The sequence below is a fragment of the Carnobacterium jeotgali MS3 genome, assembly GCF_000745125.1.
Taxonomy (GTDB): Bacteria; Bacillota; Bacilli; order Lactobacillales; family Carnobacteriaceae; genus Carnobacterium_B; species Carnobacterium_B jeotgali.
The window spans coordinates 519,043-576,713 of record NZ_JQNF01000010.1; the positions used below are offsets into that span (position 1 = coordinate 519,043).

Below are 57,671 nucleotides of genomic sequence, written 5' to 3' on the forward strand. Positions count from 1 at the left end.
TACTTAAAGAAGTTGGACGAACGAATACTCCAGTCCTTTTAAAACGTGGCTTATCTGCAACCTATAAAGAATGGTTGATGTCCGCTGAGTACATTATGGCCGGAGGAAATGAAAATGTTATTTTATGCGAACGCGGTATTCGGACATTTGAAACAGAAACCCGCAATACACTAGATATCCAAGCGGTTCCAGTCATCAAAGAACTCTCACATTTACCAATCATTATTGATCCAAGTCATGCTGGTGGAATGTCTTACTTGGTTGAAGCAGGTGCTAAATCAGGTATCGTTGCTGGAGCAGATGGCTTAATGATTGAAGTTCACAATGACCCTGCTAATGCTTGGAGTGATGGCGAGCAATGTTTGACACCAGATGAATTTGCTAGATTGATGGAGAAAGCTCGTAAGCTAGCGGATTTCGAAGGTCGTTCGATTAACGAAGCTGCTACTATTCTAACAAGATAAACTGAGGAGGATAAAATCCATGCCTGTCTTAACCGTTAAATTTCCATCACAAGAAGTGCGTTATGAATTAAAGATTGAAAAAGGATTGCTTAATCATGTCAGTCATGAAGTCAAAAATGTCTTTACTGGAGCTAAAATTGCCATTGTCACCGATGAAACCGTCTATGCTCTTTACGCTAAGTCGATTATAAAAGATTTGGAAGCAGCGGATTATAAAGTACAATGCATCGTTTTGCCTCCTGGAGAACAGACTAAGACATTCGACTCGCTGCCTCATATTTACAGTGCATTAGCGGATTTTGGCTTAACACGGAGCGATTTAATCATTGCTCTAGGTGGTGGCGTGATAGGGGATATCACTGGTTTTGCCGCTTCTTCTTACTTGAGAGGTATCTCTTTTGTCCAAATCCCTACCACCTTACTCGCGCAAGTGGATAGTAGCGTTGGCGGAAAAGTGGGTGTCGATTTACCTGAGGGAAAAAACTTAGTCGGTGCTTTTTATCACCCCCTACTCGTCTTGATTGATCCATTGGTTCTAGAGACTTTGACGGATTCTGCTTTTGCTGATGGAATGGCAGAAGTGATCAAATACGGCTGTATAAAAGATCTTAATTTATTTCATCGTCTAACGGAACTATCTTCTCGAAAAGAAGTCATGCAACACATCGATTGGATCATCGAAACCTGTTGCACAATCAAACAAGTGATTGTGCAGACAGATGAAAAAGATTTGGGCGAACGAATGATTTTGAACTTTGGACATACGTTGGGTCACGCCATTGAAGCCTATTACCAGTATGAAAAATATACCCATGGTCAAGGTGTAGCCATTGGCATGGTTGCTATCTCAAGAATCGCAGAATCCAAGCAAATGACTACTGATGGGACTACTGATCAATTGATTACTCTTTTACAACAACATCGTTTACCTATTGCACTAGAGGATCTTGAAGATTACCCTAAATTATTGCCTTATATCAAAAAAGACAAAAAAAATAGTGGAGGCAGTTTGTCAGTGATTGTTTTAGTTGACGTCGGACGCGCTACCTTGCATCAAACGACTCTATCCTTTTTCGATTCTTTAGACACTGGAGGAACAGCATGACTAATCTAACCCTTACTCCTAATGCGTTAAATGGAACTGTTACTGTCCCGCCATCTAAAAGTATGGCGCATCGTGCAGTGATTTGCGCCAGTTTAGCAGCAGGTCGCAGTACGATCAAGAATATTCAACTATCAGATGATATCCTCGCAACTATCGAAGGTATGCGTTCGTTTGGAGCGATTATTTTTTATGATGATCAGACATTGACAATCGATGGTATCCGTAATGGAACTGCTAAGGAAAGCCGCACAATCAATTGCAATGAGTCCGGGTCTACCTTGCGTTTTCTAATCCCTTTAGCGACATTGTTTACAGGAGAAACGCACTTTATCGGTCAAGGACATTTAGGCAAACGCCCACTTGAACCTTATCAAGAATTATTCGACGCTCAGTCACTCCATTATCATCAAGCCACAACTGAAAACCTACAGTTGAGTGTCGCAGGTTCTTTGACACCAGGTATCTATGAAATGCGTGGCGATATCAGTTCCCAGTTTATCACCGGTATGTTACTAACTTTGCCTTTACTTGCCGGAGACTCTGTCTTACAAATTACGACTCATTTAGAATCGAAAGGCTACATTGATTTGACCCTTTCTGTCTTACAATCCTTTGGTATTCTAATTGAACAAGAGGAGGATGGACAAGTATTTCGAATCAAAGGACAACAAGCTTATAGCCCCCGCGATTACACAGTCGAAGGCGATTACTCGCAAGCAGCCTTCTGGTTGAGTGCAAATGCACTAGGGAATAAGCTTTTGGTAAGCGGTCTAGATTCAGATTCTCTACAAGGTGATCAAGCTATCGTCTCTATTTTAGATACATTGAGTGATGGTTCCAATGATAGCGAACGCGTCATAGATGGAGCTCAAGTTCCCGATATTATTCCAGTGGTAGCTTTAGTTGCTGCATTAAGCAAAGGAAAAACAAAAATTATCAATCTGGAACGTCTACGGATTAAAGAAAGCGATCGTTTAGTGGCCACACAAAAAGAATTGACTGCTTTAGGAGCACAGATTGAGATTGTAGAAGATTCGCTTTTAATCGAAGGAGTCTCTAGACTATCCGGCGGCCAACAAGTTTGGAGCCACAAAGATCATCGCATGGCTATGATGTTGGCTATCGCTTCAACGGTGAGTGAAGAACCAATACACATCAAAGACACAGATTGTGTCAAAAAGTCTTATCCCAACTTTTGGGAAACATTCCAACAACTAGGAGGAAAAGTAAATGAGTGGAATATGGGGTAAAAATTTACAACTCTCACTATTTGGAGAGTCACATGGTGTGGCGATTGGCGTTACGATCAATGGTCTACCTCCAGGATTGGAACTCGATATGGAACGAGTAACATTTGAAATGGCCCGCAGAGCGCCAGGAAAAAATGAATTGACGACACCAAGAAAAGAAAAAGATCATCCAGAGATTTTAAGCGGCTTTTTAGATGGGAAAACAACCGGAGCACCTCTTACAGCAATCATTTGGAACACAAATACACGCTCAAAAGACTACAGTGTGTTGAAAGATGTTATGCGTCCAGGACAAGCTGATTACCCCGGACGCGTGCGTTACAATGGCCATAATGACCATCGCGGCAGCGGCCACTTCTCCGGAAGAATAACTGCTCCGCTAGTGTTTACAGGTGCTATTTGTCAGCAATGGCTGAAACAAAAAGGTGTAACAGTAGGCTCTCATATTCAGTCGATTGGAACAATCGAAGACGAAACTTTTGAGGATCAGGAAACAGTCACGTTAGAGCAAATCGAACAGTTCAAAGAAGAACAGCTTCCTTTGTTTAATACTGAAAAAAAGGCAGAAATGACCGACTTGATTTTGGAAGCAAAAGAAGATGGCGACTCTGTTGGTGGTGTCGTTGAAACCTTTGTCTTAGGATTAGATGCCGGGTATGGAAATCCATTTTTTGACTCAGTTGAATCTCAACTGGCTCACCTCGTATTTGCCGTTCCGGCCATTAAAGGTATTGAATTCGGAACAGGATTCGACATTACCAAAATGCGCGGTTCGCAAGCAAACGATGAATATTACTACAATGAACAAGGGCGCATTAAAACACGCTCCAACAATAATGGTGGAATCATTGGCGGGATTACTTATGGCATGCCAATCGTTTTTAGAGCTGCTGTTAAACCACCTGCTTCAATTAAAAAGAAGCAACAGACGATCAATATCCAAGAAGGTATTGAGACTGAATTAGAAGTCGAAGGACGTCACGATCCTTGTATTGTTCCACGAGTTCTGCCGGTACTAGAGGCCGTTACCGCTATCGGTTTAATGGATCTGATGCTTGGAGGACAATCGAATGAATGAATTGGAACACTACCGCAAAGAGATTGATGAAATTGATCAAGAGTTGACACGTCTATTTGAATTGCGTTTGAATACGGTTCTAAAAGTTGGCGATTATAAAAAACAACATGGTTTACCGGTATTGGATGCCACTCGCGAAAAAGCTGTTATTGAGCGAAATATCGGCCGCTTAACAGATCCACAGTTCGAACCACAAGTTACCCAATTCTTCCAATCGATGATGGACATTACGAAAGAAACTCAAACGACTCTCTTAAAATCAGAATCGTGATTTATCCGTTTATTGCACAAAAACAGGTTATTCATGAACAGTTGTGTTCATTGAATAACCTGTTTTTTATAGTTGGTGTTGGGCATTCCCCTTACCAAAAATAACTCAATCCATTAAATTTATTTCTTCTAAATTCTCATATAGCTGTGGATAATCATGACACTTCGGATTTCTAGGTGAACATATTTCTCTGCCAAATGAAATCATTGATTGATGCGCTCTTCCCCAATATTTGGCTGGGATAATTTCTGTTATACGTTCTTCAATTTGTTTGGGTGTAGCATTTTCTGCTACTATTTTATGATGTTTGCATACACGTGCAACATGCGTGTCCACTGCAAAGGCCTCTTGGTTAAAAGCCACATTCAATAAAATATTAGCAGATTTCGGTCCGATTCCACTTAAGGATTGCAATTCTTTACGTGTATTTGGAACTTCACCATCAAATTGTTCCAGTAATTGATTGCTACTTTTATAAATGTACTTTGCTTTATTCCGATAAAGCCCTACAGTTTTTATGTACGATTCAATTTCTTCAGGCGAGGACTCACTTACCGCTTGAGGATTTGGGTAACGTTCGAATAATCGGTCTTTTACTTTCGCAACGGATTCATCAGTCGCTTGAGCACTCAATATAACGACCATCAACAATTGAAAAGGATTTTGGTAATGCATCGTCGGGACAGCATCGGGGTAGAGTTTCATAATTTCATAGACCACGTGTTGAGCAGCTTCTTTTGTTAGCATAGACATTTTTTTCCTTCTTTCAATTTCCTCTAAATGTACCCTGGCTTCAGTCGTACCATTTTTGATCTGACTGGTATAATTTTAGTATATCGCATAACGACCAAAAAAATCCCAGAAATCAGTCTTTTTCTTTCTGGGATTAACTATTTTTCTAATTATGCGTGATAAGCTTGATCTGCTTCAGATAGCATATTGTATACCCCAGCATAGGTTCCACACACATCTCCAGGAATAGTATAGTTGGATGTAGCTTTACGTAACTGGGTAAATTCTTCCTCTAAATGCGGTTTACCAGTGCTTCCTGCTTCTTTTGTCTTTTCCTTCATTGTATTAAATATATTTCGTACTTCAAACGCTTCAGGATGATTCTTCCCGTGTGCACGCGTAATTGCTAGTGTAAACATATCCAATTTTTCAAAATTCCGCTCTGCCACTTCATTGAATGTTGCCATTAGTGAATTCCTTCTTTCTTGTGTAGGTTATTTTGCTTTATAACAGCAGTATAATCCATCTGTCACAATAGAAAATTGACCCACGTCAAGTTTGAAATCTTCACAAGTTAAAAAAGTAACGCCCTCACACAGATTGCTAGATTATTAAAGTAAAATTGACGCAATCAAATCATCAAATTTTCTGATATCAATATCTTTTCCTAAGCCAATTTTGATATTGCCTGCTCTTGTCCATAATTCAACTTCCGCATTGATATCAAAAGTTCCTGCATTTTCAGTGGACCACATGTTTATTGAACTATAAGGTAAAGAATAAATCTCGATTTTCTTTCCACGTAATCCTTGGGCATCGCGAACAATTAGTCGTTTGTTCGTAAATATCGCTACATCTCTAATTGTTTTAAACGCTTCTACTGCTTCTTCTCCTGGAACCAACCGATCATTGATATCACTTGGAATCGCACATTTTTCAGAAAACGTCCAATTTATGTACTTTTCTAGTTCAGCCATTCTTCATTCTCCTTCTCAATCTTCATTAGATAAAGTTGAAAAAACTAATTTGCTCATAAATTCTCAACTATAAATTGATTATACCTGTTATTTAATCTATAAATCTAGCTCTTTTTGTATTTAATTCAACTCTGAAAGCGAAAAAAGCTAATCCTATACAACATAGAATCAGCTTTTTTTGGGTATCTATTAACAATAGTTGGCTGTAAACTTAACGATTTGACTGTTCATCGTTGCATGTAAGAAACGATCAGTCTTCTACAAGTTTAAACTGTCTTTATCTACTTTTCATTAACAGACTGATAGCTTGTTGGATATCTTCTTCTCCAGTACCGCCCTCTTTAATATTCGCTTGTACACACTCTACTAAATTTTCAGCCACAATCAAGCTAATAGCCCGATCAAGACTGGAACGAACAGCTGATAATTGTGTCACGATATCCACACATTCTTTCCCCTCTTCAATCATCTTTAATACGCCATGCAATTGTCCATCAGAACGTTTCAACCGGTTCACAATTTTCACATTATATTCCATTAGACTGTATCCCCTCTCCAAGCAGATATGCCGCCCATAACGTTGGTTACTTTGTACCCTTCTTTTGCTAACTGTTGACAAGCCATTGCAGAACGAGCTCCTGAGTGGCACATTACATAGTATTCTTGTTCTTTGTTTAACTGTTCTTTTTCATTTGACAAATCGCTTAAAGGTACATGAATAGCGCCTTCTATATGTTTAGATTCCCATTCATCGCTTTCACGAACATCGACTAATGAAATCGTTTCTCTTCTCCATTTTTGTTCAAATTCTGGCATTGATATTGAATGATACATTATTTTTCCACCTTTTCTGGTCTAACTGTTGAATAAAGAGCAAATGCTCCATCCAAATTTTTAGCCTTATATTCATTTTGTTTTAAAATACGTTCAGCAATGTAGCTGCGCAACCCACTGTGACAACTTACAATGATGGGTTTGTCTTTAGGTACTTCTGATAATCGTTCACGTAACTGATCTAAAGGAATATTTAGTGCTCCTTTTAAGCGGCCATTTTTTTCAAGTTCTCCTTCATTACGTACATCTAACAATAGATAACCTTCTTTTTGCTTTGATTCTAATTCATGCCATTGAATCGATTCGCTTACTCCTTCAATCAGATTTAAAGCAGCGTAACCAGCCATGTTCACCGGATCTTTTGCTGATCCAAATGGTGGAGCGTAGGTAAACTCTAGCTCTGGCAAATCATGTATCGTCATGCCTGCTTTAATGGCCGTTGCAATGATGTCGATGCGTTTATCTACTCCATCTTCACCTATCGCTTGTGCACCATAAATTTTTCCGTTTTCAGGATTAAATAATACTTTTAGCAAAATAGTACCAGCATTTGGATAATAACCGGCATGACTTTTCCCTTGGATATGAACGATTTCAAATTTTTCATTTGCCATTTTCAATTGTCTTTCGTTTAAACCAGTTGAAGCGGCCACTTGATTGAATACACGGACAATTGCCGTACCAATACTCCCTTTATTTTTTCGCGGCAATCCACTGATCACATCAGCAACTTGTCTGCCTTGACGATTTGCTGGAGAAGCTAAAGCAATCATCGTGTCTTCCCCATTAATTTGTTGTTTTACTACAATCGCATCTCCGACAGCATAGATATCTTTTTGGCTTGTTTCATAGTATTCGTTTACCATTATCCCACCACGTACACCTGTTTCAATACCTGCAGTTAGAGCCAATGTCGTTTCAGGTTTGACCCCTACTGACATTAATGTTAAATCACTTTCTAAGCGTTCGCCATTTTCAAGAACAACCACTTTTCCTTCTTCTTCAAACGACTCAGCAGCCAATCCGGTATACAATTTGACCCCATTAGCTTTTAATTCTTTAGTGATATAAGCAGCCATTTCTTCATCTAAAGGTGGCAAAACGTGTGGTGCTTTTTCAATAATTGTAACATCTAATCCGCGATGAACTAAACTTTCAGCCATTTCTAAACCGATAAATCCAGCTCCGATCACTACCGCTTTTTTAGGCTGATATAATTCCATGAAATCCGTGATTGCATCAACATCCGGAACCGAACGCAATGTAAAGATATTCTTTGCTTCTTCTAGTCCTTTAGCTGGTGGGATAAACGCTTTAGCTCCAGGAGAAAGGATCAATTTATCATAAGATAGTGTGTACTCTTCTTCTGCCGTACGCACGATTACTTCTTTTAGAGAAGCATCTATCGATACTGCCTCACTATAAGGACGTACATCTAGTTCAAAACGCGCTTGTAAAGCTTCCGGTGTTTGTACCAACAAGCTGCTGCGTTCTTCAATTTCACCAGCCACATAATATGGAAGGCCACAATTGGCAAATGAAACATAAGGTCCTTTTTCTAATATAATGATTTCTGCTGTTTCATTCAACCGTCTCAAGCGAGTAGCTGCTGACATTCCACCAGCTACGCCTCCTACAATAACAATTTTCATTACAGTTTTCCTCCCTTTGTAACTCCAGCCCAAGATGACATGCCGCCACGGACATTTACCACATCATAGCCTTGTTTCATTAACAATTTTGAAGCTTTTTTGCTACGCATACCAGATTGACAGATTACATACGTTTTACCTTTTGGGATATAATTAGCGATTTTACCTAATGGGACATTTTTAGCTCCAGGTATATGACCTCCTTGAAACTCATGAGCTTCACGTACATCAATAATTTGAGGTTTCTCCACTAACTTTTTCTCCAATTCATTGGTTGAAATAGATGATACTGTTTTAAAAAACATCTTTATTCCTCCTATTTTTTAATTTATTTTCTATTTTCATTGCTAAATACTCTTTCTAACAAAATACCCCACACCGTATTTATATATATAATACTCCGAGGGGTATAAAATGTAAAGCTTATTTGTTTAAAACAGACTAAAAAAATACTAGCCACATTTAAGACACTAATACTTGTTTTCCAAATGATAATTTGCTATAGTTAGATTGTAATTAATATAATTAAATAACTATTATGAAATGGAGTGATTAGGATAATGAGTATTGATTTTAAAGATCATGGCAAAAAACCTTATGTTGTAAATATTGAAGATGCTACAGTGCAAAATGATAACTACCGTACAACGATATGGACAGGTGCTAAATTACAAGTAACCGTCATGACTATTCAACCAAACGATGATATTGGCTTAGAAGTTCATCATGGAATTGATCAATTTATTCGTATCGAAGAAGGTCAAGGGCTATGCCAAATGGGACCCTCTGAAGATAACTTAAATTTTGAACAAGTTGTTTCTGAAGATGAAGCCGTATTGGTTCCAGCAGATATGTGGCACAATATTAAAAATACTGGTGACAAACCACTAAAATTATATACCATTTATGCGGGTCCTGATCATGTTGAAGGAACTATTCACCCAACTCATGAAGACGCAGAAAATGATCCTAATGAACACTAAAAAAAGCCTCGCTTTATAAAAAGGAATGTTTTGAGTCCAAACATTTGAGCAACAGCTCTAAATATTGGGCTCTCCTTTTTTGTAATTTATTAAATATAAACTAAATAAAACTACTCTAAGGAGGAGAATATATGGAGACACCACTATTAAACACAACCCAACTAGGCTACGAATTAGATGGAAAAGCCATTTTAAAAGGAATAACGCTATCTGTTGAAGAGGGAGAATTCTTAACGATTACAGGACCATCAGGAAGTGGAAAAAGTACCTTATTAAAAATTATTGCTTCACTCTTGTCTCCAACTGAAGGAACCGTTTCTTATCAAAGTAAACTAGTTGATGACTATGAACCTACTGATTACCGAAAAGAAGTCTCCTATTGTTTCCAGACGGCTACACTTTTTGGAGAAACTGTAAAAGACAATCTCATGTTCCCATTTGTTATCAGAGATCAGCCTTTTAATGAAAAAAAAGCCTTAGATGCTTTAAAAAAAGTTGGCCTAGGAGCAGAGTATTTAACTAAATCAGTCAACGCATTATCTGGTGGGGAAAAGCAAAGGGTAGCATTGATTCGTAATGTTTTATTTATGCCTAAAGTCCTCTTACTAGATGAAGTAACTAGCGCATTAGATCATGAAAACCAAGAAATTATTCGTGATTTAATCCGTAATCTGAATCAAGAACAAGGCGTTACAATTTTATGGGTCACCCATAATGCAGTCGAGATTCAAGCTTCAAATCGTATTATTCACTTAGTTAATGGTGAAATGGAGGAACCAAAATGAACTTAGCTATTAATAATTCATCTTTACTATTTGCAACTGCCTTAGTTGGTATAGCACTTATTGTGGTTTATAAAGAAAAATTAGGATTGGGTAAAGATATTTTAATTGGTGTTGTGCGAGCCGTTATCCAATTATTTGCTGTTGGTTATTTATTAGGCTATGTCTTTAAACTAAATAATATTATTGTGACATTAGCACTTGTTTTAGTTATTATTTTTAATGCCTCTTTTAATGCGGGGAAGAAAAGCAATGGTATATCAAATGCATTTAAAATATCTTTTATTGCCATCTTAACAGCTACTAGTTTAACTTTGATTGTCTTACTTTTATCAGGAGCTATTTTATTCATCCCTTCTCAGGTCATTCCAATATCAGGAATGATTGCTAGTAACTCAATGATTGCGATTGGAATTTGTTACCGCAATTTGAACTCAAAATTTAAAGACCAACGTCAACAAGTATTAGAAAAACTGGCATTAGGAGCAAATTTAAAACAAGCTTCTATCTCCATAGTACGTGATAGTATTCGTGCAGGAATGCTCCCAACAATCGAATCTGCAAAGACCATTGGAATTGTTAGTCTGCCCGGTATGATGTCTGGATTGATGTTTGCTGGTGTAAACCCTACGCATGCGATAAAGTACCAAATTATGGTTACCTTTATGCTGCTATCCACTACAAGTATTGCATCTGTGATTGCTAGTTACTTGGCTTATAAAGAATTTTATACAGCAAGGAAACAACTAAAAGATTAAACCAATAAAAGTGTGTGAGCCTATCGGAAATTCCAATAGGCTCACACACTTTTATATTTTTTATTAACGTAACAAACGCAATCCATTTAAAATAACTAAAATTGTCGATCCTTCATGGAAGACAACTCCTACCGGCAAATCTAAATAACCTAAAAGATTTAAAATCATCAATATGATGATCACACTGACAGAGAAGAAAATATTTTGTTTAATAATTCGGTTCAATCGTTTGCTCAGGTGATAACTATAAAGCAATTTACCTAAATCATTTTTTACAATCACCACATCAGCTGACTCTATAGCCACCGATGATCCACTACCCATAGCAATGCCGATATCCGCATTCGCTAATGCGGGTGCATCATTGATTCCATCTCCAACCATGCCTACCACCTTTTTATTTCGCTGACTTTTTAGGATATGTTTAATCTTATCTTCTGGAAGACAATTGGCTACATAATCATTTACTTTGACTTCCTTAGCAACTTTCGAAGCAACCATTTCATTGTCTCCAGTCAAAAGTACAACTTGAATACCCTCTTTTTGAAAACCAGCTACTGCTTCGATTGCTTCATACCGAATTTCATCAGAAAGAGAAATGTACCCAACAATTTCATTACTTTTCGCCACAAAAATCGTTGTATTTTCTTCAACTACTTTATCAAGATAATAATTTTTATCAGGATACCCAATAAACGTACTTGGTTTACCTATTTCAATTGCTCCTTTTCTAACACCTTGTCCAGCTATTTCCTCCACAGGTTCTGAAGTATCAATGCCTTTAAAGTTTCTGTTTTCAAAAGCTGCCACAATAGCATTAGCTATTGGATGGTTAGATTGTTGTTCCATATAAACCACTTCATTCAAAATATCTTCTGGAACTTCATAATTTAATACTCTGAAATCACCAAATGTCAGTGTCCCTGTTTTATCGCTATATAAAATATCCATCGTATTCAAAGACTCCATTGCTGCTCCGCCTTTAACTAACACCCCATTTTTTGCTCCATTACTGATAGCACTTAGTGTTGCTGGTGTAGCAGAAGCGACCAAAGCACATGGACTAGCAACGGTCAATAAAACCATACCTCTATAAAAAGCTTCCTCAAAGCTATACCCGTTAAAATAATAAAGACTCGCAATGAACAATGGAACCATAATTAAAACAACTAGTACGTATTTCGTTTCAAAACGATCAATAATTTTCGAAATTTTCGAAGGGCTTTTCTGTGCTTCTTCTACCATTCGTATAATATTTGAGAAGACGGTTTGGTCACTCGTTTTATTCACTTCAAGATGAAAGGCATTTCCTTCATTGAAAGTCCCAGAAAATACTTCGGCTCCCTTTTCTTTTTCAACAGGCATTGATTCCCCAGTAAGGCTGGATTCATTGATTTGTGTTTTTCGGTCGGAATACCCATCAATAGGTATCTGTGCTCCTTTTGAAACGACTACAACGTCACCAACTTTTAACAATTCAGTAGGTACTTCACTCACTTCATCATTATCTTTTAGCAGTTGCGCTGTAGAAGGCACATGAGATAGCAACTCAGAAATAGCACTTTTTGATTTATTGGTTGCATAGGATTCTAGAGCTTCTGAACCAGCAAAAATGAACAGTAATACAGCTCCTTCTGATTCATAATGAATCAAACATGCACCTAATGCTGCTAAAACCATTAGCAAATCAACATTGGGAGCTTTAGAATGGATTGTTTCTGTCACCGCTTTTTTAGCTGAAAAGAATCCTAAAAAGAAAATTGCCACATAAAAAGAAAGTGAACTATAAAAACCTCCCATCGTATTTAAAATAAATCCAATAATTGTAAAAAATACTCCAATGACTAAAAACTGTCCTGAACGCGTATTGCTTAAAAACTTCAACATTTCCCTCTTCCTTTCTATAATTATTTTTAAGTTAGTGGTTAGATTTCCCCTCCTTAATAAAAAGTAAAAATAAAAAAGGCACACCTATAGGACAGTAGTACTGTCCCACAGGTGTGCCTTTTTGGCACTACTCTGCTATCACACATGTGTGATCCGGCCGCATGAACCTCTAAGAGTTCACCGCCTGTTCAGATTTAATTGGCTCTCATTCTTAAATTAGCTATAAGAAAGAAGAGCAAGTTAAATTAGATTTATATACACTTATAATACCATTTACTAATTGAAGTATCAAATGTTAATTTGCTTTTGAGCACCATCTAAATGCAGTCTTTGCTTGATAAATCAACCATATATTCCATCAATTTTTGGCTATTATTTATAGAAAAAGAGAAAAAAATTATTAGCCCTTTTTGTTGCAGCTAATTCAGTCTAGCCATCCAACTCAATTGAATTAGAAATATAATACTGCCAGTCTCTTTTACTCGCATAATTTTTAATTTCCTTTGCTATCCCATTATCTGTAGTGTATTCAAGCAAATAGATCTCTTTTCCAGCTTCATCAAGAGTATCCAAATAATTTAAGTAATAGTCTTGATTCTCTTTGGACTGAGCAATTAGTTCATTCTTTTCAAAATCAATAGCGGAAAAGACTGTTTCTTGGTTTACACCCGTCAAGATATCATCTACCTGTTGATTTTTTTGAAAATACGCACTGACAAATTCATTTCCTCCATTAATAAGGACCGGTTTGCCATAGCTCATGAGTGTCTTTAAAATCTGTTCCACTCCAACATACGTTTCTTCTGTTGGAAATTGCCAGTATACATCTACATTGTCAATCCAAAAGCCATCGATTCCTTTATCAAGAAGTTCATTAGCTAAAGTGACTGCACTAAATTCCTGCCAGTCTTCATTGGTTACATCAACCCAATATTCTTCTTCCCAATTTTCGTAAGGCCTCAAAGTAAGATGCTGAAAGTCTTCAAAGTAAGGTCTGTAAGTCTCTAATGATCCTACATTTAAATAACTATAGACTTCTTGACCTCGATCTTGCATCTCCGCAATTTCTGATTTGGAGAGATTTTGTGCATCAATAATGGCCGTCTCGTAACCTTCACTAGCTTCGATTGCTTCACTTCCATCTAAACTCAAAAACACACCATAATCACCTGTATTTTCGTTTATATTGTTGCTTTTTTCTTCTGATTTTGCACAAGCGGTTACTCCTAAAATAGCCATTACTCCTATCAAAAAGCGTATTGCAGTAGTTTTCATATAATTGCCCCTTTATCTCATTTGCTATCTATTTAATCTAAACTAAAATCTAATTCTGGTCCTGTTGGAACGATACCGGTCGGATTAATATTTTTATGACTGCAATAATAGTGCTCTTTGATGTGTTTAAAGTTTATCGTTTCAGCTATTCCTGGCCAATTGTACAATTCTCTTGTGTAGCGCCATAAATTTTTGTAATCTGTAATGCGTTTAATATTGCATTTGAAATGACCATAATAGACACTATCAAAACGAATCAACGTCGTAAACAAGCGCCAATCTGCTTCAGTGATTTGGTCGCCTACCAAGTACCGGTTTTTACCTAACCGTTCTTCCAATTCATCAAGTGCGTCAAAAAGTTTGGCCACTTCTTCTTGATAGACCTCTTGCTTCGTCGCAAATCCTGCCTTGTATACCCCATTATTGACCGAATGATAGACTTTCTCATTAATCGCATCAATTTCAGAACGCAACTCTTCAGGATAATAATCGCCTTCTTTTGCACCTATTTCGTCAAAAGCAGAATTCAAGATGCGCATAATTTCAGCAGACTCATTGTTTACGATTTTATTTTGTTTCAAATCATATAAAACAGGTACAGTCACGCGTCCACTATACTCTGGTTCTACATGCGTATACAGTTCATAGAGAAACTTGGCATCGATCACAGGATCAGGAATCACACCTTCTTCTGGTTCAAATGTCCAACCGTTTTCGGCCATTAGAGGATTCACGACAGATACCGAAATCATTTCTTCTAATCCTTTTAATTTGCGCATAATCAATGCACGGTTTGCCCAAGGACACGCTAATGCAACGTATAAGTGATAGCGCCCTGGTTCAGCTTTAAACCCGCCTTCTCCGCTTGGACCAGCACTTCCATCTGCTGTAATCCAATTACGAAATTGCGATTCTTGCCGAATAAAACGCCCACCGTTGCCTTCTGTATCATACCATTGATCATGCCATTTGCCATCTACTAGTAATCCCATTATTATTCTCCTCTCAACTTGCACATCTCTATTTGATATTTCAACTAAACACTTCTTAAAAAAATTCATCGGTTCTTTATCTTATCGGTTAATTCGTAAAGCCATCTTTATAATCCAGGAATCGGTTCAACTAATAGAGGCTTCTTATTCAAGTCATAATAAACTACTTGTTTCGACACTAAGTCACTCGTCCAAAAAGAAACGCCAGCTTTTCCAGCTAACTCACAAAAAGTTTCAAAATCAAATTCTCCAGATTGGGCTCTTTTTACGGCTGTTTGTATAGCTTCGTACCCACTTTGTTCAGCAACTTTTTTCGGTCTCCCATTTAAGGTCAAGTCGATTGAACTTTCTTCGTCAAAATAGCGGTATAATCCCTCCGCAACTAAATAATCATAGCGTTTAATACCTAATTGTTTGAACTCTTGCATCAATTGAGCAAATCCATCCGTATTTTTTTCGGCATAAACAGCTTTTTCAATCTCTTGTTTGTCTAAACTCATCTTTAGTCTCTCCCCTTCATGAAAAGCATTTCAACTAAATAATCTTTATTTCCGACTGCTCACCTTCACTAGCAACTATTTCTTGATAGTTTGTGCCCCAATCCTTCATCGCATCTAAAATTGGTTTTAAACTATTGCCTAATTCCGTCAATGTATACTCCACACGTGGAGGGACTTCTGCAAAAATTTCACGGTCGACCAATCCATCTGCTTCCATAGACCGTAGATGAGTTGTTAAAACTTTTGCTGAAACTGTTCCGATTGCTTTTCTTAATTCGCCAAATCGTTTAGTACCATCTAGCAATTCTCTTAATATCATCACTTTCCAACGATCATTTATCAACAAAAGTGTTGTCTCTACTGGACAAGCTACTTCTTTATTACGCATAGAAATCCACTTCTTTCGCTTTAGTTACTTATTGGTTACTAGGTAACTTAAAAGTACTTACTTTACATAAGTTACCTAGAGTCCTATTATAATAGGAGAACATAAAAGAAACAAGTTAAATCATTTTACCCATAGAAAGGTTGATTAAATATGAAGTATTTGCTAACAGGAGCAACAGGAGAACTAGGTACTTATGCATTACATTATTTAAAAGAGCAAGTTGCGTTAACAGATATTGTAGCATTAGCAAGAACCGAAGCAAAAGCTGCTAAACTACGTGAACAAGGAGTTGAAGTTCGTATAGGTGACTTTGGTGACTACCCAAGTTTACTTGAGGCCTTCAAGGGCATTGATCGTTTACTCTTTATTTCCTCACAACCCGGTGCAACCGTTTCACGTGTCGAACAGCACACAAATGTTGTAAAGGCCGCTAAAGAGACTGGTATTTCATTTGTTGCCTATACAAGCTTTCCTAAAGGTCCTCAATCCCAAAGTCCTTTAGCACAAGATCATATTTTAACGGAACGTTTAATTTCTGAAGCTAACATTCCCCACACTTTTTTACGCAACAATTGGTATCTAGAAAATGAAAATGATACCTTAAATGCTGCAGCAGCTGGCCATCCGTTCACCTACTCTGCTGGAGACGGTAAAATAGGTTGGGCGCTAAAACGTGAATATGCCGAAGCTGCTATCAATGTCTTGACTGAAAAAGTAGCAACACCCGAAGTGCTTGAGTTAACTGGTAAACCTATTACTTATGCAGCATTAGCAGATGCTCTTAAAATTGCTAGTGGCAAAGCATTCGAAGTCATTGAAATGACTGATACAGATTATCAAACTGCATTAATCAGCACTGGCGTCCCTGAAGCTGTTGTAGGATTTATCTTAATGATTCAAAATGATATTCGTAATGGCGAACTAGACGTTAGTTCAAACGATTTTGAAAAGACATTAGGCAAACCATTAACACCACTTGTTACTGCTTTAAGAGAATGGTTACAAAAATAACTATATAGAGTACAAAAATAAGAACAAGCCTTTAAGGTTTGCTCTTTTTTTTTTTATTTCTGCTAATTTTACTATTCTACTACTTAACGAATGATCTATACTCAGTAATGATCTTAATTCCTGAACTTGTTCCTAAACGCTCAGCACCCGCTTCCACCATTGCTTTAGCCGTCGCAAAATCGCGTATTCCACCTGCTGCTTTCACTTTAACCTCTGTTCCAACTATCTCTTTCATGAGTTTTACATCTTCAACAGTGGCGCCACCAGTGCCAAAACCCGTTGATGTTTTGACAAAAGTTGGCTTAACTCTTTTGGCAATTTCACAGACCACAACTTTTTCTGCATTAGTCAAATAACAATTTTCTAAAATTACTTTACTTAAAACATTTTGCGCTTGGCAGACAGCTACGATTTCTTTCATTTCCTGTTCAATATAAGCGATGTTTCCGTCTTTTAACTCGCTAATATTAATTACATAATCAATTTCATCGGCGCCATTTTTAATTGCATCCGTAACTTCAAATACTTTCGTAGCAATAGTAGTCTGACCAAGTGGAAAACCGATGGCGGCTCCAACATGAACGGGACTATCTTTTAACAATGCACTGCATAAAGCAACAGGAGCTGAATTAATTGCCACCATTTTAAAACCATATTCATTCGCTTCTTGACACAATTTTTCAAATCCTTCTTTTTTTGCATCTGCTTTTAACAAAGTGTGATCTATCCTGTTTGCTAGTTCTGTTATGCTCAATTTAAAGGTCATTATTCTTCCTCCTTTTAATGAATCCGATTTCATTTTACCATAATTAACATTCTCAATTGATAACTAGTAGTAATTTAATCATTAAACCAATGGTATAACTCCAAAATTGAACATAATGTTCAGTTTACGCCATTTTTGTGAGCCAAAAGAAGAACATGAGAACCTTAATGAACGAATACCAGCCTACTTCAGTCGTTTTTCCTATATAATCTAATTATCAGATACTATAGGAGGTTTTTAAATGTTAACCATGGCTTATATCGGAAACGGAAAAAGTACGAATCGCTATCATTTACCTTTCGCATTAAAAGCAGAGCACGTTAAAGTGAAAACAATTTATTCGCGTCATGAGAATAGCGATTGGGATAAGATTCCTGGAGTCAACTACACAACGAATTTAGAGGATATTTGGAACGATCCAGAAATTCAGTTGGTAGCTATTTGCCTTCCAAATTCATTGCATTTCAAGTTTGCAAAATTATCACTAGAAAATGGGAAAAATACACTCGTTGAAAAACCTTTTACCGAAACAGCTCAAGAAGCAAGAGAACTATTTGAGTTAGCAAAATCAAAAAATTTAATCGTGCAATGTTACCAAAACAGACGCTACGATTCAGATTTCCTAACTGCTCAAAAAGTTATTGAAAGTGGCGTTATTGGTGAATTATTAGAAGTTGAAATGCACTATGATTATTTCAGACCAGAAGTTCCAGAAAACAGTACAGAATTATCAGCCGCTGGCAGTTATTTATATGGACATGGCTGTCATACAATTGATCAAGTTCTTTCTTATTTTGGAGATCCAGATTCTATTCATTATGATGTGAGACAATTATTAGGTCCGAATCGAATGAATGATTATTTTGACTTGGATTTTTACTATTCAAAAATAAAAGTATCGGTTAAATCAAGTTACTTTAGAATAAAATCACGGCCAAGTTTTGTGCTTTATGGTAAAAAAGGGATGTTTATCAAGCACGAAAAAGATCGCCAAGAAGAACACTTAAAATTATTCTATATGCCAACTAATCCTGATTTTGGAATCGATACACCAGATCATTACGGTACTGTTACCTATGTAGATGCTAATGGCCTCTATCATGAGGAGAAAGTCATTTCAGAAATTGGGGATTACAGCCGTATTTACGAAGGGTTATATGAAACTATCATCAATGGAAAAGATAAACTAGTAAAAGATGAAGAAACCATTCGTCAATTAGAAATACTTGAAGAAGGCCTGCAAAAAATCAACGCTTAATGCAGCCTAGTTATAAAAAATATAACCAAATTAAGGAAGAAGGTTTTACGATGAAACTTGCAATTATAGGTTCTGGAATGATAGTAAATGATTTTTTACCCATGGTCTCTGATATTCCGGGGATTGAGTTAGAAACAATTGTGGGAACGGATAGAAGTATTGCTAAAATGAATGATTTGAAAAAGACTTATGGCATTAACGAAGTTTCAACTAACTATGAAGAATGTCTAAAAAATGAGCGCGTCGACACCGTTTATATTGCGTTGCCAAATCATTTGCATTTCTCTTATGCCAAACAAGCCTTACTGAATAAAAAAAATGTAATCTGCGAAAAACCCTTCACTTTAAAATTATCCGAAATGCAAGAACTGAAAGAGCTAGCTTTAGCAAACCACGTCATATTGTTAGAAGCGATAACCAATCAATACTTAACCAACTATAAAAAGATAAAAGAAGCAGTAGGAACGATTGGAGATATTAAAATTATTGAATGTAATTATTCCCAATACTCTTCACGGTATGATGCTTTTAAAAGAGGCGAGATATTGCCAGCTTTCAATCCCAAAATGGGTGGCGGGGCTTTAATGGATATTAATATTTACAACATTCATTTTGTGACCGGCCTTTTTGGAGAGCCACAAAAAGTAAACTATTTGGCGAATGTTGAAAATGGAATTGATACTTCTGGTATCCTAAGCCTTGATTACGGGGATAAAAAAGTCGTCTGTATCGGTGCTAAAGATTCTACAGCTCCAATACGGACCATTATTCAAGGCAATGCAGGAGCTATTATTATTGATGGTGCTACCGGCACTCTTGACCACTTTACGGTAATCAATCGTCAGAATGAAAGCAAACTAATCGATTGTAAAGTTCATACGCACCGGATGTATGAGGAATTCCTTGAATTTGAAAGAATCATTAGAGAATCTGATTTTGAAGCGATGAAAAAACAACTTGATCATAGTGAAATGGTTATGGCTGTTGTAGATAAAAGCTTAGTCACTGCTGGTATAACCTTAGGCTAAATTTTTAAAGCGTCTCATAAAGGCTAATCGGGTACCGGATGATTAAAGTTCTTCAGTTAAGATTCCATTTTGAATGAGTGTCTGCTTTTCTTTCAAATTTTCCAAATTGCTGCTGTATTCTTTTGCATACAAAATAGAATACAGCGTGTCTAATAGATACTCAAATGCAACTTGGGATGCAAAAGTTCCGACCTTTACAAAATCATATTCTTCCTGAACGGCCACTATCGTTTTGGTAGCTAACTCGCTTAAATGAGACTCGCTATTTCCAGTAATCAAAATGGTTGGAATCTCTTTAGTAGAAAAATGTTGGAGCATCCGTTGATATTGTGGACTAGTGCCACCATAAGATAGAAATAAAGCACAATCTTTTGGGGTAAGATTAGAAGCATTCCACGCCTCATCTGCGTATTCTTCAGCGATAATAGCGAACCGATTGATTTTCACTAGTTTGTTTTGAAAACTTCTCGCTCGTATTTGTGAATCGCCACGAGAAAAGAGGAAAATGCGTTCAGCTTTGAAAAGCAGTTCTGCCACTGATTGTAGGGAATCTTCATCTAATTGATTTAATGTTTTTTTTATCGTATCAATGGTTAAATTTGCTATATTTTTAGCGATATCCATCGTTAAATCTTCTTGTTTGAATGGGAAGTTTGCGTCCACTTCGCTAGGCAAATGCAATTGGCTATAAACGACACCTGAAATAGCGTCTTTAAAACTTCTAAATCCGTCATAGCCAACTTTTTTACAGAGACGAATAATCGTTGAGTGCGAAGTATAGGTTCGTTTTGCTAGATCCTCAATGTAGATTGTAGGGATTTTAGTGATATTTCGGATAATATAATCTGCAATTCTCATTTCTGTATTTGTAAAATTCGTTTGATCTTTTAGCTTATTTAACACTTGCACCACATTAAACAACTCCTTTATACTTGATTTTATCTCAATTAGCTGCATTTTACTATCTATCCACGAGTGTAGAAGGATTTTCTATTTACAAAAGTTACCTAGAGTTCTAAACTAACTAATGGTATAAGTAGAATAAAATACGAATGGATATGAGGTATGATGAAAAAGAATGAAAAGTCGAGTCATAAAAGTTGGATAAAGAAAATAGATACAATCAGTCTGGAAGAAGTAAATAGTTCAGTAAAAGTCCCTCCCGCAAATGCTTCTTTTCTAAGAAAATTACTTGCTTTTATGGGTCCTGGTGCATTAGTAGCCGTTGGATATGTTGACCCGGGTAATTGGGCGACATCAATAGAAGGTGGATCCAAATTCGGCTATACGTTATTAAGTGTCATATTGATTGCTAGTTTAATCGCGACCTTAATGCAAGAAATGGCTGCGCGCTTAGGAATTGCCACAAGCATGGACTTAGCTCAAGCAACCAGTGCTTCCGTTGGGAAAAAACCCGCTTTCTTCTTATGGATTTTAACCGAATTTGCAATTATTGCTACGGATATTGCTGAAGTTATTGGATCTGCTATAGCTTTAAAACTACTGTTTAATATTCCCATCCTTTTAGGTGTGACCATAACAACGTTGGATGTGCTGTTACTTCTTCTATTGCAGAAACGCAATTTTCGTATTATTGAGAATATTGTCATTATCTTAATGGCTACCATATTCATCATTTTTGCATATGAAATTGTATTATCTAATCCAACTATCTCAGATTTAGTTCAAGGTTATGTTCCTAGTTCAGATATTGTTACAAACCCATCAATTCTATTTGTAGGGTTAGGAATTTTAGGCGCAACCGTTATGCCACATAATTTATATCTGCATTCCTCAATTATTCAAACGAGAAGTTATGAACGGACAGAAAAAGGAAAAAAAGAAGCGGTCAAATTTGCTCGCATCGATTCAATCTTTTCTTTGACCGTTGCTTTCTTGATTAATTCGATGATTTTAGTTTTAGGTGCATCAGCTTTTTATGGCAACGGACAAGTTGTCAGTGGTATAGAAGATGCTTATGCTTTACTTACACCCACTATCGGCGCATCTATAGCAAGCACCTTATTCGCAGTTGCCTTATTAGCTTCTGGGCAAAATTCGACTATTACCGGAACATTAAGCGGTCAAATTGTCATGGAAGGCTTTATTCATTTAAGGGTTAAACCATGGGTGCGTCGCATAATTACAAGACTACTAGCTGTGATTCCAGTATTTATTGTGACGGTTATTGCTGGAGAAAACGGAACCGCCAATCTTTTAATATTAAGCCAGGTTATTTTAAGTATGCAACTTCCCTTTGCACTTGTTCCTCTGGTTTTATTCACCAGCAATAAACAGAAAATGGGCAGTTTTGTAAACTCAACTTGGGTCAAAATAGTGGCCTGGACAGCTACAGTTGTCATTATTTGTTTAAATATATATCTAGTCATTTACACATTGACTAGCCATTAAAAGTTTTTTTGAGAGATCTTTCCCCTAGCGATTTGACTTATCTATTCGTTAGATTTGGAGTGAGTTATCTCTCATTCCAAATACAATTTCTTCAGTCTTGTTTTCTCAAAACCTCTTTCACGACTATCAAATGTATGAGATACTAAAAAGCGTGACTGAAAACGGAGGGAACAACATGATTTATATAAAAGAAGCGATCTTACACATTTTTGATTTAAACAGCAATGAACCAATTTTTTCTTTTGCTGGATTAGATCTGACGGAGAAATTCACATTTGATTATCTGCATGCCATGATCGAAAAAGTAGAAGACTCAGATAATATGAAAACGGGGGTATTAGCCGAAAGTAACCCGCTAAATCAAACCTTTTCGACTATTCAAACAGATTTTATTGAAACAACAAAGACCTTAACTGAAAAATTCTTTTCCATTACAAAACTGAATCCAGAAATACCGCCTGCTGATTTATTATTTGTCTATTTTACTTTGGATGAAGAACCTCATTTAGGACTGTTCAAATTAAATTATTCTGACAGTATCACTCATTATGTTTCATATGAAGAAGATACGCTAACAAATCAGTTGATTGTCAACCGTTCTATTTTGCCAAGCGCCCGCCAAGCGATTCAAGAAGGCATGGTGTTAAATTTAGGCAGTATGGAATACCACGTAATTGAGAAAAAACATCTGATTGCTGAATTAGAAGAAAAGATTTATTATTTCACTGAACTCTTTTTAGAAGATAAACCTCAACCAAGTCTAAAGGAAAATATCTCAATCATTAAAAAAGCCGTTCAAAAAACAAGTAAAGCTTTCGATGACGAAGAGTTCCAAGTACTGGCCGATACGAAAGATGCCCTTGTTCACAGCATGACGGAAGAAAATGTTATCGATAATCAAGTCATCGCGGATACGCTTTATGGCGATAATCAAGTGAAAAAAGAAAAGTTTTTTGAAGAAATAAAAGAATTGGGTTATGTAGACCGCGCTCCTGCTGAAGTCGCTGTAGCTGGTCCCAAATATTCAAAACAAAAATTCCGTTTAGATAATGGAATCGAACTTAGTATTCCATTAGAGCTTTATAGAGATCCAGATGTGGTTGAATTTATTAATAACCCTGATGGAACGACCTCTGTGATGATCAAAAATATTGAAAAAATAAAAAACTTGTTTTAGTGAACAAATAGGCCCCCAAAAGGTTACCTTTTGGGGGCCTATTTCGTCTATCTAGAACTTAATTCTTAAGTTATTTCTTTCTAATCTTATTGGTTTACTTTACGGATAGCTTCTTCGACTGCTGTGTTACCAGCTAAAACCTCAAACTCTTGTTTAATCGTATTATCATTGTGGAGTACAGAGATTAAGGTTTGGGCTACATCTTGACGCGGAATCTCGTTAATTTCTTGACCCATACCTACTTTTACTTGATGGGTACCCGGTTTATCCACTAAGATACCTGGATGAACAATCGTCCAATCTAATGTGGTCCGATTTTTCAACCACTCATCAGCGTAGTTTTTTGCAATCGTATAAACTTGTAACCCGTGTTCTTGAGACATAGCTTCCCGACCAGTTCGGAATGTGCTAACCATAACAAAACGCTTAATGCCTGCTTGTTCTGCAGCAGTCATGGCTTTAATTGCTCCATCTAAATCAATCAAAACAGTTTTATCATAACCACTTCCACCCGCTCCAGCACTGAAAAGAACGGCATCAGCATCTTTCATAGCTTCAGCTATCTCAGCTATTGTATTCTTAACAAGATCTAAGAGAACTGTCTCAATCCCACGTTCTTTGAAGAAATCAGCTTGCTCAGCTTTACGAATCATTGCGATTTCTTCAATAGTAGAGTCCTCTTTAACAAAATCAGCAAAATGACGGGCTACTTTCCCATTGGCACCTATAACAAAAACTTTCATTTAAAAAACTCCTTTCAATATCTAAATTTAGTATAGACCATATTTTTTATTTAAGCGATTCATTGGCTTTTAGACTAATATAAAAAGTCGAGTCTTTCTCTATTCAACTGGAATTTCTTTGATTATTTTTGCAGGAGTTCCAGCCACAATAACGTTGGCTGGCACATCTTTAGTGACTGTAGCATCCGCAGCAACAATACGATTTAATAAGTTTTTCATATCATTTCACCCACCTAATTAGTTATTTCTTGTTCATTTCATTATACTAAGCTAAACTAAATCTGACTAATACTTATGGAATATATTTAGCTATGCTTTTTATCTATATATAAGGAGTGATTGTTTTGGATTTTCGTGTATTAAATTATTTCTTAACGGTTGCACAAGAAAAAACGATTAGCAAAGCGGCAGAATCATTGCATTTAACTCAGCCTACTTTGTCAAAACAACTAAAAGATTTGGAAGAAGAATTGGGAGTACAATTATTTACGCGTGGAAATCGTGAAATCACATTGACTGAAGATGGAAAATATTTGTTAAACCGCGGCAAAGAAATTCTTTCGTTAGTAAATATCACGACTTCCAACTTATCAAGTAAAGAAACGATCAGTGGTGAGATTGTTATTGGAGGCGGCGAAACTAAAGCCATGCAAGTTATCGCTAAAAATCTACACGTTCTAACTACAGAGCATCCTGATTTGAAAATTCATTTATATAGTGGAAACGCCGATGACGTTTCCGAAAAATTAGACAAAGGAATCATCGATTTTGGCATCGTCATCGATCCAGTGGAAAAGAAAAAATATGATTATCTAAAATTGCCACAAACTGATCAATGGGGCCTTCTGGTTCGTAATGATCATCCCTATGCACAAAAGGAATTCATTTTACCTAATGACTTGAAAACACTCTCTCTTTTCGTCTCAAATCAATCATTGGTAGACGATCAAATTGGGGAATGGCTTGGAGAAAATCTCACTAGCCATCAGATTATTGGCACCTATAATCTTTTGTATAATGCTTCTATCATGGTAAAAGAAGGGTTAGGTTGCGCATTATGTCTTGCTAGTATTGTTAATACCCAAGGAACGAATCTAAACTTCGTTCCATTAAAACCTACTTTAGAAGCGAGTTTAAATATTATTTGGAAAAAGAATCAAATTCCTTCAAAAGCAGCAGCTCTATTTTTAAAAACAGTTCAAAATTCTATCATTTCCTAACAAACGAGTGCTCGCTAAGCTATTTAAGATTTATCATTTATCGATTCTAAAAACTCATGAGCCTGACAGATTACGGTATAATGAATAAAAATCACTCTTAAGGATGGTTGCCAAGATGAAACCAAATCAAGAAGAAACCCTTAACCTACTCTATAATTTAATACTCAATCCAGCAACTCGCGAATGGGAACGGTCAGTAGTATTATCGACCAAAAATGCTTTAGAAAACGGCAAAATTTTTGACGACCAGCTCTCAAAACTTGAAGCTGAGTTGCGTCCACTTGCCTTACGCAATAATTTAACGCCTGATGTGACCGATTTTTATAACAACATTACTGATAATGATCCTATTCATCCTTCATTTGATTTTGCAAAACATACCTTAGAAGATCCAGCTTATCAGGATTCTGCGGTATTTGCAGGAGGGTGTTTCTGGTGTATGGTAGAACCGTTTGAAACCCACAACGGGATTGTCTCAGTCTTATCTGGGTATACGGGTGGGCATATGGATCATCCCACTTACGATCAAGTGAGCGGCCAGTACACAGGTCATGTTGAAGCGGTTGAGATTATTTTTGATACAAGAATTATCCAGTATAAAGATTTAGTCGAACTTTATTGGCAGTTAACAGACCCTACTGATGCGTTTGGTCAATTTCAAGACCGCGGTAGTCAGTATCGTCCAATTATTTTTGTTCGTAATGAGCAGCAACGGCAAATTGCTGAAAACTCAAAACAACAGTTGATAGCCTCTGGCAAATACAAACGCCCAATCGTTACAGCAATTGAACTCACAAGCGTATTCTGGCCAGCTGAAAACTACCACCAACAGTTTTATAAAAAAAATCAAAAGAGATACAAAAGAATTGAGCGTTCTCGCCAACAATTTTTGGCTTTCCAACGGTTGCAAGGTAAAATCCAGAAGACATTCAACCGGTTTACACAATAATACTAATGAGATAGATGATTACATCGGTATTTTTCTATCTCATTGACGGCCAATTAACTATACTAACTACTTATCATCATAGAAAGGATATAAAAAGATGGAAATCGAAAATCCGCTTAACATTACAAACAGGCAAGACTTGAGAAATTAGCTTGAAGTGCATTCAACTACGGAAAGTTTTTGCTGGGTAATCGTCAGTAGGATTGAAGGAACAGCAGCTGTTCAGTACCTAGATATCGTTGAGGAAGCTTTGTGTTTTGGTTGGATTGATGGCATTAAGAAAAAAATCTCTGATACTGGATCTGCTCAAAGACTTTCTCCGAGAAAGGAAAAAAGCAATTGGACCGAATTAAATAAAGAACGCGCAAGAAGCCTCATTAAATTAGATTTGATGAATGAACCCGGCTTGAGCGTTCTCCCAGACATGCATCCTGAATCCTTTATCATCCATCAAGAGATTGAAACACGTTTAAAAGAAGATGATCAAGTTTATCAGAATTTCCTTAGCTTTCCTGAACTTTATCGAAGGATAAGAATCGATACCATCCAAGTTTATAAAATGACTCCGTTCTTTTTAATAGACGATTGGATAAGTTTATAGAAAATACCAGCGCAAATAAACTTTACGGCCAGTGGAATAACAATGGCGGTTGCTCAATTATTGATGCACAGAAACTATTAATATAAAAAAATCATGCCACCTTTTCTTTAAAAAAAGTGGCATGATTTTTTAGCAATTCCGGTTAAAATGCTTCTTTTAACGGTTGGCAAACTTCACACTTACGTTGATTTTTATTTTTAAATTTTGTAAATGACTTTTCAAACTTGTTGCCACAGGCGCATTCAAATTCTAGTTTTTGAGAAAAACCGTGATATTCAGTCGTTAGCAACTTGCTATCCGAATTCTTTTCAACAAATTCTTTAATTGAAGCAATCGTCCATTGTTTATTCATGTTCTTACACCTCCATATTTTATCGATAGACGGAGGTTTTCTTAGCATCCGTTCTAACTAAAGTCGTCATTACTTTAAGTCACTTATTATAACATGAGTCGATATTGATATCTAGCAGTAGCCGAACGCTAAACAGTTCTTATTATTTAGTGTATTATTTTTCTTCATTAAAAATGAATCGGATATCTCAAAACAAATGAATCATAAGCAGAAACAAAAAAATAGTAGCATAGATTCCACCCTCATGGTTTCTATACTGCTATTTCTACTATATTTTTGATATCTTAAAAGAATTACCTTTTATGCTTCGTATGCTTGTTGATACAATTTAATAATGTCTTCTTTTTTCCCATTCTAGGATTAGAGAATGCATTCCCGTCTTTCAGAGCATTTTCTGCCATCTTCCATCTTATCAAAGTCTTCTGGCAATGCACCAAGAGATTTGATATTTTTTTGGAATACCGACATCTTCGGAAATCCGAATCATTGCTTCGATAGCTTTGTCAGCAGCTTCCATGACTGTTAACTTTTCGATATTTCCACCTAAAAATTTTGCAATATCAGCAAAACGCTGTGGATTGCTTATGCTATTCCATTTTTCGACGGTTGGCATTAGAACAGCACAGCAAACACCATGAGGAGCATCATACTGCCCGCCTAATTGATGAGCCATTGCGTGAACGTAACCTAAGTCAGCATTATTGAAGGCCATTCCAGCTAAAATTGAGGCGTAAGACATATTTGTTCTCACTTCTATATCATGTCCATTGGCTACAGTACGTCTTAAATAGTTGGAAATTAATTTTATTCCTTGAATTGCTTGGGCGTCTGTAATAGGATTTCTATTTATTGATGCATATGACTCCACACAGTGTGTCAGTACATCCATGCCTGTTGCAGCTGTCTTGCTCTTTCCCCAACCTTTTCGACTACTCCAGGTTCAAAGAAATTCACATTAGGCATCATAAAATTATAATTTTCTTTTGACATGATCTTTACTCCGGTTGCTTTTTATTTTTTACTTATCAATGTGTAATTCTTTTAATTGCTCTTCAATTGCCTCTTGAGTAACGTCAGCTTGTAAAAGTGCTGCTGCAGTATAAGAACCTTCAACTATCGGCACATCGTAAATAGTGATGGTTTTATCACTAAGCTCTTTCACCATATCCAAATTCATCTTGGCACTGCCTAAGTCATAAAAGGCAAGTAAATTGTCCGATGGATGATTGTTGACGGCTTCAAGAATACTATCAAAACTTGTCCCGATTTCAGTCTCGGATAGGCCTCCAATCACTTCGATATTAACATCACCAGCAACTTCTTGAATTAATCGGTTGATTCCTTTTGCAATTTCATATACGTGAGAGATAATAATAATTCCAGTTGTTGTCATTGTCCAGCCTCCGCTTCTAGCATAGTATGAAATAGTAAAGCAGAAGAATAAGCACCTGGATCAATATGTCCGATAGAGCGTTCACCTACGTATGAAGCACGCCCTTTTTTAGCTTTTAATCGTTTCGTTGCTTCAACTGCCTCATCAATAATTTCGTCCGTTAATTGATCGTTTTCTACTGCCTGAACAACAGGTGCCCAAACATCGATCATTGTCTTATCGCCAACTTCGGCTTTTCCTCGTTTTTGGATACTCTCTAATCCACCTTGCAGTACTTTACTCCATGATGATCCATCTCCTTGATATGTTTTCAACATACCCATAAAAGCTGAACCATAAAGTGGACCTGACGCACCCCCGACCTTGCTTAATAAAGTGGTCGTAATTAGCTTTAAAAGCTCTTCGAGTGAATCAGGAGCTTGTGTATCGATCGCTTCGACAACATGAGCCATGCCTCGTGACATATTATTGCCATGATCGCTATCTCCAATCGGTGTATCTAGTTGCGTGAGATAGTCTTTTTCTTGTTGGATCTTCTCGTTAAATAATTCCATCCAACGAATTCCTGTTTGTATATCCATTATGGGTTTAGACCCCTTCCGTATAACCGATAATCTGTCAACCTGCTTACCAGCTTATAGTTGTAACTGGTGCGTTTAATGCTTCAATATAAAAATCATTTTCTAAATGGAGTAACGTCAATGACAATCCTTGCATTTCAAGTGACGTCATATAGTTGCCTATTTTATAATAGTCCACTGATAGTTTACGTTCATCCATAAGCTGGTGTACATCATTTGTAAAAACATATTGTTCCATTAATGGTGTTCCACCTAGTCCGTTAACGATTACCGCAAACCGGTCTGTTGCTTTTGCATCAAATTCATTGACTAATTTTGTCAATAACTCTTTTGCAAGATTGTAAGATGTTTGCAATTTTTCCCTACGATACCCTGGTTCACCGTGGATCCCTACTCCGTATTCAATCTCATCTTCAGCTAAAACAAAGCTTGGCTGAGCGCTTCCTGGTGTAGTTACGCCAGTCAGTGCGAGCCCGATGGATTTAATATTCGGCATTAAGTTGTCAGCTAATGCTTTGATTTCAGTAATCGACTTTCCTTGTTGCGCTGCGTAGCCTATTATTTTGTGAACGAGAATCGTTCCGGCTACGCCACGTTTGCCTTGCGTATATAAACTGTCTTCAACAGCGATATCATCATCTACGACAACACTTGCAACTTCTATTCCTTCCATTTCAGCCAATTCTTGAGCCATTTCGAAATTCATGATATCTCCAGAGTAATTTTTGATTACCATGAAGACACCGGCACCCTCATTGGCTACTTTAATGGCCTCTAAAATTTGATCTGGCGTTGGAGAAGTAAATACTGCTCCGCAAACAGCCGCAGACAACATACCTTCACCAACAAATCCTGCATGAGCAGGTTCATGTCCGCTTCCACCCCCAGAAATAATAGCTACTTTCCCTGATTTTGCCGATTTACGTTGGATGATACCCGTCTCTGGAATTCTTTGGATCAATTCAGAATGGCCTATGATCATGCCTTGTAGCATTTCATCAACTATATTACTCGGATCATTTACAATTTTTTTCATCAGTTCCCATCCTTTGATCTATAGTTTAAAAACTAGTTTATTTTACTGACTTACGTTTCTTGTAGTCTCGTCCGATCGCATCAGCTGCGATGATGGCTTGAGCTACACTTTCAGGTGTCACTTCAAAAGGCATAGCATGAATAGATTCTTCAGGGATACATGCTTTTTCGGCGACTTTAAGGATTTCTTCATACTTCACTTCTGCTACATCCAAGTCTGCTAGTGATACAGGTAGCCCAACAGATAAACTGAAGTCTAATAAAGCTTCAACTTCATCATTTGGTGCGTCCTCAAGGATAAGTTGGACAAATGTTGTAAAGGCTACTTGCTCCCCATGGAAGTAATTATGAGGACCATCTAAAACTGTCAAGCCATTATAAATGGCATGTGCTGCAGCTAATCCGCCTGATTCAAATCCAAGACCAGATAATAGTGTATTTGCTTCAATAATATTCTCTAACGCTGGTGTAACAACATTATTATCACAAGCAATCTTTGCATTGTAGCCATTTTCCATCACTGTTTCGTAACAAGCTCTTGCTAATGTGATAGATGCAATCGTACCTTTAGCAGGTGCTGTATCCCCTGTATGGTATCCATTCGGCAAGCCAGCGTTTACATTTGAATTTGAACGACGTGTCGCACGCGCTTCATAATAAGTAGCTAGCGAATCTCCCATGCCGGAAATTAAGAATCGAGCTGGTGCTTGAGCAATTACCGTAGTATCCATTAAGACCACGCTAGGACTTTGGATAAAATAAGCATATTCATCAAAATGATGATCTTTCGTGTATAACACTGCAGAGTGGCTAGTTGGAGCATCTGTAGCTGCAATCGTTGGGCAGACAATTAAATTATGACCATTAGCAACCGTTTTAGATGTATCAATTGCTTTTCCGCCGCCTAATCCAACGATGATATCTGTCCCTTTTTCTTTTGCTAATTTTTTAAGACGATTGACTTCTTCACGTGTCGCTTCTCCACCAAAATCTGCGAGATGTAAGGTTACGCCAAAACGTTCAGCTGTTTTATCCAATTTGTCTTGAACCCGTTCGATATCGCCTGGATTCCCAATAACTAAAGCAGATTCACCAAAGGATTTAATATAAAAACCTAAATTCAATAACTCGTTTTCTCCTTGGACATATTTTGTTGGACTAATAAATGCTTTTCTCATTTCTATTCCTCCTATTTTTTTAAATATTTGATCTATAAAATGATGAAGTACTTTCCTTAGGACTAAACAAAGCTTACCGAGTAAGCGTTATCATTTCAACAGACAAAAGATTCTCTTTGTCCGCTTCAATTACTTTTGAGTATGAAGTATAATTAAAAGTAATTGAATGTGGTAGTTAATAAGTTGTCGAAGGGGTCACAAAAATGAACCAACAAAACACAACAAAGGAAATTATTTCTTGTTCTCTTAAACATCTAGCTAATAGAAAAGCTATTGATAAGATATCGATAACAGATATAATGGATCAGACTGATTACCGTCGTCAGACTTTTTATGATCATTTTGATGACAAATACGATTTAATTACTTGGATTTTCTCACATGAAGTCACTGAATTAATTCAACTGATCATGAATTGGGGGAAATGGGAAGAAGCATTGTTCCTTCTATTGGAATACCTTGAAGAGAATAAAAAATATTACAAGAAAATTTTTTCAAATATGAAGTTGGATTCCTTTAAAGATTACTTTGAGTATTATATTAAAAAAAGTATTCAAAACATTTCGGATGATTATTTTCAAACGCATCTTGCTACTGACAACCATCAAACTTTCATCGAAGCAACGACTGACTTTTACGCTTACGGCCTATCTGAGATGCTCTACCATTGGGTGCTTGAAGACTGTGAGCCGGATAGTAAAAGCTATCATGAATTGCTTATTCAAGTAATCCACTATAAAATTTAGCCCTAAGCGATCTTAGGATAACAACAACTTTCAACAGCATGAAGATGACTGTTTTACCATGCAATCTATTTAAGGAGATCATAACTTATGGCAGAATATATTTTAGCAATTGACCAAGGGACAACCACAACGCGTGCAATTATTATTGATCGCCAAGGAAATTACATTAGCACAGCAGCACAAACTTTTGAACAGCAGATACCAAGATCCGGCTGGGTCGAACAAGATCCAAATGCCATTTGGCAGTCAGTCTGTGATGTGCTTCTTAAAGTTACAAAACATTCCGGAGTCTCATTCCATCAAATCAAAGCACTTGGCATCACAAACCAACGTGAAACGACTATTGTGTGGGATCGTAAAACTGGTCAGCCGATACACAACGCAATTGTCTGGAGTTCCAATCAATCACTAGCTATTATTAATCAACTTAAGCAAGAACACGTTGAAGACTACATCCATGAAAAGACTGGTTTAGTTCTGAGCCCTTACTTTTCTGCTAGCAAAATTCGTTGGATCCTTGATCACCATACTGGTGCACAAGAAAGAGCAGATCGTGGAGAATTAGCCTTTGGCACAGTTGATAGCTGGCTCATTTGGAATCTGACCAATGGTAAGTTGCACTGTACCGATCATACGAACGCTTCAAGGACAATGTTGTTCAATATCCATACGCTAGAATGGGATGAACAGTTACTAAGTCTGTTTAATATCCCTAAGAGCATGTTACCAAAAGTTTATCCAAGCTCTCATCTTTATGGAATAACTGACTTAGATCTTTTTGATGGCGTAAAAATTCCAATTGCTGGCGTTGCCGGAAACCAACAGGCCGCGTTATTTGGTCAATTAGCTTTTCGACCTGGCCAAGTAAAAAGTACTTATGGTCAAGGAACCTTTATCGTTATGAATACTGGCTCTGAACCAAAACTATCCGAACACAAATTGCTCACTACCATCGGATATTCACTTGACAACAAAATAACCTATGCTCTTGAAGGTTCGGCTCTTATTTCAGGTAGTGCAATTGAATGGTTAAAAGACGGCTTAAATTTATTTGAATCAATAGATGATTCAGAGTTGTTGGCTCTTGAAGCAGAGACCAATTCGGGCGTTTATGTTGTCCCAGCCTTTCGAGGAATTGGTGCACCCTATTGGGATTCAAGCGTACGAGGAGCTATTCTAGGAATTGATGAATCTACAAGCCATCAGGAATTGGTTCGAGCAACTTTAGAATCTCTTGCTTATCAAGTCAGTGATATCATCGAATTAATGGAATTAGATACCGGTATCGTAGTGGACCTTCTTCACGTTGACGGTGGAGCTGCACAAAACAATCTGTTAATCCAATTTCAAGCAGATATTCTTGGAAAAACAGTTAAACGCATCGAACGTTTAGAGACGACCGGACTAGGGGCTGCATACCTCGCCGGATTAGCTGTTGATTATTGGCGTAATCAAGATGAGCTAATTGCTTTAGTTTCTGCGGATGAACAATTTGAACCTCATATGACTATTAATGAACGGCAAGATAAACTGCACTCTTGGCATAGCGCTATTGAAGCGATACGTTATTACGCTAAATTGCTGCATGAATAATCATTATGTAATGATTAGAATAAAATAGGACATCAATAAATTTATATACCGGAAGTTAACGAGTAAACAAAAAATCTTAGTATAAAATGCACTACACTTTTTTTACCAGCCTTTTCTATTAAACTAAGAAAAGACTGGTATTTTTAATGGAGTAGAAAATCAGGTTGCGAAAAAGGAAGCGCTTTATGTTATACTGTGACTAGATTCCGATTAAAAATATGTTTTATGAAAGGAAGACAGTAATGACACTACAAGATATACAATTAGATTCACACTACCAACTTTTGATTAATGGAGAATGGACTTCTGGTACCGGAGACAAAAAAATTACTACCTATAATCCATCTAATGGAGAAAAGTTGGCAGACATTGTAAATGCCACTAACGAAGATGTTGATGCTGCAGTTGCAGCAGCTCAGGAAGCTTTTAAAACCTGGTCTCACACGTCCGTTAAAGAACGCTCCGCATTACTCCTTGAGATTGCCAATCGCATTGAGGCAGAGGCTGATCGTTTTGCTATGATCGAAACACTGGACAACGGGAAACCAATTCGGGAAACCTCTGGGGCAGACATTCCTCTAGCCATCGATCATTTCCGTTATTTTGCTGGGGTTATCCGTAGTGAAGAAGATACGGTCAAAATGATTAACGATAACACTATGTCACTTATTATCCGTGAACCACTTGGAGTTGTCGGTCAAATTGTTCCTTGGAACTTTCCTTTCCTAATGGCGGCTTGGAAACTAGCCCCAGTGATTGCAGCAGGAGATACATCTGTCTTTAAACCCTCCTCTACTACTTCTCTAAGTGTGTTAGAGCTCGGGAAAATCTTTAAAGAGGTCTTACCACCAGGAGTGATAAACATCATTACCGGAAGCGGTTCTGGAACTGGAGAATATTTGCAACACCACAAAGGCTTAGATAAACTGGCCTTTACCGGTTCAACTGAGGTAGGACGTCAAATCGGTATCTCAGCAGCAGAAAATCTTATCCCTGCTACTTTGGAATTAGGCGGCAAATCAGCTAACATCTTCTTTGATGATATGGATATGGATCAAGCACTTGAAGGCGTGCAATTAGGCATTCTTTTCAACCAAGGGCAGGTCTGCTCTGCTGGTTCTCGTATTTTTGTTCAAGAGTCCGTCTATGATGAATTCATGGAACGGTTGAAAGAGGAATTTGCTAAAGTAAAAGTAGGCATGCCTTGGGAAGAACAGACAATGATGGGTGCTCAGGTGAACGAAAAACAAATCCAAACCATTGAAGATTATGTCGCTATCGGGAAAGAAGAAGGCGCCAAAGTGATTACTGGAGGAAGCCGCTATGATGAGGGTGATTTGTCACAAGGGGCATTCTACAAACCTACGCTACTTGAAGTAACAAATGATATGCGCGTAGCACAAGAAGAAATCTTCGGCCCAGTCGGTGCAGTCATTAAATTTAAAGATGCCGATGATGTCATTGCGATGGCCAACGATAACGAATACGGATTAGCAGGAGGCGTTTGGACGACTAACTTGAATACGGCATTTAAAGTAGCTCGCGGCATTCGTACCGGGCGCGTATGGGTAAACACTTATGCTAGCTTTGAAGCTGGAGCACCATTTGGCGGTTATAAAAACTCAGGTATCGGCCGTGAGACGCATAAAATGATTCTCAACGCTTATACACAAACCAAAAACATTTATTTGAATTTAAACGAAGGCCGTCAAGGAATGTACTAATAGACAACTGAAAACCACTTGAAAATCCCTATCAACTGGGTCTTCAAGTGGTTTATTGTATTTAAGCAGTAACGGTTTGATTAGTTGTGGACATTCTTTCATAGTGCTACAGTTGGAGGAACTTACACACCGAGAGAGAGGAGTTTTTGTATGAAAGCAATCGCAATTGCAGAGTTTGGTTCAGCTGAGCAATTTAAAGAGATAGAAATGCCAAAACCTTCGATCAAAGAACATCAAGTATTGATTGAAATTCATGCTTTTTCCATTAATGCCATGGATTGGAAAAGGCGCAGCGGGAAAATGGGCAGCAAGTTGCCTCTTGTCCTTGGCGGAGATGTTGCAGGAATTGTAAGAGATGTCGGTGCAAGTGTAACCGATTTAAAACCTGGTGACCGTGTTTTTGAAAATGCTGCTAGAACCTATGCAGAGTTTATTAAAGCTCGTGCTGAAGTAACAGCGAAAATCCCTGACAACCTTCCATTTGAAGAAGCCGCTTCTATTCCTCTAACCGGCCAAGCTGGAGAAAAAATATTGATTCATGCAGGGGCAGGTGAAATAGGATAATTAGCGATTCAAATTGCCAAACACTTCAATGCCTATGTAGCAGCAACTGCGAGTGAAAAAAACCGAGAATTTTTGGCTGCTTTAAGTGTAGACCGTTTCATTGATTATAAAAATGAAGATTTCAAACAAATACTAACCGATTATGACTTAGTACTCGATCCAATTGGAGGAAAAACACAAGAAAAAAGTTTTTTCCGTGCTAAAAAAAGGCGGCCATTTAATTCTTTAGTTCAAGAACCCAATCAAGAAAAAGCCTATTCTATGGGAATCACCGGGACTTATTTTAGTATGCCTCCTACTAGCGAACGTTTGCAAAAATTAGCCAAATTGCAAGCCTCTGGAGCTATCAAACCGGTGGTCACTCAAACATATGCGCCTTCACAGAAGAAGAGCTAAGAAAAGCACATGAGCAAACAGAAACCAGCCATACCAGAGGAAAACTCGTGATCAAAATAGACTAATAGACTTTTAAAGCAATTTTTCAAAAAGGACCCTCTTTTTTTGTCATATAACAATGACAAAAAAGGAGAATCCTTTTCAATTTAACTATTTTTCTTCTTGCTCTTCTACTAATTCTTCTTCAGAGTCATAGCCTAAATCATCTAATGTTTCAGACAATTTATCAGCTGGAATAGTTTGATCTTCAGTTGGTTCCGCCGGCGTACCATGAACATTTCCATGTGCTGATTCTGCTTCATCGGAATGACCAGCCTTATGTTCGGTAGCCGCTTTATCCATATAGTTCTCTTTCAAATCTTGCGCTTTTTCTACGCCTTTTTCTTTCCATTCTTTTTCTTTTTCCATAGCCGTATCTTTTGCATCAATGAACTTACTTTTTACATCTGTACGCAATTCTTTCCCAGATTTTGGTGCAAATAATAATCCAGCTAATACACCTGCTAAAGGTAAAATAATTAATTTTGCTAATCCCATTCGTTTTGCTTTTTTGGGCATTACTTTAGCGACTCCCTTAGTCAGTTTCTTATCCATCATCATCTTTGATTTAGCTAACTGATGTGTCGATGGAAGATAATCCTTAGCCATATCAAATGCGTCATGTGCGTGATCTTTTCCCATATTAATTAATTTTGTTGTTTTCATTTTATTTGTGCCCCTTTCAATTTTTGTTTTCCTTTTCTGTGCCAACTACCTGTCGTATGACTATCTCTATAACCATCATATACCACAAAAGGCATTGTCCAAAACAAAAGGCTTTATAAAGAGCAGAAAAATTTACATTCAACTATTTGGGAAGAATTCTATTTTTTTTAGAACCTTATCCATTTACAAAAAAAAGCCAAGGTCTGCTCACAGCATCCCTTGGCTTTTTGACTAACTAAATGAAACGAGTTTTTTCTCTTCTGTACTCTCCCACTGAACGACGTCTTTTGAACGTACACGCAGAGCTTGAGAATTCCCATTTGCTTTTTCCACTGCATCTGCCACTCCATCAATAAGACTTTTTGAAGTTACGGTTGCTCCTGATATGACATCCACTTGCAATGTTTGCCCAGCAATAATTTCTTCTGGTAATCGTTTAAAAACGGAAGTACCAATAGCATCTAGCTGTTCTTGGCCGTCCAATTCTATTGCTAAAATTTTGGTATCTGAGAAGGTTACTTTCATTCCGATACCATTTCCATCATGCCCTTCAACAGAAGCTCCATAAGTTCCAGGATTGAAAGTAATTTTTGCATGTTGCAATTCTTTCAATTGTTCATATTTTTCTTCTTCCGCTTTCACATCTTTAATCATGAAATCCATCACGTCCCATAAAGGCTCAGGAATCTGCAACTGATTTTGTTCGTTGATATCTGCAAAATCTTTGATTTCTTCATTCAATTTTGCTTTTTCAACCCAATTTGGTTCAACCAAAAAGGCTTTTCCAACCGCAACTAAATCATATCCTGCATCTAGCACAGCCTCAGCATCGCTGCGCTGACCAATTCCACCTACTCCAATAAGAGCAATTTGAGCTAACTCGTCTGATTGTTGTTCGATGTATTTTTCGAGTAGCGGTTGGGTATCTTCTTTATTTATAATGGATGTTCGGTTCCAGATCCCCATCGAAACATGGAAATAGTCAGGTTTCAATTTAGCTAAACGGTTCAATAAATACATCGTATCTTCAAAGCGGATTCCTGGCTCTTCAATTTCTTCCGGAGAGAATCGATAACCCACAATAAAGTTTACGGCTTGTTGTTTCTTAGCTTCTTCTTGTACAGCTTTCATCACAGCCTCAGGAAATTTAGCACGTGCTTCACGGCTGCCGCCCCATTTATCTTCGCGGCGGTTAGAATGAGGAGAGAAAAATTGTTGAATCAGGTACGTATTGGCACCATGAATTTCAACTCCATCGAATCCAGCTTCAATCGCACGTCTAGTAGCGTCTGCAAAATTTTGAATCATTTTATCAATACCCACCGGCATCATTTGACGCGGTGTAACAGCTTCTGGTCGCAATGCTGCTACGGGACTAGCTGAAATTGGTGCAGCTCCGCCATTCAGTTCTGGAGCTGCCATCCGTCCAGCATGGTAAATTTGTAAAATAGCTTTAGAGCCTTTTTCTTTAATCGCATTAGCGAGTTTACGCAATTCCTTCACTTGAGAATCTTTATTGTTGCCTAATGCTCCTGCAAAGCCTCGCCCTTTATCTTCCACAAATGAACTTTCTACAATAATTGCGCCCGCTTCTCCAGATCGATGAGCATAATAATCGATTATTTCTTGTGTGGCCGTGCCGTCAAAGTAAGCTGCTTGAATAGTCATTGGTGCCATCATGATGCGATTTTTTAGTACTACTCCTGGTTTAATTTCTATTTCCTCGAATAATTTTCTTGGCATATTGGTAGTCCTCTCCAGCAATTTAATGTAAGTATTTTTTTATTCTTTCGTTTCAAAATGATCTTCACGATTTGGAACAACGAATAATAGTACTACCGTTATAGCGAGCGCTAACACTATTAGCATTACTTTAACGGCTTGAAGTGGAGCAAGTAGAATTGAAATACCCATCAGAATATAACTGCTTATTAGTATCTTCCATTTTTTGTGTTTAGGAATGGATTTCGTTTCAACGTAATCGGATGCATATATCTGATACAATTTAGTCTTCTTCAGCCAATCGTTAAACCTGTTGGAACTGTGTGCAAAACAATAGCCCGCTAACAATAAAAACGGTGTCGTCGGCAGCAACGGTAAAATTGCACCTGCTGAACCTAAAAGGAACGATAAAATCCCAACACTGATTAAAAAATGGCGTTTCATTTGCCTCATTCCTTTTCTTGATTATAAGCTAAACTATAAATGTATTCTTATCGCTGTCAATTCAATTCCATTTTTCGCGAGCAAATGGATTTGGTTCAGTAGGATCGCTTAATTCACCACGAAGATTCGGCTCATCAATTGTATTAATAAACGGGGTTCCATTTTGGACGTACTCCATAAATCCGATAGTTTCACCTTTGCGATTGGTAACTGGAAGATAAGTAATAAAAATTTTACGACCGTCATCTTTGCGTGTAAACCAATGCGTTTCACTCTTACGTGTTCCAGCTGCTAGCTCCCCAGCTAATTTGCCAACAAATCCTCGTAAATGTGGTGGATGGCAATCAATAAAGTGACTTCCTAAACTTGCTTTAGAACGATGAAACTCATCATGATCTTCATTGAAATATTGGAAACGTAAATCTGGTCCAACAAATGTAATTTCAACTGGTAACGTATTTAGAATTGCTTCGATTTGTTCAATCGTCAAAGATCCGCCTCTAAACTGGATACGAGGCTCTAAGTCTTCTAACTTTGGTGCAGCCTCGGGATCAATCTCACCTCTAGCTATACCTAAAGCATAGTCCAACGCTTCTTGTGCTCCCCGTGAAGAAAAAGTTGCTCCAGAAATCGAGTCAACTTGAGTAGATTGACTGCGCAAAATTTTTGCAATAATATCTTCTATTGCTTTACCGCCGATATCAGCCGTTTCTTTTCCTTGGTACTCAATTTTTTCAATTTTATTTTCACTAACAGTGACATTCAGATTAATTTCACCTTTATATCCATCTCCGTTCCCACTGTAGGTTCCGGATGTGAAATGGTGCTCAATCGTCCCCGTTTTTTCATTAAATTCGCCATCAATTGGAGCCCGTTCACCGCGTGCAACTCCTAATGCATACTCTACAGCCCGCAAAGTACCTTCTGAAGCATATGTAGCACCAGAAACTGTATCAATTTCTACCGACTGTTGTTTAATGATTTCTTCTACCATTTTCGCTACAGCTACGCCACCTTTGTTAGGGGTTTCATTTTCTGAGTAATTAATTTTTACTATTTTTTCTCCATCTACTTCTACATCCACGGTAATATAATCATGATACCCTGTTGCTCTTCCTTTGTACGTGCCTGATTTAAGATTATTCATATTAACCTCCTTGGTTTTGTTATTAATTTCACAATTCCTTTACTTCCCTAGTATATGTTGAAAAGAAATTTAAAAACTTGATTTAAATCAAGTTTTTAAATTTCTACAGAAAAATCTCACATAGCTTTTAGAGTATGTTAAAATGCAACCATATACATTTTACGGCATTTTATATTTATAGATGGGTGGGTGTAAAAAATCGAACAAAGCAGTATCAACCTTATGGGAACGCAGATTAACCTTTCAATCAAGCATCCTATGGCAGATGAACTATTGGAAAAAGCTAACCACATGCTGGTAGATTACGAAATGCGCTTCAGCGCAAATAATTCTAAAAGCGCTTTAATGCGCGTGAACCAACAAGCAGGAATACAGCCGGTTCATGTCGATTCAGATCTATATGAATTGATTCAATTTGGTCAAAAATACAGTTTATCTTCAAAACTTGCACTTAACATCACAATTGGACCGCTCGTTAAACTATGGAAAATTGGCTTTACAGACGCGCATGTACCTGAACAAAAAGAAATTGAAGAACGACTAAAGCTCATTGATCCAACTGACATTGAATTAGATGACGTAAAAAAAACGGTCTATTTAACAAAAAAAAGGATGGAATTAGATCTTGGTGCCTTAGCAAAAGGCTATTTTGCCGATAATCTCAAAAAGTTTTTTCAAAGTGAAGGTGTTCAAAGCGGCATAGTGGATCTAGGCGGAAATGTTTTGACTATTGGAGAAAATCCAAAATACGAAGATGGCTATTGGCGTGTAGGTATTCAAGAACCTTCGTCAAATCGTGGGGATTTAGTTGGAGCTGTATTGGTAAAAGACAAGTCAGTGGTTACATCTGGTATTTATGAACGCTCACTTAACGTGTCTGAAAAAAAATACCACCATATTTTTGATTCAACAACCGGCTATCCGATTGAAAATGAATTAGCCAGTGTAACCATCGTTTCAGATGAGTCGATTGATGGCGAATTATGGACAACCTTGTTATTTGGACTTGATTCCACTGCTGCTATCCACTATATCGACAGCATTCCTGGCATCGAAGCGCTGCTTATTACAAAAAATAATGAGGTGAAAATGTCTCGTGGCATTATGCCGTATGTTGTTTTATTTTAAGAACTTATCCTGATGAAACTAAAAAATCGTCTTATTTTTAAAATAGTCCATCCACTCCGAATGTAGTATGGTATCATCTATATTTAGTAGACCATTTATCAAGAACCAAGCTAAATCATTAGGACTCTGAAAGTGATAATAATCCAGTACTGAAAGGAGGTGAAATGAAGTGCTAACCACTATCTTAGAAGACCCACTGTACTTACAATTTGCTTTTGCCGGCTGTATAGCATTAGCCATTTTGACATTACCGTTAAAAGATATTATCAGCATCGGTTTTTACGACATCAGTGATTTCTTTGTCACAGGTATGATTGCTTTTTTCATTACATATGGGGTTCTAGTGACCAACCTTGCAACAGTGTCCCTTTGGTTGTTTGTGGGTATCTTTCTTGCCGTAATGGTTGTCATTATGCTCATGAATATTCTCGTTATCCTGCCCTTTAAGAGTCGTGCAGAAAATTCAAATATTACTTCAATCCATGATTTAGAAGGCAAAGAAGCGACGGTATCCATTCCGATCACGCTTAACGGAACAGGCGAAGTTATCGTCTCTACTGGTTTTACACGAGTTAATAAAATGGCTAAAATCTATGACAATACCGATAACATAACCGAGATTCTAAAAAAGGAAAATGTATTGGTCATGGATGTCAGCAACAACATTCTTTATGTCCTTCCCTACACAAACAGCATTAAAGCCATTGGCAAACCAACGCCGACATGGAATAAGAAACAAAAAAAATAACTACACCATCAAAAACAGATACGAGAAAGTAGGAATATATACATGAACTCAACATTATTTGCAACCGTTGGCGCAGTTGTCATCGCAGTCGTTTTACTAGTCGCATTGGTTAGTCGTTACCGCACAGCCTCACCTGCAGAAGCCTTAATTATCAGCGGTACAGCATTGGGCGATAAAAATGTTTATATTGATCCCAATACAGGTAATAAGATGAAAATCGTTAGCGGAGGCGGGACATTCGTTTGGCCTATTATTCAATCCGTTCATAAGTTGTCATTACTGTCTTCTAAATTAGACGTTCGCACACCTGAAGTATATACCGAAGAAGGTGTTCCAGTCGCAGTTGACGGAACCGTTATCATTAAAATTGGATCTAACTCAGAAGACATTGCAACAGCTGCTGAACAATACCTTGGTAAATCAACAGAACAACTAGAAAGCGAAGCAAGAGAAGTTCTAGAAGGACACTTACGTTCGATTTTAGGGCGCATGACTGTTGAAGATATTTATCAAAACCGTGATAAATTCAACCAAAATGTCCAAGATGAAGCATCTGGCGATTTGGCTAAAATGGGATTAGTTATTTTATCTTTTACAGTAAAAGAAGTAACGGACAAAAACGGTTACCTAGATTCATTAGGTCAAGGACGTATTGCCGAAGTCAAACGAGATGCAGATATCAAAACAGCAAATGCGGATAAAGAAACACGTATTCAACGAGCACTAGCTGAACAATTATCTCAAGAAGCTGAATTGCAACGACAAACTGAAATTGCAGAAGCTGAAAAAGTGAAAAGTCTTCGCATATCTGAATATGGAAGAGAACAAAACATCGCAAAAGCTGAAGCTGAAAGTGCCTATGACTTAAAGAAAGCTGAATTAAAGAAAAAAGTAATCATCGAAGAAGGTAACGCTCAAATTATTGAACGTGAAAAACAAATCGAATTGCAAGAAAAAGAAACCATCAAGCAAGAACGCGAATACGACGCAACTGTCCGTAAGAAAGCCGATGCTGAACGTTACTCTGTTGAACAACGTGCCGAAGCCGATAAAAACAAAGCCATTGCTGAATCTGAAGCGAGAGCCAAAGAAATTGAATTAAATGGTATGGCTCAAGCCGAAAGTATTCGTTTAATCGGTAAAGCTGAAGCAGACAGCAAGACCGCTTGGGCTGAAGCCTTGAAACAATACGGCGATGAAGCCATTGCAACACTTCTAATTGAAGCTTACCCTGCAATTGTTCGTGCTGCAGCTGAACCATTAGGTAACATTGACAAAATTACGGTCGTTGACAGCGGAAACGGAAATGGTGCATCAGCTATTACCAAAACAGCCTTAAACACCTTGGCAGCTTCACAAGAAGCATTTAAAAACGCAACAGGCTTAGACATCAATAGTTTAATCAGCTCATTTGCTGGAACAAAGAATGTGGGTCGTCAAATCAACAACCTAAACGATACGTTGAGCCAAACGACAATCGTAGCTGAAGAACCAATTATCACTGACGATTCAGAAAAAATCATTTAAACACCTGCATCAATGCACGGCTAGGAGCCTTGTGGCGGTTCGATTCCGCCTCGTGTATTATAACTGTACCAAAGGCATTCCAAAAACTATCCCTATGAAAAATCTTTCGTTAAACGATTAATCTATGATCACAAATAGAATGGAAATATAAAACACAAATAAACTTATTCAGCTTACCTATCTTAGTGAACATGAGTGCTCTTCTAGCTATTTGAACCATTATAACTATTCTCAACAGTAACATCTATAGAAGTAAAAGAAATCATTTAATATTTTTGGAATATTTGCAGTTATTTTATTTAAATCTGAAAACTCAAATAATAATCATTTTATTTTGATATACTGAAACAAAAGATTTTAAGGAGGAAATTAGGTTGAAAGAAAAATTTCATGTTCAAAACTATTCGCTGAACAATTTATTAAATTATGTAGAAACAGATATGATTGCAGTTCCTGAAATCCAACGCCCTTTTGTATGGAAAGGTAGACAAGTTCGCGATCTTATTGATTCTCTTTATAATGGATATCCAGTTGGGTATTTAATTACATGGACGAAACCAAATATACGAACAAGAAACGGCCAAGTATCAAGTGGGCAACAACTACTGATTGATGGACAACAGAGAATTACCGCTCTTATGGCGGCAATAATGGGAAGAGAAATCATTACTAAACAATATCAAGAAAAGCATATAAAAATTGCTTTCAATCCCTTAGCTAAGAATGACGAAGAAAAATTCGCTGTTCAAACTCCTGCCCATGTAAAAAGTTCCAATTGGATTCCTGACATATCTATCATTATGAAAAATGACTTTGATCCGTTCTCTTTTATTCCTGAATATTGTCAAAAAAATCCAGAAGTTTCCGCGCAACAATTGTCTCCCAACATTCAAAAACTGTTAGATATAAAAAATATACAAGTAGGAATCATCCAGCTTTCAAATGAGTTGGAAATAGAAGAAGTGACAGAAATATTTATTCGCATTAACTCTAAAGGTACGACCTTAAATCAAGCAGACTTTGCTATGTCAAAAATATCTTCTGAAGATAAATACAATGGTGCGGTTATCAGAAATGCCATTGACTATTTTTGCCATGCTTTCGAAGACAACTATTTCCACAAAAAAATCACTGAACGAGATACAAATTTCGCTAACTCAGATTATTCTAAATATACGAGATGGGTTTCTGAAAAAAAAGGGGATCATATCTATACTCCAGGCTATTCCGATATTTTAAGAGTTGCATTTATGTCAGAATTTAATAAAGCAAAAATTTCGGACTTAGTGAGTTTGCTATCAGGAAGGGATTTTGAAAAAAGGATTTACTTAGAAGAAGTTGCTGAAGATAGTTTTCATTCTTTAGAAGATGGTCTTCATCGGACAATGAACGAACATAGTTATAAGAATTTTGAACTAGCTTTGCAATCTGCTGGTTTTGTGAACCAGAAATTAACAAATTCACAGATGACATTGAACTTCTCGTACGCACTTTATTTACTGTTAAAAAATAATCATTCACTTAACAATATGTCTATCACTAGAGGAATTCAAAAATGGTATGTTCTTACCACGCTCACTAGCCGCTACATTGGTTCACCAGAAAGTGCGATGAATCGTGATTTGCGTTTAATCCAAGAACGTGGTTTTGAAAGTTTTTTCAAAGAAGTAGAAAGTGCCGAGTTATCTGATACATTTTGGGAAATTGGTTTGGTGCAAAACTTGGAAACGAACTCATCCAATAGTCCTTATTTTAACGTCTACAAAGCAGCAATGATTCGTTCAAATAGTCAAGGTTTTCTCACCAAAGGTATCACTACAAAGAATTTATTAGATATCATTGGAGATATACATCATATTTTCCCAAAAAACTATTTGCAGAAAAATGGCTTCAATAATCGAAATGATTACAATCAAATCGCCAACTATACCTTTTTAGATAGGGAAACCAATATAAAAATTGGGAATAAATCTCCTCGCGACTACATTGGAACAGTAGTGGGACAAATTTATAGTAACAATCCAGTTATTGGTGATATCACAAATGAAATGGATCTTAATAAAAATCTCGAGCAAAACAGTATACCCTTCGACTTAGGTTCAATGGATGAGACAAATTATAAAGTCTTCCTAGAAAAGCGTCGCAAGTTAATGGCAATGAAAATAAAGAATTATTATTATTCTTTATAAAAAACAACTTTTTATTATACAATCTTTGACGTTGGTAAGTGAAACTTGCTAACGTTTTTTATGTCGTATTACTATGTAGTATACAACAGTACTTTTAACGTAAATGATGAATAATAAGTTTTTTCAGCAACTAATTTAATAATTAAAGATTTCAATTAAAATATAATTGGCTGCTAGCATTCTATCGCCATCCAGGAAAAATTCCAGGTATCCTTTCTTTCAGTCCTAATCGTTCCTCCCACAAATGATGAAAAATTTTCGTGAGATTTATCTTATTCACTATTTTACAGACTCATTACAAAGCATGAAGTTTTATTTTCAACACTCTCTTCTTGCCAATCTGTTCTTATATGCTAGTTTTTTTGGCAGGTTACATACCTAATTATTGGACAAAGAAGCTAAGTGCACCGTCCAGTCACTACTGTGGTCGGGAATGGCGTTCTCCAATAGATATGCCTCTATCGCTGGCACGCCTTCTATACCACCGTAACGATTATCAATGTTTTCCGCCAGTTCCATCATCTGACCACGACGGAATCGAATGGTCTCATCCAACCCCGGGTGCGGACCTTGCACTCCTTTTACCACCCAGTCCCGCACACTAGTTGGCCAAGCCAGTTTTTCGCCTCCGTGCGTCAAGCTGATAAGTATAAGCATACCTGGATGCGAACGGCAGCCAAAAATATGTATCAGCGTGGAAGTACTTTTGCCAAAGAGACGGGCAGAGACACTATCCAAGAACGGGTATTCATCCTTCCAATTCACTGCCTTTTTTTCAGCTTCTCTACCATCATCTTTTACCCTTTCGATTGCCTTCTTCTTGTCATTTTCCAACTTTACAGTTTGGAATGCTATGGCGACCGTACGCCAAAAATTTTCAGATGGCATTTCGTATCCCTCTTTCTTTAACTTTTACTTAATTATATTCTATATCTTAGATTCAAGAAAGCCAAAACAATAAAAAATATGAAGAACTTAACTCTCATTCCATATATTTTTAATATTTTATTATCAATCACTCATTGGCTGATATCTTATTTATCGAACTTAACATTTTGCCAAATTTCATGTATTGTAAGTAAGACACTAAAAATATACTTTTCTTCTATTGCATAGGATATTCCTACATAAATACATAATTCTTTTTTGTTCATATACTTCTTATTTCGATTAGCACATTATAGTTTTTTCTACTTGAACTGAAATAGAATCATCAATTAACTTTGTAATTTGTTCTTCCATTTTATTCCCATACAGATCTTCTCACTAAGTAATGGTATGACGTTTCAAGGGACTTTATTCAAACTATATTAAACTTTGTAGAATAATAAAAAGATACCTTTCAAAAATGGAAAGTGCCTTGAAATGTTGATATATTAACTTTTTGAAAATTGGTCAGCTTTACGCGCTTTTTTCAAAAACTTTTCTTATATTCAGCCATATATGGATCACAAGTTAATAGATTTGCTACTTTTAAGGACTACAGAAGTCTAAGTAAATTTTGTAATAACACACGAGATTTTCCGTGACAGACAGCCAATCCCCCATCATTTTAATAATACGGATTTCCCATCTATTTTTTAATGAAAACAACTAAATTTACACCGAAAAGATACCGACTCCTCTTAAAGAGAAATCGGTATCTGGTTTTTCTATTACCTGTTTTATCGTGATTCTTTTGGCGGTTGACTCATCTCACATTTGCGTTGATAGTTACCTTTAAATTTCTTAACTGTTTTTCAATCTTAATCTGATAGTTCTGACTTAGTTTTTACTTAGCACCTAAGAATATATCCGAAATAATGCGATTCTTTTTGATTCCTTTTTCCATATATTGTTTTTTTACAGACCTCATTATAGCAGTCACTCCTGAATTATAGTAATAAGCTGCATTACCATATTGTTCAGCTACTCCATCCAATTTCACAGCTGTTTCTTTTCGCGAAGCCATTTTATGTAACTGGATCATTGGATTGTTCATTGCAATAGCCTCGATTTCCTCTCCAAATAAATAGTATCCGGATGATGAATAAACTAGTTCTATTGGTCGATTAGTATTGATCTCTACTTGCTTTAACAATGCTCGGATTGGTGTTATGCCAACACCACTCATAACGATTGGCGAAGTTTCATCTTGAATCTTAAGCCAACCGAATGGTCCACGTAATGCTACTTTTTCATTAGGTTTCATCGTCAGCAAAGCTTGTTTAAAACTACTGATTTCTTTTCTAGTCCGTGTACCAACTAAAATAAACCCTTTTTCTGGTATAGAAGCTATTGAAAATAAACGGTATTTTCTGCCTTCGATTTTTTTACTTGGCAAAGTAAAGATTTCATGCTCTCCTGGTACCCAAGTTAAGCCCGCATCAATTTTGATCTTGACGGTATAATAATCATCGTGCGGGTTTTCAATACTTTCAACTATAAATTCACCCCTATTAATTACACCTTTTATATCTTTAAGTTTCATTTCTCTTCCCCCTATCTTGTATTGTCTTATAAGTACACCCAATTAGTTAACACTCTTTCTAAAGTTTACTAATTCAAGTTTTTTACATGTAACTTTTTTAATACTGCCTATAATTTCAAATGACTCTTGCACAAATTGTAAGCGCTTTTCGTTTTGGCGTCAATTTACAAGTTTAATTCCAATTTATAAAATAGTGAACTGTATGAAATTCATACTCCGAACGTATCTATTTGCTCTAACGGAAATATAAATTTTTCTTCATCACGAGTTAGACTTTAACAAGGTAGAGAAGATTTATACTTGCTAATTAACTTCATACTTACGGCTAGGAGTGCTATGATAAAATAAAACTACTACCGGTAAAGAAAGAAGTGAATCTATTGAAGAAAATTAATGTCGTTGGCGCCATTTTAATAGAAAACGGAAAGATTTTGTGTGCGCAACGAGGCAAAGGTAAATCGTTAGCTTACTTATGGGAATTTCCTGGTGGAAAAATAGAAACTGGAGAAACACCGCAAGAAGCCCTAATTCGTGAGCTACAAGAAGAGTTAATGATTGAGGTGGAAGTGCAATCTGAAAAATTTGAAGAAACAAGTTACCAATATGACTTTGGTTTAGTAACTTTAACTACCTTCATTTGTTTTTTGAAAAAAGGCACACCACAATTAACGGAGCATATCGCTGTAGAATGGCTAGCACCTAAAGAATTGAATACACTAGAATGGGCACCTGCGGATATACCAGCCGTTGAGAAATTAATGGAAATGGAAACAATACGATGACAGATATTTTAGAGCGTTCTTTAAAAAAAGCTTTTATAGACCAAAAAATTGAAGGTTCTTTATATGACCCTCAAATGATCTTCAATGATACGGAAAAAAAGCAGTATATGCTAAATGTGTTGCAAAATGAATTGGATACTTGTAATGAATTCTTTTTTTCAGTGGCTTTTTTAACTCAAGGTGGACTAGCAGCGCTAAAAACACAATTAGCTGACTTACATACTCGAGGAATTAAAGGAAAAATTTTAACTTCAACTTATTTAGCCTTTAATCAGCCCGCTGTCTTTGAAGACTTAATAAAGTTTCCTAATGTAGAAGTGCGCATTTCAGAAAAACAAGGGTTTCATTCCAAAGGGTATCTATTTAAACAATCAGGGTATCATTCTTTTATCATCGGAAGTTCCAACTTAACCATGAGTGCTTTAAAGACGAACTACGAGTGGAATGTCCGTTTAACTTCCTATGACCATGGGCAGATGATTCAAGACATCCAATTACATATGGAACAAGAATGGCAAGCAGCCCAAGTATTAACTTCCCAATGGGTTTATAATTATAAAAAGACTTATCAACCAATGACGTACTACAAAGAAGTCAGCACAATCCAAGATCCAGCTCTTATTGATGAGTCCACTTCTTACATCGTGACTAAGCCTGATCCTAATAATATGCAAAAAGCAGCTCTATTCAATCTAAAAGAATTACGGAAAACTGGAGCCCAAAAAGGATTGGTCATTTCTGCTACAGGAACTGGAAAAACGTATTTATCAGCTTTTGATGTTTTACAAGCTAAACCTAAACGCGTTTTATTTATCGTTCACCGAGAACAAATTCTTAACAAAGCCAAAAGTGTTTTTCAAGAAATTCTTGGAGAACAAAAGGATGATTATGGAATTCTCTCGGGAAATAAAAAAGAAATAACAGCAACTTATTTATTTGCTACTATTCAAACGATTTCAAAAGATGCGGTTATGCAACAATTTGCTAAAGATCACTTCGATTACATTCTAATTGATGAAGTGCATAAAGCTGGTGCTTCTTCCTATCATCGCGTAATCGATTATTTTAAGCCCAATTTTTTACTAGGTATGACAGCTACTCCTGAACGAACTGATGGATTTAATATTTTCGAGTTATTTGATTACAATATTGCTTATGAGATCCGCCTTCAAGAAGCTCTAGAAGAAAATATGCTTTCCCCCTTTCATTATTTTGGAGTGACCGATTATGTAAAAGATGGAGAATTAATTTCTGAATCAACAAATTTGAAAATTTTGGTTGAAGAAGAACGTGTCACGTATTTACTAGAAAAGCTCCAGTATTATGGTTGTTCTGGTAACATTCCTAAAGGGCTAGTTTTTTGTAGTCGTAAAGAGGAAGCTAAAACATTGTCTACGCTATTCCAACAAAAAGGACATCCTAGTACTTACCTAACAGGAGAGCATTCACTTGAGGAGCGAGAAAGACAAGTTGAACGGTTAGAAAATGGCGAGATTGAATACATCTTTACAGTAGATATTTTTAATGAAGGAATTGATATTCCCAAAATTAATCAAGTGGTCATGCTTCGAAATACCCAATCGAATATCATTTTTGTGCAACAATTAGGCCGTGGATTAAGAAAAGATCCTTCAAAAGAATTCGTTACTGTAATTGATTTTATCGGAAACTACAAAAACAATTATATGATTCCAATGGCTTTATCCGGCGATGTCTCTAGGGATAAAAATAATTTACGCAAAGATACTTTTGACACGAACTTTATTTCAGGCGTTTCTTCTATCAATTTTGAAAAAATTGCAAAACAACAAATCTTCTCTTCAATTAATCAAGCTTCCATGGATAGCATGAGTGAATTAAGAAAATCATTCCAATTGCTTTATAATCGCCTTGGCCGGGTGCCTTACTTAAAAGATTTTGAAGAACAACATACGATCGATCCTTTGCTAGTTGCCAATAAAAAATTAAGCTATTACGATTTCCTAGTCAGTATAAAACAAAGTGAAGGAACACTTTCTGAGTTAGAAAACCGATTCTTAATGATTGCTTCAAGAGAATGGTTACCAGGAAAAAGAAAACAAGAATTAGTATTGCTAGAAAAAATGATGAGTGAACCTGAAAATAGTCTATCTTTAAAAGGAATCCAACAGCTATTTATAGAGAACGGGATTTTAGCAGACGAAGAAACGATAAATTCTGTACTGAATACATTAGATTTGTCCTTTTATACTGGTTCTATGGCAGCTACTTATAAGAAACAAGCCTTTATCGTACGAACAGAAAACAACGTGTCCTTGTCTTCTCTGTATAAAGAAGCATTAGTAAATGAATACTTTGCGTATATGATGTCGGATGTTCTTGCAACAGGGCTGCTTAAATCTAAAGCTTATTCTACGTCAGAACTTTTAACGCGTTACCAAAAATACAAACGAAAAGAAGTTTTACGTTTGCTAAATTGGGACAAACAAATGGTAGACCAGAACGTTGGTGGCTATACATCAAGCAAAGACGAATTTGTTATTTTCGTAACGCTGAAAAAAGGCGAAAACTTCACAGGAGCACAAATGGCTTATGAAGATGAGTTGATCGATTATTCCACAATGAAGTGGTTCACGAAATCTCCAAGAACAATGTCCTCTCCTGAAGTGCAGAAATTAATGGAGGCTGAGAAATGGCATATACGCGTCTTTGCTAAGAAATCGGATAACGAAGGAACAGAATTTTATTATTTAGGAGAAGTAAAACCAGTAAAAGAATCTATTATAGAGTTAGAAAAAACACTTCAAAATGGTAAAAAGAAAAAAGTTGTAGAGATGTTTTTGAAGTTTTTAGAACCAATTGATGTAACCTTATATCGATATTTAGAAGCTGGACAAGAGTGATGTTGGGAATGAAGGTCATCGTATAAGTATTGAATTGATCTTTTAACTATTTTAATTTAGAATTCGATGTATCAAAAAAAGCAGCAGCTGAAATCAGCTGCTGCTCTTTTTTGATATACCATGGTTTACTTATTAAATATCTTCGGACCTTTGCGCATGTTTTTCATATCATTCTTTGGATCAGTTGTTTGTTTAGACTTTCCGCCACCTGCTTGTTTCTTTTTAATGATCTCTAACATTTTCTCTTTTGAATTCACTTATCACACCACCTTGTTAGTGTAACACTAAATACTTTCAGTGAGATAAGAGGAATAATGACTACTTTAATGGGATGATTCTCTCTCTATCCTAGTGAGTTCTTAGAATGATTAATCCATTCTCAAGACACCACTATTTATTAAATCCATTATTTTTTTCTATATCCTTTGCCCACCATCACAATATCTGGTTTTACATTCATCATTAAATAATACAGGATAAATCGCGAAGTAACAAACAAATTTTTGTTTATTGAGCAGATAATTTGTCCAATAAATGTCAGTAATTTATATTAGAATGGAATTTAAGATAAGCAACAGAAAAGAGACTCTTGTAACCACAAGAATCTCTTTCTTAAAATGTTCAATAATATAGTTTAAAGAAGATGCTTAAAAATTGAAATCATCATCTTCATTTTTATTCTCTGCTTTAAACAGCCAACGTGCTAAACAAACTACTAAAGTTACTAATATCGTTATAAAAATAAGTTTACCTAAGAAGAAAATCATTTTATCACCTACTTATTAGTATCAACAATTGCTTCACCTGTTTGTACTTCAACCCAACCATGTTCTAAACGTGCTTCTACTTCTTTTAACTTGATCAATTCTTCTGAAATGGATTCTGATAATTTTTTATTTGCTTCAGCCTCTGCTTCTGCTGCTTTTACTTTTTGATAGGCTAAGCTATCCGCTTTTGTTTTTGCTGTATCAGCTTCTAAGAGAGCTTTTTCTTTTTCTTGACCAGCTTTGATGATCTCATCAATTGATTTTTGTGTTTCAGCATCTACATCTGGTACCCCAAAAGCAACATCTTCTACCAGAAATCCTTTTGGTTCAACTGCTTTAGTGAAATCTTCTAAAATGGATTGCTGAACTTCTGTTGATTTCGATCCCGTTACATCCAATAAACTATATCTGGCTACTACAGCACGAGAGGATTTAAGCAATTGTGCTTTTAACCAATTGGCTTCAATGTCTTCTACATTAATACTACCAAATTCTTTAAATACATCAGAAACTTTTTTTGAATCTACTTTATAGGCATATGTAATAGATACATGTGTAGCTTTTCCATCTTCTGTTGCTAAATTTAATTTTTCTGCTTTAACCGTTTGTAATCGAATAGGATACTGGGTTACTTTATCCAGACCTACAAATTTAACCCCTTGACTTAAAGTTTGATCTTTCACTCCGCCATTCATTGAATAACGAACACCTACATAACCATTTTCTATTTTTTCAAAAAACACTAAAAATCCGCCTACCAATAAGATAATTACTAGAATACCAATGATTAATCCTTTGATTTTTTTGATGCTATTCTTATCGTATTCTTTTTCGTTCAATTCTATGTCCTCTTTTCTTTTTCAACTAAATGATTGTCTTAATAACGAATATTTTTCTTTACTCTCTTACAACTTACCACCCCGTGTAACTGTTTACTGCAATGCACAAAAAGAAATACACAGGCTTTTCTGCTGTAAGCCTGTATATTCTTTTCGACATACTTTTTCTTTTACGAGTTGACTCTATGTACCTCATCTCTTCCCATAAAAAATCATCTTAATTATTATACCAAAGAAAGGAATAAAAACGATGGATTCTTTAAATATTTAAGCTTCATTACAAAGGTTACTTTAGTTTACTTGATTTGTTAAATTATTTTTTTAATATCTAATATGTAATTTTACAATCTTCATTGAATCATACATAATAAAACATGAAGTAACAAAATATTTTACACTCTCTAAACATCTTTTCTCTATGGTCTTAATCAATAAAATATCTTAGCATATCTATTATTCTAAATAAATTTGTTCATTCAGGAGGATTTTATGAAAAATTTCGTTACACAAACATGGTTATTAGAAAATTATTCAAATGATAACTTAATCTTACTTGATGCTCGCGCAGAATTAAATGATCCAAAAGCCGGATATAATCAATATAAAAAAGGACATCTAAAAAGAGCTCAGTTCGTCTCTTTAGAAGATACAATGACTGGAAAAGTCAGCAAGCATGGCGGTCGGCATCCTTTGCCAGATATGGAAGTATTTATTAAAGAAATGAAGCAGCTGGGAATTTCTGACTCTTCTACAGTAATCATTTATGATAACGGGGATCTGGCGATGGCAGGCAGATTATGGTGGTTGTTAAGATATGCTGGTAAAGATAAGGTATTTTTATTAGAAGGCGGTATAAAACATTGGGTCGATAATGAATTAGAAATTACTACAGTTATTGCCGAGCCGCAATCTTCTGGAGCTCTAAGTTTGAATTTAAATGAATCCATGATTGCAGAACACTCTGAAGTAAAGGCTGCTGTTGACTTAGAACAAACAGTAATAATCGATTCCAGAGCATATGAACGGTATTCTGGACAAGTGGAACCATTAGATAAATTACCTGGACACATCCCCAGTGCTTTAAACTATCCTTGGATGGATTTAGTTGATGAAGGTACTATAATAGACAGCAAAAATATAAACGAAAAGTTCAAATCTCTGGAAGAATATAAGGATATTATCGTTCACTGCGGATCTGGAATAACTGGGACAGTAAATGTGTTGTTTATGGAAGAAGCTGGATTGGAGCCGAGGCTATACCCAGGAGGCTACAGTGACTGGGTCAGTTACGAAAACAATCAAGTGGTAAAAGACTAAAACTCAGGGAAAACATTGTCAGATTTTTATGTAAAAAAAAGGAACTGCCATATAAGCAGTTCCTTTTTGATGTATATATAAAGTAAATTTACAGTTTGAGAACTGTGAAGCTTTACAAGCTTTCTTAAGATCTGGTTTCTTACGTTCAACCATACGTGGGTCACGAGTGAATAGTCCTGCAGCATTTAATGGTTCACGTCTGGGTCAATAATACCTATTTTTGTTAAATCTTCTAATAACTGGTTCATTCTAAGCCTTTTTCATTCTCACTCATGATTAAAATTGCTGACCCTTTCAATATAACAAATCCTTCATTTGTAAATAATAGAATGGGTAAGCTAATCTGTTTGGTGCTTGTTATTTGCTAGAAACAGATATAGTATATCGCATCAAAATGAACAGAAAATCATTTTCAGTGAGCGTATGAAATGACATAAAGTAAGCAACATAGTAAACTAAAGAGTACTAGTAGACATCATCTATCCAAAAATCATTTATCAACTAATGTACACAATTACAGGAGGAGTAACGATCATCATGAACCTAACTGACTTATTGAAATCGGTAGAGATCGACTCTATCCGTCCTAATCAGATTGAAACAGAATTAAATGAAATCGATATTAACAAAATCACGTATCACTCAAAAGAAGTAGAGACAGATACGTTATTTGTCTGCATTAAAGGCCACCAAACTGATGGGCATAACTATGCAAAACATGCGGTAAGCCAAGGTGCAACGGTTATCATTGTCGAGCAATTTATTGAAGACCTCGATGTTCTTCAACTTAAAGTCTCAAATAGTCGTGAAGTTTTGGCTATCTTATCGAGTAATTTTTTTGACCAGCCTTCGAAATCGATGAGCCTATTCGGCGTAACAGCTACTAATGGGAAAACAACAATTACCTATATGACTGAAGAAATCTTCAAAGCTTATCAATTGAAATCCGGTATAATAGGAACTATTGTAGTTAAAATCGATAAAGAAATTGAAATGAGTCGATTAACTACTCCGGAATCTTATGATTTGCAACAGTATTTTGCAAAAATGAGGGATCAAGAAATCACATATGTTTCCATGGAAGTTTCTTCCTCCGCACTAGAACTTAAACGCGTTTATCATACAGACTTTGATGTGGTAGCCTTTACGAATATCAGCCCTGAACATATCCAACTGCATGACTCATTTGAGGCTTACTTTGATGCTAAAGCCTCATTAATAAGGAATGCTTCTAAAATGAGTACCGCTATCTTAAATCTTGACGAACAGCTGCTTATCCCTTTAGCAGAAGAGACCGCAGCTCAAGTTGTTACTTTTGGGATTGAAAATAAATCCGGTACGATTACCGTCTCAGATATTCGCTTCTCATCGGGCATGCCCTCATTTAAAGTGACGATTCAAGAACCCTTTAATACCCTAAGTGGCGAAAGAATTGAGCCAACCAGTTTTGACTTAGAACTGTCAATCCCAGGCTATCATTCTATATATAATGCGCTCACAGCGCTTGTTACTGGCCTAGTTAATGACATACCGCTTGAGTATGTCCAACGAGGAATTAAGAACTTTCGAGGTGTAGAAAGACGCTTTCAAATCCTCTATGATAAAGAATTTAAAGTCATCGACGACTTGTTATTGAATCAAAACAACATCGATTCATGCATGGAAACCATCAATCATTTAGATTACAATGAGCTGCACCTTGTACATGCCCTACGAGGAAGTAATGGTCCTGCGCATAGTACAGAAATTGCAGAGTCTTTAGCAAAATGGTTCCACGAACTGAAAATTTCTAAGATTATTTTAACGACCGCGTCCTCACATGTAGCCAAAAAAGATGCAGTCACAGATGAGGAATTAGCTGCTTTCTTAAAAGTAATGAAACAATCTAACATTGAGGTTACCTTTTCAACAGAACTCGATGATGCTCTGAGATTCGGCGTTGAAAGATTGAATGAAGAGGATGTTCTACTCATCTCAGGGGCGCACTCAATGGATCAAGGCGCAAGAAAAACCCTTGAATTGCTAAAAGAAATCTATCCCACAGTTGATTATGAAGCGATTGATCAAGTTTTAGAGAATAAATTCATTGGAATAGATTCTTTCAAAGTAGCTGAGAAAATCAAAAATTTCAGTTTAGGAATTTAAAAATAATCTATCGGATAAAACAAAAAGAAACCCTAGTCTAAAAGTTAATAGACTAGGGTTTCTTTTTGTTTTTTAGTACTTTATGAAGGGTTATTTATTAAAGATTTTTGGACCTTTACGCATGTTTTTAAGATCATTTTTTGGTGTGTTGGTTTGTTTAGATCTGCCGCCACCTGCTTGTTTCTTTTTAATGATCTCTAACAT

58 protein-coding genes, 3 pseudogenes and 1 riboswitch (2 of these 62 only partly in view) are annotated in these 57,671 nt (G+C 36.6%); of the genes and pseudogenes, 29 read left to right on the top strand and 32 right to left on the bottom strand.

The annotated features are described in order from the left end of the window. The 5 genes in view from aroF to BP18_RS10025 are tightly spaced (at most 19 nt apart) and all read left to right on the top strand, a layout consistent with a single transcriptional unit that may run on beyond the window. Window positions 1–464: the end of a 3-deoxy-7-phosphoheptulonate synthase gene (aroF, locus tag BP18_RS10005; RefSeq protein WP_007722066.1), read on the top strand. The gene continues 577 nt to the left of window position 1, outside the view; the window shows 464 of its 1,041 coding nt (coding positions 578–1,041); its start codon lies off the left edge, out of view; it ends in the stop codon at window positions 462–464. A 19-nt stretch (window positions 465–483) separates the two neighbouring features. Continuing rightward, the gene (gene aroB / locus BP18_RS10010; RefSeq protein WP_007722067.1) at window positions 484–1,569 is read left to right on the top strand and encodes a 3-dehydroquinate synthase; all 1,086 of its coding nucleotides are present in this window, start codon (window positions 484–486) and stop codon (window positions 1,567–1,569) included. Further along, entirely contained in the window at window positions 1,566–2,819 is a 1,254-nt protein-coding gene (gene aroA, locus BP18_RS10015; RefSeq protein WP_007722069.1) for a 3-phosphoshikimate 1-carboxyvinyltransferase, read from the top strand. The genes aroB and aroA overlap by 4 nt, the downstream gene beginning before the upstream one ends. Next, window positions 2,800–3,897 carry a chorismate synthase gene (aroC, locus tag BP18_RS10020; RefSeq protein ID WP_007722071.1) on the top strand — a complete coding sequence of 366 codons (1,098 nt, stop codon included), beginning with the start codon at window positions 2,800–2,802 and terminating at the stop codon, window positions 3,895–3,897. The genes aroA and aroC overlap by 20 nt, the downstream gene beginning before the upstream one ends. Continuing rightward, complete coding sequence (locus BP18_RS10025; RefSeq protein WP_007722072.1) at window positions 3,890–4,168, top strand: chorismate mutase; 279 nt, start codon at window positions 3,890–3,892, stop codon at window positions 4,166–4,168. Before aroC ends, BP18_RS10025 begins: the two co-directional genes overlap by 8 nt. Window positions 4,169–4,273: 105 nt before the next feature. Here BP18_RS10025 and nth read toward each other — a convergent pair whose 3' ends face one another. The 7 genes from nth to BP18_RS10060 all read right to left on the bottom strand — a co-directional run bounded on the left by nth (window position 4,274) and on the right by BP18_RS10060 (window position 8,668). Then, window positions 4,274–4,915, bottom strand: a complete 642-nt coding sequence (gene nth, locus BP18_RS10030; RefSeq protein WP_029277768.1) for an endonuclease III — start codon at window positions 4,913–4,915, stop codon at window positions 4,274–4,276. Between the two features lie 155 nt (window positions 4,916–5,070). After that, complete coding sequence (locus tag BP18_RS10035; protein ID WP_007722074.1) at window positions 5,071–5,367, bottom strand: hypothetical protein; 297 nt, start codon at window positions 5,365–5,367, stop codon at window positions 5,071–5,073. Between the two features lie 144 nt (window positions 5,368–5,511). Continuing rightward, the gene (locus BP18_RS10040; RefSeq protein ID WP_007722078.1) at window positions 5,512–5,877 is read right to left on the bottom strand and encodes a PH domain-containing protein; all 366 of its coding nucleotides are present in this window, start codon (window positions 5,875–5,877) and stop codon (window positions 5,512–5,514) included. 277 nt (window positions 5,878–6,154) lie between these two features. Beyond that, the gene (locus tag BP18_RS10045) at window positions 6,155–6,415 is read right to left on the bottom strand and encodes a metal-sensitive transcriptional regulator (protein ID WP_007722080.1); all 261 of its coding nucleotides are present in this window, start codon (window positions 6,413–6,415) and stop codon (window positions 6,155–6,157) included. Next, entirely contained in the window at window positions 6,415–6,711 is a 297-nt protein-coding gene (locus tag BP18_RS10050; protein WP_029277771.1) for a rhodanese-like domain-containing protein, read from the bottom strand. Before BP18_RS10050 ends, BP18_RS10045 begins: the two co-directional genes overlap by 1 nt. Then, on the bottom strand, window positions 6,711–8,363 hold the full coding sequence (locus BP18_RS10055; protein WP_007722084.1) for an FAD-dependent oxidoreductase: 1,653 nt from the start codon (window positions 8,361–8,363) through the stop codon (window positions 6,711–6,713). Before BP18_RS10055 ends, BP18_RS10050 begins: the two co-directional genes overlap by 1 nt. Further along, window positions 8,363–8,668, bottom strand: a complete 306-nt coding sequence (locus tag BP18_RS10060; RefSeq protein ID WP_007722086.1) for a rhodanese-like domain-containing protein — start codon at window positions 8,666–8,668, stop codon at window positions 8,363–8,365. The genes BP18_RS10055 and BP18_RS10060 overlap by 1 nt, the downstream gene beginning before the upstream one ends. A gap of 255 nt (window positions 8,669–8,923) precedes the next feature. Here BP18_RS10060 and BP18_RS10065 point away from each other — a divergent pair, with 255 nt between their 5' ends. The 3 genes from BP18_RS10065 (at window position 8,924) to BP18_RS10075 (ending at window position 10,886) form a co-directional block, all read left to right on the top strand. After that, window positions 8,924–9,346: a cupin domain-containing protein gene (locus BP18_RS10065; RefSeq protein WP_013711898.1), complete on the top strand. Its 423-nt coding sequence runs from the start codon at window positions 8,924–8,926 to the stop codon at window positions 9,344–9,346. A gap of 131 nt (window positions 9,347–9,477) precedes the next feature. Further along, window positions 9,478–10,131 (top strand): ABC transporter ATP-binding protein, encoded by a 654-nt coding sequence (locus BP18_RS10070; protein ID WP_007722090.1) that lies wholly within the window; start codon window positions 9,478–9,480, stop codon window positions 10,129–10,131. Further along, on the top strand, window positions 10,128–10,886 hold the full coding sequence (locus BP18_RS10075) for an ABC transporter permease (RefSeq protein WP_013711899.1): 759 nt from the start codon (window positions 10,128–10,130) through the stop codon (window positions 10,884–10,886). Before BP18_RS10070 ends, BP18_RS10075 begins: the two co-directional genes overlap by 4 nt. A gap of 63 nt (window positions 10,887–10,949) precedes the next feature. On the opposite strand, the gene BP18_RS10080 is transcribed toward BP18_RS10075, so the two are convergent. The 5 genes from BP18_RS10080 to BP18_RS10100 all read right to left on the bottom strand — a co-directional run bounded on the left by BP18_RS10080 (window position 10,950) and on the right by BP18_RS10100 (window position 15,928). Continuing rightward, window positions 10,950–12,773: a heavy metal translocating P-type ATPase gene (locus BP18_RS10080; protein WP_013711900.1), complete on the bottom strand. Its 1,824-nt coding sequence runs from the start codon at window positions 12,771–12,773 to the stop codon at window positions 10,950–10,952. 98 nt (window positions 12,774–12,871) lie between these two features. Further along, a riboswitch (NiCo riboswitch) is annotated at window positions 12,872–12,975 on the bottom strand. Between the two features lie 227 nt (window positions 12,976–13,202). Then, a complete protein-coding gene (locus BP18_RS10085) occupies window positions 13,203–14,048 on the bottom strand; it encodes an endo alpha-1,4 polygalactosaminidase (RefSeq protein ID WP_013711901.1) in 846 nt (281 codons plus the stop codon). 32 nt (window positions 14,049–14,080) lie between these two features. Beyond that, a complete protein-coding gene (locus BP18_RS10090) occupies window positions 14,081–15,040 on the bottom strand; it encodes a glutathione S-transferase family protein (protein ID WP_007722097.1) in 960 nt (319 codons plus the stop codon). Window positions 15,041–15,147: 107 nt separating this feature from the next. Then, on the bottom strand, window positions 15,148–15,540 hold the full coding sequence (locus tag BP18_RS10095; protein WP_007722100.1) for a DUF1398 family protein: 393 nt from the start codon (window positions 15,538–15,540) through the stop codon (window positions 15,148–15,150). A gap of 34 nt (window positions 15,541–15,574) precedes the next feature. Continuing rightward, entirely contained in the window at window positions 15,575–15,928 is a 354-nt protein-coding gene (locus BP18_RS10100; protein ID WP_013711902.1) for a winged helix-turn-helix transcriptional regulator, read from the bottom strand. A 150-nt stretch (window positions 15,929–16,078) separates the two neighbouring features. On the opposite strand from BP18_RS10100, the gene BP18_RS10105 reads away from it, so the two are divergent. Then, on the top strand, window positions 16,079–16,939 hold the full coding sequence (locus BP18_RS10105) for an SDR family oxidoreductase (RefSeq protein WP_029277774.1): 861 nt from the start codon (window positions 16,079–16,081) through the stop codon (window positions 16,937–16,939). Window positions 16,940–17,018: 79 nt separating this feature from the next. On the opposite strand, the gene deoC is transcribed toward BP18_RS10105, so the two are convergent. Next, window positions 17,019–17,705 carry a deoxyribose-phosphate aldolase gene (deoC, locus tag BP18_RS10110; RefSeq protein WP_007722103.1) on the bottom strand — a complete coding sequence of 229 codons (687 nt, stop codon included), beginning with the start codon at window positions 17,703–17,705 and terminating at the stop codon, window positions 17,019–17,021. A 241-nt stretch (window positions 17,706–17,946) separates the two neighbouring features. On the opposite strand from deoC, the gene BP18_RS10115 reads away from it, so the two are divergent. Next, a complete protein-coding gene (locus BP18_RS10115; protein ID WP_029277776.1) occupies window positions 17,947–18,963 on the top strand; it encodes a Gfo/Idh/MocA family oxidoreductase in 1,017 nt (338 codons plus the stop codon). A gap of 50 nt (window positions 18,964–19,013) precedes the next feature. After that, window positions 19,014–19,991, top strand: a complete 978-nt coding sequence (locus BP18_RS10120) for a Gfo/Idh/MocA family protein (RefSeq protein WP_035050694.1) — start codon at window positions 19,014–19,016, stop codon at window positions 19,989–19,991. Between the two features lie 42 nt (window positions 19,992–20,033). Here BP18_RS10120 and BP18_RS10125 read toward each other — a convergent pair whose 3' ends face one another. Beyond that, window positions 20,034–20,900 (bottom strand): MurR/RpiR family transcriptional regulator, encoded by an 867-nt coding sequence (locus BP18_RS10125; RefSeq protein ID WP_029277778.1) that lies wholly within the window; start codon window positions 20,898–20,900, stop codon window positions 20,034–20,036. Between the two features lie 156 nt (window positions 20,901–21,056). On the opposite strand from BP18_RS10125, the gene BP18_RS10130 reads away from it, so the two are divergent. Beyond that, a complete protein-coding gene (locus BP18_RS10130) occupies window positions 21,057–22,403 on the top strand; it encodes an Nramp family divalent metal transporter (protein WP_029277780.1) in 1,347 nt (448 codons plus the stop codon). 175 nt (window positions 22,404–22,578) lie between these two features. Beyond that, window positions 22,579–23,580 carry a nucleoid-associated protein gene (locus tag BP18_RS10135; protein WP_029277781.1) on the top strand — a complete coding sequence of 334 codons (1,002 nt, stop codon included), beginning with the start codon at window positions 22,579–22,581 and terminating at the stop codon, window positions 23,578–23,580. 86 nt (window positions 23,581–23,666) lie between these two features. On the opposite strand, the gene BP18_RS10140 is transcribed toward BP18_RS10135, so the two are convergent. After that, on the bottom strand, window positions 23,667–24,323 hold the full coding sequence (locus BP18_RS10140; RefSeq protein WP_029277783.1) for an SDR family oxidoreductase: 657 nt from the start codon (window positions 24,321–24,323) through the stop codon (window positions 23,667–23,669). A 99-nt stretch (window positions 24,324–24,422) separates the two neighbouring features. After that, a pseudogene (locus tag BP18_RS12465) lies at window positions 24,423–24,527 on the bottom strand (sugar O-acetyltransferase); the annotation flags it as partial. 140 nt (window positions 24,528–24,667) lie between these two features. Between BP18_RS12465 and BP18_RS10145 the strand changes: the two are divergent. The 3 genes from BP18_RS10145 (at window position 24,668) to BP18_RS10155 (ending at window position 27,093) form a co-directional block, all read left to right on the top strand. Beyond that, window positions 24,668–25,543, top strand: a complete 876-nt coding sequence (locus BP18_RS10145; protein ID WP_029277785.1) for a LysR family transcriptional regulator — start codon at window positions 24,668–24,670, stop codon at window positions 25,541–25,543. Between the two features lie 115 nt (window positions 25,544–25,658). Then, on the top strand, window positions 25,659–26,492 hold the full coding sequence (msrA, locus tag BP18_RS10150; RefSeq protein WP_035050607.1) for a peptide-methionine (S)-S-oxide reductase MsrA: 834 nt from the start codon (window positions 25,659–25,661) through the stop codon (window positions 26,490–26,492). A gap of 157 nt (window positions 26,493–26,649) precedes the next feature. Then, entirely contained in the window at window positions 26,650–27,093 is a 444-nt protein-coding gene (locus BP18_RS10155) for a YdeI/OmpD-associated family protein (RefSeq protein WP_331279862.1), read from the top strand. Window positions 27,094–27,235: 142 nt separating this feature from the next. Here the strand turns inward: BP18_RS10155 and BP18_RS10160 are convergent, their stop codons facing one another. From BP18_RS10160 to BP18_RS10185, 6 genes and pseudogenes are all read right to left on the bottom strand, one after another. Continuing rightward, window positions 27,236–27,445, bottom strand: a complete 210-nt coding sequence (locus BP18_RS10160) for a hypothetical protein (RefSeq protein WP_029277787.1) — start codon at window positions 27,443–27,445, stop codon at window positions 27,236–27,238. A 300-nt stretch (window positions 27,446–27,745) separates the two neighbouring features. Continuing rightward, window positions 27,746–28,355 (bottom strand): annotated as a pseudogene (locus BP18_RS12735) (iron-containing alcohol dehydrogenase); the annotation flags it as partial. 108 nt (window positions 28,356–28,463) lie between these two features. After that, window positions 28,464–28,838 (bottom strand): dihydroxyacetone kinase phosphoryl donor subunit DhaM, encoded by a 375-nt coding sequence (dhaM, locus tag BP18_RS12740; RefSeq protein ID WP_029277788.1) that lies wholly within the window; start codon window positions 28,836–28,838, stop codon window positions 28,464–28,466. Then, window positions 28,835–29,419: a dihydroxyacetone kinase subunit DhaL gene (dhaL, locus tag BP18_RS10175; RefSeq protein ID WP_029277790.1), complete on the bottom strand. Its 585-nt coding sequence runs from the start codon at window positions 29,417–29,419 to the stop codon at window positions 28,835–28,837. Before dhaL ends, dhaM begins: the two co-directional genes overlap by 4 nt. 46 nt (window positions 29,420–29,465) lie before the next feature. Beyond that, window positions 29,466–30,455 carry a dihydroxyacetone kinase subunit DhaK gene (dhaK, locus tag BP18_RS10180; RefSeq protein ID WP_029277792.1) on the bottom strand — a complete coding sequence of 330 codons (990 nt, stop codon included), beginning with the start codon at window positions 30,453–30,455 and terminating at the stop codon, window positions 29,466–29,468. A gap of 37 nt (window positions 30,456–30,492) precedes the next feature. Continuing rightward, window positions 30,493–31,632: a glycerol dehydrogenase gene (locus BP18_RS10185; RefSeq protein ID WP_029277794.1), complete on the bottom strand. Its 1,140-nt coding sequence runs from the start codon at window positions 31,630–31,632 to the stop codon at window positions 30,493–30,495. 203 nt (window positions 31,633–31,835) lie between these two features. Here BP18_RS10185 and dhaS point away from each other — a divergent pair, with 203 nt between their 5' ends. The 5 genes from dhaS to BP18_RS12350 all read left to right on the top strand — a co-directional run bounded on the left by dhaS (window position 31,836) and on the right by BP18_RS12350 (window position 36,655). Continuing rightward, window positions 31,836–32,378 carry a dihydroxyacetone kinase transcriptional activator DhaS gene (dhaS, locus tag BP18_RS12340; RefSeq protein WP_051669249.1) on the top strand — a complete coding sequence of 181 codons (543 nt, stop codon included), beginning with the start codon at window positions 31,836–31,838 and terminating at the stop codon, window positions 32,376–32,378. Between the two features lie 87 nt (window positions 32,379–32,465). Beyond that, window positions 32,466–33,971, top strand: a complete 1,506-nt coding sequence (glpK, locus tag BP18_RS10195) for a glycerol kinase GlpK (RefSeq protein ID WP_029277797.1) — start codon at window positions 32,466–32,468, stop codon at window positions 33,969–33,971. Window positions 33,972–34,213: 242 nt separating this feature from the next. After that, complete coding sequence (locus BP18_RS10200; protein WP_029277799.1) at window positions 34,214–35,695, top strand: aldehyde dehydrogenase family protein; 1,482 nt, start codon at window positions 34,214–34,216, stop codon at window positions 35,693–35,695. A gap of 150 nt (window positions 35,696–35,845) precedes the next feature. Continuing rightward, window positions 35,846–36,259: an alcohol dehydrogenase catalytic domain-containing protein gene (locus BP18_RS12345; RefSeq protein WP_051669250.1), complete on the top strand. Its 414-nt coding sequence runs from the start codon at window positions 35,846–35,848 to the stop codon at window positions 36,257–36,259. 72 nt (window positions 36,260–36,331) lie between these two features. After that, entirely contained in the window at window positions 36,332–36,655 is a 324-nt protein-coding gene (locus BP18_RS12350; protein WP_051669251.1) for a zinc-binding dehydrogenase, read from the top strand. A 150-nt stretch (window positions 36,656–36,805) separates the two neighbouring features. Here the strand turns inward: BP18_RS12350 and BP18_RS12355 are convergent, their stop codons facing one another. The 4 genes from BP18_RS12355 to BP18_RS10230 all read right to left on the bottom strand — a co-directional run bounded on the left by BP18_RS12355 (window position 36,806) and on the right by BP18_RS10230 (window position 40,673). Further along, window positions 36,806–37,360 carry a YtxH domain-containing protein gene (locus tag BP18_RS12355; RefSeq protein ID WP_029277801.1) on the bottom strand — a complete coding sequence of 185 codons (555 nt, stop codon included), beginning with the start codon at window positions 37,358–37,360 and terminating at the stop codon, window positions 36,806–36,808. 231 nt (window positions 37,361–37,591) lie between these two features. Beyond that, the gene (locus tag BP18_RS10220) at window positions 37,592–39,103 is read right to left on the bottom strand and encodes an oxidoreductase (protein ID WP_051669252.1); all 1,512 of its coding nucleotides are present in this window, start codon (window positions 39,101–39,103) and stop codon (window positions 37,592–37,594) included. A 39-nt stretch (window positions 39,104–39,142) separates the two neighbouring features. Continuing rightward, complete coding sequence (locus BP18_RS10225; RefSeq protein ID WP_029277804.1) at window positions 39,143–39,526, bottom strand: YbaN family protein; 384 nt, start codon at window positions 39,524–39,526, stop codon at window positions 39,143–39,145. Window positions 39,527–39,587: 61 nt separating this feature from the next. After that, a complete protein-coding gene (locus tag BP18_RS10230) occupies window positions 39,588–40,673 on the bottom strand; it encodes an FMN-binding protein (protein WP_029277806.1) in 1,086 nt (361 codons plus the stop codon). Between the two features lie 222 nt (window positions 40,674–40,895). Between BP18_RS10230 and BP18_RS10235 the strand changes: the two genes are divergently transcribed. The 4 genes from BP18_RS10235 (at window position 40,896) to BP18_RS10250 (ending at window position 46,265) form a co-directional block, all read left to right on the top strand. Next, window positions 40,896–41,801: an FAD:protein FMN transferase gene (locus tag BP18_RS10235; protein ID WP_029278522.1), complete on the top strand. Its 906-nt coding sequence runs from the start codon at window positions 40,896–40,898 to the stop codon at window positions 41,799–41,801. A 169-nt stretch (window positions 41,802–41,970) separates the two neighbouring features. Then, window positions 41,971–42,549 carry a membrane protein gene (locus BP18_RS10240; protein WP_029278520.1) on the top strand — a complete coding sequence of 193 codons (579 nt, stop codon included), beginning with the start codon at window positions 41,971–41,973 and terminating at the stop codon, window positions 42,547–42,549. Between the two features lie 42 nt (window positions 42,550–42,591). Beyond that, the gene (locus BP18_RS10245; protein ID WP_029278518.1) at window positions 42,592–44,076 is read left to right on the top strand and encodes a flotillin family protein; all 1,485 of its coding nucleotides are present in this window, start codon (window positions 42,592–42,594) and stop codon (window positions 44,074–44,076) included. A 374-nt stretch (window positions 44,077–44,450) separates the two neighbouring features. Further along, window positions 44,451–46,265: a DUF262 domain-containing protein gene (locus tag BP18_RS10250; RefSeq protein ID WP_035050610.1), complete on the top strand. Its 1,815-nt coding sequence runs from the start codon at window positions 44,451–44,453 to the stop codon at window positions 46,263–46,265. A 378-nt stretch (window positions 46,266–46,643) separates the two neighbouring features. On the opposite strand, the gene BP18_RS10255 is transcribed toward BP18_RS10250, so the two are convergent. Further along, the gene (locus BP18_RS10255) at window positions 46,644–47,153 is read right to left on the bottom strand and encodes a hypothetical protein (protein WP_029277864.1); all 510 of its coding nucleotides are present in this window, start codon (window positions 47,151–47,153) and stop codon (window positions 46,644–46,646) included. A gap of 883 nt (window positions 47,154–48,036) precedes the next feature. Continuing rightward, the gene (locus BP18_RS10260; RefSeq protein ID WP_051669254.1) at window positions 48,037–48,735 is read right to left on the bottom strand and encodes an FAD-dependent oxidoreductase; all 699 of its coding nucleotides are present in this window, start codon (window positions 48,733–48,735) and stop codon (window positions 48,037–48,039) included. 380 nt (window positions 48,736–49,115) lie between these two features. Here BP18_RS10260 and BP18_RS10265 point away from each other — a divergent pair, with 380 nt between their 5' ends. Both BP18_RS10265 and BP18_RS10270 read left to right on the top strand, forming a co-directional pair. Then, complete coding sequence (locus tag BP18_RS10265) at window positions 49,116–49,517, top strand: (deoxy)nucleoside triphosphate pyrophosphohydrolase (RefSeq protein WP_035050611.1); 402 nt, start codon at window positions 49,116–49,118, stop codon at window positions 49,515–49,517. Continuing rightward, on the top strand, window positions 49,514–52,399 hold the full coding sequence (locus BP18_RS10270) for a DUF3427 domain-containing protein (RefSeq protein WP_029277869.1): 2,886 nt from the start codon (window positions 49,514–49,516) through the stop codon (window positions 52,397–52,399). Before BP18_RS10265 ends, BP18_RS10270 begins: the two co-directional genes overlap by 4 nt. A gap of 125 nt (window positions 52,400–52,524) precedes the next feature. Here the strand turns inward: BP18_RS10270 and BP18_RS12960 are convergent, their stop codons facing one another. After that, a complete protein-coding gene (locus BP18_RS12960; protein WP_013712002.1) occupies window positions 52,525–52,656 on the bottom strand; it encodes a hypothetical protein in 132 nt (43 codons plus the stop codon). Window positions 52,657–53,174: 518 nt separating this feature from the next. After that, the gene (locus BP18_RS10280) at window positions 53,175–54,005 is read right to left on the bottom strand and encodes an SPFH domain-containing protein (protein WP_226776535.1); all 831 of its coding nucleotides are present in this window, start codon (window positions 54,003–54,005) and stop codon (window positions 53,175–53,177) included. 489 nt (window positions 54,006–54,494) lie between these two features. Here BP18_RS10280 and BP18_RS10285 point away from each other — a divergent pair, with 489 nt between their 5' ends. Further along, entirely contained in the window at window positions 54,495–55,322 is an 828-nt protein-coding gene (locus BP18_RS10285) for a sulfurtransferase (RefSeq protein ID WP_029277873.1), read from the top strand. A gap of 96 nt (window positions 55,323–55,418) precedes the next feature. On the opposite strand, the pseudogene rpsI reads toward BP18_RS10285, so the two are convergent. After that, a pseudogene (rpsI, locus tag BP18_RS12875) lies at window positions 55,419–55,520 on the bottom strand (30S ribosomal protein S9); the annotation flags it as partial. A gap of 339 nt (window positions 55,521–55,859) precedes the next feature. Here rpsI and BP18_RS10290 point away from each other — a divergent pair. Then, a complete protein-coding gene (locus BP18_RS10290) occupies window positions 55,860–57,467 on the top strand; it encodes a Mur ligase family protein (protein ID WP_029277875.1) in 1,608 nt (535 codons plus the stop codon). A 90-nt stretch (window positions 57,468–57,557) separates the two neighbouring features. On the opposite strand, the gene BP18_RS12965 is transcribed toward BP18_RS10290, so the two are convergent. Beyond that, on the bottom strand, window positions 57,558–57,671 hold the 3' portion of the coding sequence (locus BP18_RS12965) for a hypothetical protein (protein ID WP_007722171.1). It continues 18 nt past the right edge of the window; 114 of the gene's 132 nt are visible here — the last part of the coding sequence; the start codon falls outside the window, past its right edge; the stop codon is at window positions 57,558–57,560.

Coding starts and splice junctions, on each gene's coding strand:
- aroB (WP_007722067.1), top strand. CDS start 484: ATGCCTGTCTTAACCGTTAAATTTCCATCACAAGAAGTGCGTTATGAA.
- aroA (WP_007722069.1), top strand. CDS start 1,566: ATGACTAATCTAACCCTTACTCCTAATGCGTTAAATGGAACTGTTACT.
- aroC (WP_007722071.1), top strand. CDS start 2,800: ATGAGTGGAATATGGGGTAAAAATTTACAACTCTCACTATTTGGAGAG.
- BP18_RS10025 (WP_007722072.1), top strand. CDS start 3,890: ATGAATGAATTGGAACACTACCGCAAAGAGATTGATGAAATTGATCAA.
- nth (WP_029277768.1), bottom strand. CDS start 4,915: ATGCTAACAAAAGAAGCTGCTCAACACGTGGTCTATGAAATTATGAAA.
- BP18_RS10035 (WP_007722074.1), bottom strand. CDS start 5,367: ATGGCAACATTCAATGAAGTGGCAGAGCGGAATTTTGAAAAATTGGAT.
- BP18_RS10040 (WP_007722078.1), bottom strand. CDS start 5,877: ATGGCTGAACTAGAAAAGTACATAAATTGGACGTTTTCTGAAAAATGT.
- BP18_RS10045 (WP_007722080.1), bottom strand. CDS start 6,415: ATGGAATATAATGTGAAAATTGTGAACCGGTTGAAACGTTCTGATGGA.
- BP18_RS10050 (WP_029277771.1), bottom strand. CDS start 6,711: ATGTATCATTCAATATCAATGCCAGAATTTGAACAAAAATGGAGAAGA.
- BP18_RS10055 (WP_007722084.1), bottom strand. CDS start 8,363: ATGAAAATTGTTATTGTAGGAGGCGTAGCTGGTGGAATGTCAGCAGCT.
- BP18_RS10060 (WP_007722086.1), bottom strand. CDS start 8,668: ATGTTTTTTAAAACAGTATCATCTATTTCAACCAATGAATTGGAGAAA.
- BP18_RS10065 (WP_013711898.1), top strand. CDS start 8,924: ATGAGTATTGATTTTAAAGATCATGGCAAAAAACCTTATGTTGTAAAT.
- BP18_RS10070 (WP_007722090.1), top strand. CDS start 9,478: ATGGAGACACCACTATTAAACACAACCCAACTAGGCTACGAATTAGAT.
- BP18_RS10075 (WP_013711899.1), top strand. CDS start 10,128: ATGAACTTAGCTATTAATAATTCATCTTTACTATTTGCAACTGCCTTA.
- BP18_RS10080 (WP_013711900.1), bottom strand. CDS start 12,773: ATGTTGAAGTTTTTAAGCAATACGCGTTCAGGACAGTTTTTAGTCATT.
- BP18_RS10085 (WP_013711901.1), bottom strand. CDS start 14,048: ATGAAAACTACTGCAATACGCTTTTTGATAGGAGTAATGGCTATTTTA.
- BP18_RS10090 (WP_007722097.1), bottom strand. CDS start 15,040: ATGGGATTACTAGTAGATGGCAAATGGCATGATCAATGGTATGATACA.
- BP18_RS10095 (WP_007722100.1), bottom strand. CDS start 15,540: ATGAGTTTAGACAAACAAGAGATTGAAAAAGCTGTTTATGCCGAAAAA.
- BP18_RS10100 (WP_013711902.1), bottom strand. CDS start 15,928: ATGCGTAATAAAGAAGTAGCTTGTCCAGTAGAGACAACACTTTTGTTG.
- BP18_RS10105 (WP_029277774.1), top strand. CDS start 16,079: ATGAAGTATTTGCTAACAGGAGCAACAGGAGAACTAGGTACTTATGCA.
- deoC (WP_007722103.1), bottom strand. CDS start 17,705: ATGACCTTTAAATTGAGCATAACAGAACTAGCAAACAGGATAGATCAC.
- BP18_RS10115 (WP_029277776.1), top strand. CDS start 17,947: ATGTTAACCATGGCTTATATCGGAAACGGAAAAAGTACGAATCGCTAT.
- BP18_RS10120 (WP_035050694.1), top strand. CDS start 19,014: ATGAAACTTGCAATTATAGGTTCTGGAATGATAGTAAATGATTTTTTA.
- BP18_RS10130 (WP_029277780.1), top strand. CDS start 21,057: ATGATGAAAAAGAATGAAAAGTCGAGTCATAAAAGTTGGATAAAGAAA.
- BP18_RS10135 (WP_029277781.1), top strand. CDS start 22,579: ATGATTTATATAAAAGAAGCGATCTTACACATTTTTGATTTAAACAGC.
- BP18_RS10140 (WP_029277783.1), bottom strand. CDS start 24,323: ATGAAAGTTTTTGTTATAGGTGCCAATGGGAAAGTAGCCCGTCATTTT.
- msrA (WP_035050607.1), top strand. CDS start 25,659: ATGAAACCAAATCAAGAAGAAACCCTTAACCTACTCTATAATTTAATA.
- BP18_RS10160 (WP_029277787.1), bottom strand. CDS start 27,445: ATGAATAAACAATGGACGATTGCTTCAATTAAAGAATTTGTTGAAAAG.
- dhaM (WP_029277788.1), bottom strand. CDS start 28,838: ATGACAACAACTGGAATTATTATTATCTCTCACGTATATGAAATTGCA.
- dhaL (WP_029277790.1), bottom strand. CDS start 29,419: ATGGATATACAAACAGGAATTCGTTGGATGGAATTATTTAACGAGAAG.
- dhaK (WP_029277792.1), bottom strand. CDS start 30,455: ATGAAAAAAATTGTAAATGATCCGAGTAATATAGTTGATGAAATGCTA.
- BP18_RS10185 (WP_029277794.1), bottom strand. CDS start 31,632: ATGAGAAAAGCATTTATTAGTCCAACAAAATATGTCCAAGGAGAAAAC.
- dhaS (WP_051669249.1), top strand. CDS start 31,836: ATGAACCAACAAAACACAACAAAGGAAATTATTTCTTGTTCTCTTAAA.
- glpK (WP_029277797.1), top strand. CDS start 32,466: ATGGCAGAATATATTTTAGCAATTGACCAAGGGACAACCACAACGCGT.
- BP18_RS10200 (WP_029277799.1), top strand. CDS start 34,214: ATGACACTACAAGATATACAATTAGATTCACACTACCAACTTTTGATT.
- BP18_RS12345 (WP_051669250.1), top strand. CDS start 35,846: ATGAAAGCAATCGCAATTGCAGAGTTTGGTTCAGCTGAGCAATTTAAA.
- BP18_RS12355 (WP_029277801.1), bottom strand. CDS start 37,360: ATGAAAACAACAAAATTAATTAATATGGGAAAAGATCACGCACATGAC.
- BP18_RS10220 (WP_051669252.1), bottom strand. CDS start 39,103: ATGCCAAGAAAATTATTCGAGGAAATAGAAATTAAACCAGGAGTAGTA.
- BP18_RS10225 (WP_029277804.1), bottom strand. CDS start 39,526: ATGAAACGCCATTTTTTAATCAGTGTTGGGATTTTATCGTTCCTTTTA.
- BP18_RS10230 (WP_029277806.1), bottom strand. CDS start 40,673: ATGAATAATCTTAAATCAGGCACGTACAAAGGAAGAGCAACAGGGTAT.
- BP18_RS10235 (WP_029278522.1), top strand. CDS start 40,896: ATGGGAACGCAGATTAACCTTTCAATCAAGCATCCTATGGCAGATGAA.
- BP18_RS10245 (WP_029278518.1), top strand. CDS start 42,592: ATGAACTCAACATTATTTGCAACCGTTGGCGCAGTTGTCATCGCAGTC.
- BP18_RS10255 (WP_029277864.1), bottom strand. CDS start 47,153: ATGCCATCTGAAAATTTTTGGCGTACGGTCGCCATAGCATTCCAAACT.
- BP18_RS10260 (WP_051669254.1), bottom strand. CDS start 48,735: ATGAAACTTAAAGATATAAAAGGTGTAATTAATAGGGGTGAATTTATA.
- BP18_RS10270 (WP_029277869.1), top strand. CDS start 49,514: ATGACAGATATTTTAGAGCGTTCTTTAAAAAAAGCTTTTATAGACCAA.
- BP18_RS10285 (WP_029277873.1), top strand. CDS start 54,495: ATGAAAAATTTCGTTACACAAACATGGTTATTAGAAAATTATTCAAAT.
- BP18_RS10290 (WP_029277875.1), top strand. CDS start 55,860: ATGAACCTAACTGACTTATTGAAATCGGTAGAGATCGACTCTATCCGT.